Here is a 54,781-nt window from a genome sequence, read left to right on the forward strand (position 1 = left end):
CGATATCCTGCGGTTCGGCTTCACCCCGTTGTATATCGGTGAGGCCGACGTGCGGCAGGCCGCGGCGATCCTGGCGGATGTTATGCACACCGCCTCCTGGGATCGCCCCGAATTTCACCGACGCCAAGCCGTGACGTGACGCGCCGCATTTGAGATGCTAGGCCTGAACCAAATCCGTGACGATACCTTGAGGATGACCCCATGAGCGCCGTTTTCGTACAGATCCGCTGCAAACCCGGTACGACCTATTCCGTCGCTGACGAATTGTATGAGCGTGAGATCGTGTCGGAACTGTACTCGACCTCGGGCGAATGGGATCTGCTGCTGAAGCTCTACCCACCCGAGGGTGCCGATATCGGGCACTGGATCAACGAGAACATCGCCAATATCGCGAATGTCGAACGGTCGATGACGACGCTGACCTTCAAGGCGTTCTGATCGCATCCTGCCTGCCCCGGGTCCGAGCCTGCGGCGCTGTGTCCAGAATCGCGCCCGTGATATGATCCAGCGCGAAGGCGGCAGCGCCTTTGGCCCACAGCTGATCGTTCCATTTATGCACGCGCAATTCCACCGGCCTGTCGCTTAGGTCGATCGAATTGGCCTCCATCATCTCGCTGACTTCGATGTCGTACAGATAGTCGTATTGTAGCTGCTCGCCCGACAGAATGATGAGGGCAGGATCGAAGATGTTGACGATATTCGCCAGCCCGATCCCGAACAATCGGCCCGCGCGGTGAAAGATCGACCTTGCGACAAGGTTGCCCGCCTTTGCCTCGGCGAAAAGGTTCTCAAGCCTGTCGTGATGCTGGGATGTATCGGCGGGGAGGGCCATCTCCGCCTCACGCAGCAGGGCGTAGTCGGCGAGGTAGGCCTCCAGACATCCGCGTTGCCCGCACCGGCACAGTGCCCCGTCGGGCTGAATTTTCATGTGCCCAAACTCCACCCCGCGACCGCGCGTCCCGCGATACAGGCGGTTTGCGATGACGATGCCCATGCCCAGACCCTGTTCGATCGTCACCACGATAAAGTCGCGCTGCTCGCGCCCGACACCGAACCACAATTCCGCCAAGGCCAGAAGGTTCGCGTCGTTGTCGATCACCACGGGGCAATTCAGCGCGTCCTGTAGGCGTGCGCCCAGCGGAATCATCCGGCTGTCGAGGACGGGGGACCAATGCACCATCCCCTCCGCCGCGTTCACGAAACCCGGCAGGCCGACGCCGATGGCGGAGATGTCGCTTCGGCTCAGATCGGCCTTGGTAAGGGCGCTGTCCAGAACCCGCTCGATCAGCGCGAGGATTTCATCGGCACCGGCGTTTTGCAGCGGCTGCGATATCGCGGCTTTGGCTAGTTGCCTGCCCTGAAAGTCGAGCAATACGAGTGTCGTGACGTTCGCGCCCAGTTTCAGCCCGGCGACGACATGCGCGTTCGCGCGTAGTTGCAATTTGACACGGGGGCGCCCCCTTAGGGTTTCGGTCGAAATGGCCGCAGCTTCTTCGATCAGACCGCGCGCGATCAGGTCAGATGTGATTGCGGTCACGGTGGCTGGGCTGATCATTAGATCGCGGGCGATATCGATGCGCGCGATCTGCCCCTCGGCGCGGATCTGCTGGAAAATACGTGAGATCGCAGTTCCCTCACTGACGTTCCCCAGCGGGGCGCGGGGGCCGTATCCGTCACATGGATCGTTCATTTAATTTAGTACTTTCATCGAATGCCGTGGGGTATCGGAAGAATTTTCTCGAAATTTGGTGGTAAGCTCGAAAACCCAGCCAGTTTATGGATGTATCATACTTTATAAATTTGACAGACAAATTAAATCGGCAAATGTTCGACCGCAGGATCATTTGTCGAATCGGCGAAGCAAAACTGTGGGAGCGGTATCATGTATCTGGGTCTGGACCTGGGCACCTCCGGTCTGAAAGGCGTCCTGATCGGGGATGCGCAGGCTGTCATCGGGCACGCGACTGCCGCGCTCAGCGTTTCCCGGTCTCAATCGGGATGGTCCGAGCAAGAGCCGTTGCAATGGCTGCGCGCGGCGGAGGAGGTTCTCGACGCACTTGCCGCGAAACACGACCTGTCGGCGGTAAAGGGGATCGGTCTGTCAGGTCAGATGCATGGCGCAACCTTGCTGAACGACGCAGACGAGGTGTTGCGGCCCTGCATCCTGTGGAACGATACGCGGTCCCATGCCGAAGCTGCTGCCATGGACGCCGATCCCCGGTTTCGTGATCTGACGGGCAATATCATGTTTCCGGGCTTTACCGCCCCGAAACTCGCCTGGATTCGGAAGCATGAGCCTGAGATTTTTGATCGCGTTGCCAAGGTGTTGCTGCCAAAGGATTATCTGCGGCTCTGGCTGACGGGGGAGCATGTCGCGGAAATGTCGGATGCGGCGGGAACCGGCTGGCTGAACACTGCAAAACGCGATTGGTCGGACGAACTGCTGCGCGCGACCGGGCTGGACCGCACCCACATGCCACGCCTGATCGAGGGGTCGGAAGTGTCAGGAACCCTGCGCCGCGAACTGCGCGCGCGGTGGGGGCTCAGCGCGGATACCGTTGTGGCCGGGGGTGGGGGTGACAATGCCGCCTCAGCCGTCGGAATGGGGGCCGTTCAGAACGGACAAGCGTTTCTGTCCCTCGGCACCTCGGGCGTGTTGTTTGCGGCGAATGACAGCTACTCACCCGATGCGGCCTCGGCCGTACACACGTTCTGTCATGCCTTGCCGGGTCGCTGGCACCAGATGGGCGTCATCCTGGCAGCGGGGGATGCGTTGAACTGGTTCGCGAAGGTCAGCGCAGCGAAGGCAGCGGATCTGACGTCGGCGCTTGGCAACGTGCAGGCCCCCGGACGCGCGATTTTTATGCCCTATCTGGGTGGGGAGCGGACACCCCATAACGATGCGCGCGTTCGCGGATCCTTCATCGGATTGGAACATGCTGCCGATCGAGCCGCTATGACCCGCGCAGTGCTGGAGGGGGTGGCATTCGCCTTTGCCGATTGTCGTGATGCCCTGATCGCAACGGGCACCACGCTGGAACGGGCGACTGCGGTGGGCGGCGGATCGTTGTCACCGCATTGGCTGCAAATCATGGCAAATGCGACGGGGCTGGCGCTCGACGTGCCGGTATCGGGGGATTTCGGGGGTGCCTTTGGTGCCGCGCGCCTCGGCATGATGGCGGCCGAACATGCGGGGGTGGAGATCGCGACGCCTCCGAACATTCATCATACGATCGAGCCGGATCCGGCACTCGCCTCGGCCTTCGCAGATGCGCATGCCCGTTATCGCGCCGCATCTGCCGCTATCAGGAGTCTGAGCATATGAGCTATTTCGATGGCATCGCCCCCATCGCGTTCGAGGGTCCGGACAGCGACAATCCTCTCGCCTTTCACCACTACGATCCAGATGAGGTCCTGCTGGGCAAACGGATGGAGGAGCATCTGCGCTTTGCCGTGGCCTATTGGCACAGCTTCGCGTGGGAGGGCGGGGATCCCTTCGGAGGACGCACTTTCGACCGGCCCTGGTTCGATGGCGGGATGGACGCCGCGCGAACCAAGGCGGATGCCGCCTTCGACATGTTTCGCATTCTGGGTGTGCCCTATTTCTGTTTTCACGATGCGGATATCCGGCCAGATGGGGCGACCTTCGCGGAAAACTCCGACAATCTGAAGGCTATCGTCGATGTGTTTGAACAGAAGATGGCGCAAGGCGGCCCGAAACTTCTGTGGGGCACCGCCAACCTGTTTTCGCACCGCCGTTATATGAGCGGGGCCGCCACAAATCCCGACCCGGATGTCTTTGCCTTCGGGGCGGCCACGGTCAAGACCTGCCTGGATGCGACCCACCGTCTGGGCGGTGAGAACTACGTTCTGTGGGGAGGGCGCGAAGGGTATGAGACGCTGCTCAACACCGATCTGAAATCGGAGTTGGACCACCTCGCACGGCTTTTGCATCTGGTCGTGGATTACAAGCACAGGATCGGATTCAAGGGCACGATCCTGATCGAACCCAAGCCGCAGGAGCCGACCAAGCACCAGTACGATTACGACGTCGCAACGGTGTACGGCTTCCTCAAGACCTATGGATTGGAAGGAGAGGTCAAACTCAACCTTGAGCAGGGCCATGCGATTCTGGCGGGGCATTCGTTCGAGCATGAGATCGCGCTGGCGCAGGCACTGGGCGTCTTCGGCTCCATCGACATGAACCGCAATGATTATCAGTCCGGGTGGGACACGGACCAGTTTCCGAACAACGTGCCTGAGGTCGCACTGGCATACTATGAGATCCTCAAAGGGGGCGGTTTTGCCACCGGCGGCACGAATTTCGATGCGAAGCTGCGACGGCAAAGTCTCGATCCGCAGGATCTGATCGCCGCGCATGTCGGCGGCATGGATATCTGCGCCCGAGGGTTCAAGGCGGCCGCGGCAATGTTGGAAGACGGCGGGTTGGAAGCAGCCCGCGTCGACCGCTACGCAGGTTGGAACGGCGCGGACGCGCAGCACATGCTGTATGATGCAACCCTTGAGGACATCGAAAGTCGGGTCCTGAACGATGGTATCAATCCCGAACCGGTATCGGGTCGTCAGGAACAGTTGGAAAACTGGGTGAACCGCTTCGTGTGAAGCGGGTGGACAGCGCCCGCCACGGACGCGTAAGCAATCCCCCTATTCGTCCGTTCGGGGGGGACATGAGTTCCAGAAGCAGAAGAAGGAAGGTTCTGACCCAGCGTGAGATCCGACGCCTCGTCCGCTTTCTGACCGTGGGCGCTGCGGTGGCGTTGACCTATTCGCTCTTGTTCACGGGATTGCGAACGACGGGAGCGAACTTGTGGGAGTCCAATGGAGTCGCGCATGTCGGTTCCGTCACTGTGCAATATGTCGCACACACTCTCTGGACGTTCCGCAGCAGGCTGCTCGACCATCGCCAGCAGGCGCGTTTTGTCGGCGTCATCCTGTTCGGTTTCGGGTTCAGCTTCGCAGTTACCACAACGATCTCTCCCACAATGGGGTGGCCGGATTGGGTCTCGGTTCTGCTGGTCGTCTTTCTGTTGCCTGTCTTCAATTATGCATTGTACAGATTTTGGGTGTTTCCGCAGTGAACCCGTTAGTTTCGAATCGATGCGACGGCATCGGCATCTATGCTGCGACCGTCCTCCAATTTCAGGACCGGACCCGACGCAGTCATCCGAGCCTCTTCAACCCGTGAGTGGACGAAGGGTTGTGCCAGCAATCTGTCACCGTTGGCCACCGCGCTTCGCAATTCAAAATCATACAAGCCATGCGGCAAGTCCCGACCCGTTGCCAGAGTGCCGCTCCATGCTCCGCCGGAATATGCTTGATCCGCCACGATGTCGCCCATCGTGTCGCGCACAACCAGACGCGCCCCGGCCGGCGGTGGCGCGTCAAAGTTCAGTTCCACCGGAGTGCCCGAATAATGCGCCTGTCCCAGAACCGACACTGATTTGCCCAGCCACGCCGCAAGTCCGTTCGTGTCGTTCGCCGTCAACGCCGCCGTCAGGTTGTCGAGCTTGGTGTTTGTCTCGATTTGCTGCTCGACGGAGGTGAATGTGGCGAGTTGTTCCACGAACTGTGTCGATTCCATAGGGTTGAGGGGGTCCTGATTTCGCATCTGCGTGGTCAGCAGAGTTAGAAACGTTTCGAAATCCGTTGTCGGTGAGGATTGCGCGGGCGTGGCCGCGCCAGCGGGTGCAGATTGTGTCGTTCCGGAAATTTCCATATCGGTTCCTTGTCAAAGCCTCATGTCCAGCCGATCGCTGATCGGGGTCAGGCCGATCTCGACCGTATCGAAGGCGTTTTCTTCCAGAGTGCTATCGAAGGCGGGATTTTGATCGGCATCGCCGCCCTGTCCGAAGGTCATTTGCGCACTGTCGAAACCCTGAGCCAACAGATCGCTGGTCAGCGAATCGGCGTAGCGACGCAGCAGATCCAGCACCTCCGGCCTGTCGGGGGAAAGGTGTGCGGTCACATGTCCGTCGATGATTTCAAGCGAGATCCGAACGCGCCCCAGTTCGGCAGGGTCCAGTCGCAATTCCGTTTGCGTCCCATCCCGTGCAAGCGTCACGATCGCCATCTGCCCTCTGATCTGGGCGAGGGTGGCATCGGTTCCTGCCGCCACGGCCTGTAGAGCCGCAGCAGGCATGGGCCGCTCCACCGAACTGCGTGAGAGTGAGCTGGTGCCGATCGCGCTCGACATCTGCGCTTCGAGTTCGAGGTCGGATATATCGGGACCGGACTTTTCCGGCGATGCCTGTAGGGGGGGGGGCGGAACCGGTATCGAGGCAACAGATGTGAGGCCGTATGCCGTTACGTGAGCAGCGCGGCCAATCGTGAGCCTGTCTGCGCCCCTACCTGTCTGTGGAATATCTGGCGCACGTCGCGACGATTCGCTGGAAAATTCGTCAGCCTCAAGTCCGGCATGGGGCGCCGTACTTTCAGAAGTTTGCGGCGCAAGCGTGCGATTCGCCGGTGGGTTTATGGCAACGCGCGATTTTTCAAACTGCTGATTTACAAGTGTGCGATTCTGCGGATGCGGGATCGAAGCATCAATTTGTCTCGGCACCTGCGGCGCCACGAATTCAGCCACTAGAGGTCCTGATTCTTCAACGGGCAAGGCGCGGTCACCAGGCGAATCGTCCGCAATCCCCTGCGGATTGGCATCTTCTGTCATGATCGGAGTGTTTGGAGTATCAGGAAATATGGCGAAAGCGACTTCATCGTCGAGCACGATACGTGTGTCTTCGGCCAATGCGATCTGATCGAACGAATCAGCGCGAACCACAGTCGCGAACTTGTTTGGCGGCGAAGCCTCACCCTCTTTCGCGATCTGCCCCAGAAGGGTGCGCGCTGCATTTTCGATACTCGCAAGATGCACTGCCGTCTCCTCAATACCGGATCATAGGGCCTGCGAATTCTTACGATTTCTTTACTTCCACCCCACAAAAAGGCGGCATCCAGAATGGAGAGAAAGAAATGCTGTCAGAAATTACACTGCACGATTCTGCCGTACCCAGGGTTCAGGAGGCGGCCTTGCGCCGCACCGCCGTCGAATTCGAGGCTTCGTTCCTAGCTGAAATGTTGAGCCATAGCGGTTTCGGCGCGGCGCGGACTGAACAGGGCGGTGGAGCGGGGGAGGACGCCTTTGCCTCCCTGCTTGCCAGAGAGCACGCCAAGGTTTTCGCCCAGAAGGGGGGAATCGGGTTGGCCGACCGAATATTCGAAAGCCTGGTGCAAAGTTCGGAGGCGGTCCGATGAGGGCGCGCGTTGTGAGGCGTATAAACGAAGCCATCATCCGTCAGCGCGAGGCGATCATAGCGGGGGACTATCCCGATCCCGAGGTGATAGAACGTATCGGCCCCATGCTCAAAAAGCTGTCGGAACGCGAACTGGGCCCGATCAGTGAAGCGTTGAGGCGCAACCTTGAATTGCTGGGAATTGCGCGGGACGCCGTTGCCGAAATGCGCGCGCCCCCCTCCGCCACCGGGTTGCGCACATATACGGCGCAAGGAAACCTGCGGCCCCCGACTGAGGTGGCGGGGGTCCTCATCAAGCGGTAACCCGTTGTTAACGATACTAAGTCCGCCGCATTTACCCCTTGTTAGGATGCGGCGGGCCAGATGGTCATGCGATCCAAGAGATCGGCGCGGTTCCAACCGGAATGGAGGGACCGCTTTCGTCAGAATGACGTTCAGGGTCGGTTCTCCGGCCATTTTCTCAAAGCCGGTGCTGAATGCACCGCACATGGAGTTAAATGATATGTCCAGCATTCTGACGAACAATGGCGCAATGGTCGCGCTCAGCACACTTCGCAACATCAGCTCCGGTCTGGCGGAAACACAAAAGGAAATTTCGACAGGCCTCAAGATCAGCTCCGCCGCTGACAATGCCGCAGTCTGGTCGATCTCGCAGGTCATGCGCTCCGATGCCGATGGTTTCGGCGCGATTTCCGAAAGCCTGTCGCTCGGCAATTCCACGGTCGCCGTCGCCCGAAAGGCATCGGAATCAATCACGGAACTGCTGGGCAACATCAAGACGCAGGTCATCGCAGCACAGGAATCCGGCAACGACAAAACGAAGATCCAAAGCGAGATTTCCGCCCTGCGCGATCAGGTCAGTTCGATCGTAGGCGCCGCGCAGTTCAAGGGGGTAAATCTTCTTCAGGGAAGTCAGGCGATTACGGTCCTGTCCTCCCTCGACCGTACAGCTGACGGCAGTGTCAGCGCATCGCGTATCACGGTGAATCGCAACGACCTTTCCGCGACTGAGGAAACCGCAGGCACCACGGCGGTCGCTGCGGGCGCGTTGATGACCGGAACACGTACGGGGTCGGCAGTCGCCGGAAACGCCGCCGATCCAGACGCGGTTGTCAGCTTCACCTCCGGTGGCGTGGAACTGGGTGCGACCTATACCATTACACTGACTGGCACGGGCGCGGCCGGATCCGATACTTCCGGCGAACAGACGTTCACCTATGTTGCGGGGGAAAGCGATACGGAACTCAGCGTTTCGACTGCACTCAAGGATCAGATGGATACTTATATATCCGACAATAGCCTGACCAACATCTCCACCTCCCAGGATGGGGCGACGGGTGCCCTGACGGTTGCATTGGCGGGTGGCGCAGGAACTGACAGCATTGATGTCGGCTTTACGGAGTTTACAGGCGGTACGGTCGATGGCGGTCTGTCGGCACTGGCCGGGATGGATGTGACAACGGAGGAAGGCGCTGCTCAGGCGTTGACCGATGTGGAATCCCTGATCAACACCGCAATTGATGCGGCCGCTTCGTTCGGCTCCGCTCAGGGGCGGATTTCCACCCAGTCCGACTTCGTGTCCAGCCTGACTGACTCGCTGATGTCCGGAGTGGGTTCGCTCGTCGATGCGAACATGGAAGCGGCGTCCGCGCGTCTGCAATCGTTGCAGGTTCAACAGCAGCTGGGCATTCAGTCGCTGTCGATCGCGAACCAGTCGCCGCAGTCGATCCTTTCGCTCTTCCGCTAAGGAGATCTCATCCGGGCCCGTGATGCGCGGCCCGGATGAACCACGGCTGTCATGAGGGATCGAACTACACCGATCGAGCGGTAAGGAATTCAGGAAATGAATATTCGGGTGGCCCAGAACGGGTATGGGACTGCGCAACGAAATGTCGGCACACCGCGCGCGGTGGAGATAGACGTTCTGGCGCAAATCACGAGAACGCTGCGTGCGGCGGAGGCGGCGAGAGAAACGGAATACGCCGCCTTTGTCGATGCGCTGCAAGCGAATGCAGAACTGTGGCGAATTTTCGCTCAGGATTTAAGTGATATCGGCAATGGTCTGCCCTTGGAATTGCGTCGGGGTCTTTTTGCCTTGGCGGGCTTTGTGCACGATGAAACCAATCGGATATTATTGAACGGCACCACCTCCGAGGAGTTGTGCGCGATCAATCATGATATTCTGACAGGCCTCAGACAATCCAACCCGGTTGAGGCGGGTTTATGAGCGGCCTGGTTCTGAAGTTACGACCTGCGGAGCGCGTGCTGATCAACGGGGTCGTGATAGAAAATGGGGATCGACGTTCCCGATTGAATATCCTGACGCCCAACGCGAATATCCTGAGGCTTCGCGACGCCATTCACCCCTCCGAAGCATCCACCCCGGTCACACGCGTCTGCTATCTCGCGCAGCTGATCCTAGCCGGTGAGGCTGATGAGGAGAAAGGGCGTGCTCAACTTCTGGATGGGCTGGGACAACTGGCTTTCGTTTTCAACGATGGCTCCGCCCACGATATTCTGATGGAGGCCACGGCCCACGCCAAGGCCAGTATGATCTATCAATGTCTGCGTGCGCTGAAGTCATTGCGCACCATCGAAGTCACGTTGTTCGCGAAAAGCGATGTGGGTCGGGTTCCCCAACCCACTGACACTTAACCTGATCGCGCGACCAGCGCGGTCAAGCGCGCGAAGGACAGGGTCGCATCGGGCAAGTCCCGGGCGGCCCATATTTCGTCGATCTTGGCGGCTGCTCTCAGAATGCGATCCGCTTCCGGATCCGCACCCGCTGACGACAGTCCGGCATCTCTCAGCGGAGCGATCCGGGCGGCTGCGGTCAAGGTTTCGCGTACGGTGGCGATGGTCTCATTCTCCGTCTTCGTCGCGGCTTGCGGCAGAGAGCGGGAGACTGACTTCAGAACATCTATCGCGGGGAAGCGACCGCGCTCTGCAATGTCACGGTCCAGAACGATATGCCCGTCGAGCATCCCCCGGACCATGTCTGCAAGTGGTTCGTCCATGTCGGAGCCGGCAACCAGAATGGACAGCACTGCCGTGATGTCCCCTTCCGAGGTGGCACCGGGGCCGAGGCGTTCCATCATCCTGGCGAGATCTTGCGCCGTATTGGCTGGGAACCCGACACTGACCATACGCCCGCTTTGCGCAGCTTCGATCTGACGATGCGCCTCCGCCCAGCGGGTGAGGGAGTCCATCAACACTAACACGTGTCGCCCCTCACGTTTGAAGTGTTCAGCGATATCTATGGCGGTCAGGGCGGCGCGTCTGCGTTCGAGGGCGGAACAGTCAGCCGTAGCGGCAACGCAAATCGACCTAGCGCGCGTCTCGGGGTCCATCACATCGCGCAGGAAGCTGGCGAGTTCGTGCCCCCTTTCCCCAATCATGGCAAAGACGATGACATCAGCCTGTATACCCCGCGCCAGGGAGTTCAGCAGACTGGTTTTTCCGACTCCCGATCCGGCAAAGAGCCCCACTCTTTGCCCGCGGACGATCGGAAGCATGGTGTCGATCGCGGGTTCGCCCGTATCCAGCCGGTCGCCCAGACCGCGTCGTGCCAAGACGTTGCGATGTGGCGCCGACGGATTTCGGGTTATCCGAACGTTCAATGGCTGTCCGTCGAGGGGGTCGCCAAACGCGTTGACGATTCTGCCCAGCCAGCGCGAATCGGGGCACAGTGACCCGGACGCTTCCTTCCAAATCAGCAACCCGGGCGACAACTCCGCCACGCTGCCGAAGGGAATCAGTCTGATTTCACCCGGGGAAACTGCGGTAATCTCGGCCCGGGTTCCTCCCTCGATCATGCACAGATCGCCAACTCCGACGTGCTGATCCAGTCCCGAAGCGATCAAAAGTCCTTCTTCTATGCGCTTCAGCGTCCCCATACGCACCTTTTTGGGGATTTCGCGGATCATTCGCGACATTTCTGCAAACTGGGCCATGGGCGATCCTCTTCGGTCCTTTGATTACCCTTTGTTCACTTCCGAAGGTTAAGCCGAGGTTGAAGAGTATAGGGAGAAGCCCTGAATGATCGAAAACAACTCACTTTTATCCATAGCGGCATCTGCCTCGCGGCATGCAGCGGTGCGTCAAACTGTGATCGCGCAGAATATCGCAAACGCCGATACACCCGGATTTGTCGCGCAGGACGTCGTCTCATTCTCTCAAGTCGTGTCAGGTGGCACGGATGGATTCGATATTCGCCACACCAGGGCAGGCCACATGGCTGGTTCCGCCGGTATCGAAGGCAGGCTGCTGATCGACAGTTCGGCACAGGGCGCGACCACTCCCGACGGGAACTCGGTTTCGATCGAGGATCAGATGGTACGGGCCGCCGATGCCCGGCGACAGCACGATCTGGCGCTGACGCTCTATCGCAAATCACTGGATTTGATCCGCATCGGCCTGGGCCGTGGATGATAAGGGAGAAACCCGATGAGCGATCTGCTGTCTTCAATGCAAAGTTCCGTCAGCGGGATGACCGCGCAATCCATGCGTTTGCGCGTCAGTTCCGAGAATATCGCGAACTCCGATACGCCCGGCTATCACGGCAAGATCGTGCGGTTCGCACAGGTTGCCGCTGGCGACGGCACCTCGCGTGTGGTCAGCGGACCACCCGAGCTCAGCAATGCGTCCTTGGAGCGCATTTATGCGCCCGGTCATCCCCTGGCCGATGCCGAGGGATATTATGACGGGTCCAACGTCAATTTGATGGTTGAAATAGCCGACGCGCGTGAGGCGCAGCGAAGCTATGAGGCCAATCTGAAAATGTTCGATCAGGCGCGTGCGATGTCATCCTCGCTGCTCGATCTGCTGCGCCGTTAAGGAGGATCGATATGGATATTCAATCTGCACTCGCCGGAAAGGCATACGGACTTTCGCGTCAGATCGCGGTGGAACCTCAGTCCCAGACGGGCGCGGCATTCGCCGAGGTCGCGGCAGACATGGTCTCGGATCTGCAAGCGACGGAAAAGGCGGCAAGCGGCGCATTGACGGGAACCGTCGATCCCCACGCGATGGTGCAGGCACTGGCCGAAACGGAACTTGCGATCGAAACCGCTGTCACTTTGCGGGACAAGGTGGTGGAGGCCTATCAGGAAATTCTGAGGATGCCGGTATGACGGAGGGTGAGCTGCTCGATCTGTTGCGAGAGGCCTTGTGGGCCGCGCTGATCGTGGCCTTGCCCGTACTGGCCGTGGCGCTGACGATCGGCCTCGTGATCGGATTGCTTCAGGCGCTGACATCCATTCAGGAAATGACCCTGACATTCGTGCCGAAACTGGCGGGGATTCTGGCAGTGTTCTGGATCACGATGGATTTTTCCGGGCGTGTTCTCCTCGTTTTCTGGGACAAGAGCGTCCTGCCTGCCATAGCGGGGTCCTGAGTCATGGATGTAGCAGGAACCGTCGCACTCTCACGCCAATCCGGGCTCGACCGGGAGATGCGAGTGATCGCCAACAATCTCGCGAATATGTCTACCACCGGCTACCGCCGCGAGGGGGTCGTTTTTTCCGAAAGTGTGAAGACCGCGCAAGGTGAGGCGGACAGCATTTCGATGTCTTCGCTGAATACGCGCTATTCCGACGTGGCACCCGGGGCGATGCGCTCGACCGGGGGGGCGCTGGATCTGGCGATTGATGGAGAGGGCTTCTTTCAGGTCGAGGGCCCAACCGGCGCGCGCCTCACCCGTGCCGGCGCGTTCATGAAGGATGCGAACGGACAGATGATAAATGCCGCAGGTGAATTCCTGCTCGACGGGGGCGGTGCGCCGATCCTGCTGCCGCCGGGCAGTATAGATGTCGAAATCTCCGCCGATGGAACCGTGACGGCCGGCGGCGATCCGGTCGCGCAGCTTGGCCTGTTCGTTGCCGCCGAGGGTGCCAGCTTCGAGCGGGAGGACGGCGTCCGTTTTCGGTCCGACCAACCGTTCGAACCGGCCCCGGATGCCCGGATCATGCAAGGGCAACTCGAGGACGCGAATGTCAGCGCGGTTGGCGAGATGACCCGGATGATCGAGGTTCAGCGCGCCTATGAATTCAGTCAGGCCCTACAGGAACGTGAAGATGAACGTCAACGCGCGGTCGTACGCACACTCGGGCAAGCCCCTCAATAATATAGGAGAACGCAGATGAGAGCATTATCCATTGCGGCGACGGGTATGGACGCCCAGCAAATGCGGGTCGAGGTCATATCCAACAATCTCGCGAACATGAGCACGACGGCCTACAACGCACGTCGGGCTGAATTTTCCGATCTCCACTATCAACAGGTCAGCCGCGCGGGCACCATCAACGCCGCAGACGGAACGGTGCTGCCGACGGGTGTTCAACTTGGCCTCGGGGTTCGCGCCTCCGCCGTGACGATGCATGTCGAGCAGGGCTCGCTTCGCGCCACCGGGGGCGAGCTGGATATCGCGATCGAGGGCGGCGGATATCTGGAGGTGGAACTGCCGACCGGGCAACAGGCCTATACTCGTGACGGTGCTCTGAAACGCAGCGGCGAGGGGCAGATCGTTACGTCCGACGGCTTCGCTGTCATCCCGGAAATCACGATTCCAGACGATGCACGAAGCATTTCGATCAACGCTCAGGGTGAGGTCTACGCCTATTTCAGCGATCAGGTTCAGCCTCAGTTGATGGGGCAGCTTACGCTCGCTGATTTCACCAACGTCAAGGGATTGGAGGCATTGGGCGGAAACCTGTTCGCCGAAACCGAGGCTTCGGGCGGGGCCGTGGTCGGCAGTCCTGGCGACACGGGCTTCGGCACGATGCGGCAGGGCTATCTGGAGGACAGCTCCGTCGATGCGGTGCGGGAAATGACCGAGCTGATCGAGGCGCAGCGTGGCTACGAATTGAATGCGAAGGTCATCACGGCTGCGGATCAGATGCTCGCTGCGACGACACAAATCCGATGAACAAGGCAGGTATCTTGATGCTCGCCATGGCGTTCGGCGTGCCGAGCTTCGCACAATCGGTTGTTCCGATCCGTGCGATCCGCGCCGAACAGGTCGTGCGCCCCTCGGACATATCGGCCGCGCGCGACAGTTGGCCCGGAGCGATTTCGCAGTTGGAGGATGCGATCGGACGTGAGGCGCGGGTAACGTTGTATCCCGGCCGCCCGATCCTGCAGGGCGATCTTGCTGAACGGGCTGTCGTGGATCGCAATCAGATCGTCCTGCTGAATTACTCGACAGGAGGCCTGGCGATCATAGCGGAGGGGCGCGCTCTTTCTCGGGGCCGTCCCGGCGAACGTATTCGCGCCATGAATGTCGCGTCTCGAATGACGATCTGGGGCACGGTACAAGCTGACGGCACCCTGGAGGTTTCACAATGAAGCGATCACTCGCGATACTGGCTCTGCTAACGGGGTGTGCTTCATCCGATATCGGACGGCCGCCGGCGGTTACGCCGATTGATGCGCCGGAAAACCAGATCATTGCCGCGGTAAGCCCGGAAAGGCTGGCGCTCAGCCAGGCAGCCCTTGCCCGAGCCGAGCCCCTGACATCCGATGGGTCGCTTTGGCGGTCTGGCCCGACCAGCCTGTTCGGTGATCGCCGTGCCCGAGTGCTGGGTGACATTCTGACCGTCGTTATCGAGATTGACGAGCAGGCCGAGATGACGAATGCGACGGATCGATCCCGTTCAGGGCAGGAGGGGATGAGCGTCAGCTCCTTGTTCGGTTTGCCTGAAAGCCTTGCAAATCGTGGTGTTTCCCTAGAGCCGGGGGTCGCCGCGAACTCCAGCTCCGGCTCCTCCGGCTCCGGAACCACGCGCCGGCAGGAGGAAATTGCCCTGAGGGTTGCGGCGACCGTGGTGGACATCCTGCCGAACGGTCATTTGGTGGTACTGGGCAGTCAGGAAGTTCGCGTGAATTTCGAACTGCGCGATCTACAGGTCGCCGGAATCGTACGACCCGAGGATATCTCGCGTCGCAACGAGATTACATATGACAAGATCGCCGGCGCGCGCATCATTTATGGCGGGCGGGGTCAGATCACGGACGTTCAGCAGCCGCGCTATGGTCAACAGATGCTGGAACGCGTCCTGCCATTTTAGGGGAAGAGCCGTATGCGCTTGCTTTTTATATTGCTTCTCGTCCTTGCCTCCGCCGGCGGTGGAGCAGGCAGTGCCTGGTTTCTCAGACCCGGTTCCGAGGTGATGGAGGTTGGAAATGCCGCAGAGGATCCACAGGATCTGGAGCATTACAGCTACGTCGAGCTTCAGAACCAGTTCGTGGTTCCGCTGACCGAAGGGGACACTGTCACCGGTCTTGTCGCCGTATCACTCGCGATCGAGGGCAAGAAGGGTGAGGAGCAGACGATCCTGCATGCTGAACCCCGTTTGAGGGATGCGTTCCTGCGTGTCCTGTTCGAGCATGCACGGGCAGATGGATTTCAGGGCGATTTCACCAACGATACGAGCATGGCGGAGCTTCGATCACGGCTATCGGCCGCTGCTCTCGACAATCTGGGACAGATCGTCAGTGGTGTCCTGATTACCAGCGTTACGCGCCAGGACTTTTGATCACTCATCAATGAGCTTGCGTGCCCGCTGCTGATCCATACGCTTGCGGGTTTTTCTATCGGCATCTGCTATCAGCTGGTCCTTCCGCCTCAAACCCACCAATTCAAGGCTGAGGTGGTGACGTTCTTCCTCAAGCGCCCGTAGGGTGGTCTTCATGTGCCTCAGACGTGCTGCGCGGGACCGGTCCGCTTCCGCTCTCATCATCACGTCTGACGGGGGGGCTTCTCGCTCCAGATCGTCGATGTCCCGTTGCAGGCCGCTTATTTTCTGACCCAGACGCGCCGCCCCGATCTCACGGCTGGATATGATTGCCGCCAAACAGGCGCGTACCCGGGCGGCGTCAATCGGCTTCATCTGGCCTGGCCTCGCGCACGGGCCCGCATCCGATCTGCAAACCGGATTGCCGCTGCGACGGCAACATATGTTTGTTGAGGTATCTCGGATCCCACTGGCAGGTCCGCGAAAAGGGTTCGCGCGGTGGGTACATCCCTGAAGACCGGAATGCCGTTTTCCGCGGCCAGTTCCCGTATCCGCGCTGCGATTTCGCCCTGACCCTTCGCGACGCAAACGGGCGCGCAGCCTTGGTCCCGCGCCCATTTCAAGGCCACAGCTATTTCCGTTGGATTGACCAGAATCACGTCGGCTTCGGGCACGTCAGCCAGCATGCGGTTGCTGGCAAGCTCTTGCGCGCGGCGCCTGCGTTGCGCTTTCTGATGCGGGTCGCCCTCGGCATCCTTGGATTCGTCGCGGAGGTCCTGATGGCTCATCCGCAGTTTGCGAAGATGCTCGAAACGCTGCCAGAGCATGTCGACAACCGAAATTGCACCCGCCACAACGGTCGCCACGCCCAACAGGGACAGGACCGTACGCCCCATATAAATCGCCAGCGCCCCGCCGCTCGACCCGGAGAGGCCGATGAAGCGATCCTTTTCGAGGCGGAACCAGATCGCCAGGGCGAGCGACAGGATGATCAGTTTGGAGAAGCTTTTGCCGAACTCGAACAAGCCCTTTGCGCCGAACTTACGACCAAAGCCTTTCAGAACGCTGATCCGCTCAAGTTTAGGCATCAGGTTCGAGCCGGTGAAAAGAACACCGCGTTGCGCGATCAGAACCGCGAGGATCATCGTAATCGGCAGGACGATCAGCGTACTCGCTGACACGAAAGCGGTCATGACCGCGCCCTTGGCAACGGCGATCCCCTGAGGGCCAGCCGCTTGGGCAAAGATCTGGGATAAGCTGCCGCCCAGGCTGTCGATTTGCGCGGCGCCGATAATGAGCAGGCCGATCCACAGACCCAGATATGATGTGGCCGAGAGCAGGTCGGGACTTCGCGCGATGTTGCCCTTGCGCCTCGCATCCTCCAGTTTCTTGGGTGTCGGGTCGTGGATTTTCTCACCGCTGTCGTTCGCCTCACCGCTCATGGCAGAACCGAAAATGGGGCGGACAACACGCGCGCGAGCAGGTCGTTCCAGTGATACAGGAGCATTGGAGCAGCCATCAGCATCATCAGAATGGATGCGCCCGTGATTGCGGGCGCGCCGATAAATGCAACCATGAGCTGCGGCATCGCACGATTTATCGCACCCAGCGCCACGTTATACGCAAGCGCAACCACGACGAAGGGTGCCGCGAGAGTGAAGCCCAGTGCTATGGCGTGCCCGGTTCGCGCGATGCTCCACTCTGCAAGCTCACCCGCAACCGGCAATCTACCCAGCGGGATGAGGTCATAGCTGAGCACCAACGCCTCCGCGGTCCGAATGTGCAGGCCGAGAACGAGCGCCAGAGTTACGCCGGCAAGGGAAAGCAATGCCCCGATCGCCGGCATTGGATCGGGCATCGCACCGGGGCCAAGAAGTTGCGCGAGGGAAGTGCTCTGCGCGGCGATCGATCCGGCGAACTGCAAGGCCATGACGAGGAACCGAACGGACAGGCCGAGCGCAACCCCCACAGCAATCTCGATGAGCAAACCGGGAAGCAGCGGCACGCCCTGCGTATCGGGCACCATCGGCCAGACGATCATGGTGAATGCCACGGCCCCCGCCAGTCGAACACGCATCGGCAGAAGTGATGAACCGAACCCGGGCATCAGCCCCACTGCCGCCGCTATCCGCGCGAAGACGAGGATCAAGGCCGTGAGCACCTCTTCGGACAACATAGCGATATCGCCCATCGGATCCATCAGGCCGCTACGGTCCCTAGCAAAGCCGGTTTGTCGCCCGGCCCGATTTCGTCGTAAGACAGAACGGTGCTGCGAATTCCACGCGCCGCGAGAATGGCCCGGACGAACCGGCGTCTGCGAGCAGCCGTGATGATGGCGGGCGTGCGTCCTGCCTCGGCCAAGCGGGCGATTTCGGCGGCGATCCGTTCTGTCAGCCGGTTGATGTCCGTCGCTGGCAGCGCGATATCGTGCGCCCCACCGGTCGTGCCGATTTCATTCTGCGCGAAAAGCGTTTCCCACGCCGGGTCGAGCTGGATCAGCGGCAAGGCTCCATCCTGCTCCTTCAATTCGGCGGTGATCTGGAACGAGAGGCGCTGTCGCACATGCTCGGCCAGAATATCCGGAGCGGTGGTTTGCGGGCCGGCCTCGCTCAACGCTTCGAGGATCAGGGGAAGATTGCGGATGGACATCTGTTCATCGAGCAGCAGCCTGAGGACGGTTTGAAGAGTGTCCAGACTGATGCGGTCGGGAACGTATTCATCCAGCATCTTGCGGTTTGCCGCCGCGCGGGCCGGATCGCTGGGGCTGACGAAAGCATCGAGAATCTTGCGCAATGCGCGACGGGTGAACAGCCGTCCAAAATGACTTTTTATAACCTCCAGAAGATGCGTTGCGATCACTTCTGCCGGAGTAATGACAGTGTGCCCGGCCAGATCCGCGGCATCGCGCTGGTCCGGGTCGATCCAGCGGGCAGGGGCGCCATATACGGGCTCCGACACATCCTGACCCGCGGGAAGGCCCGTGCGCTCATCCGGCAAGAGCATGAGCAGGCTATGCGCCTGAAGTCTGCTGTCGGCGACGCTGACCCCCTGGATGCGAATGGAATAACTGCCCAGAGGGCTGCCGGGGTCGTCCGTCAGGCGAATTTCCGGCAGGATCAAACCGTAAAGTTCGGCAATGTGGTTGCGCATGTTGACGATCCGCGCGTCCAGACCGCTTGCTGCATTCATCGCAACCGGAATCAGGTCGGGGGCGACGGTCACATGGATTTCGTCCAGATCAAGCACGTCGCCCAGCGGGCGCTCCTTTGCGACCGGGACGGGTACGGCGGCCTGTTTCGTGGCCTCCAGTGCCATTTTGCGCTGTTTGGCGACCCCCAGATAGGCGGCGGCTGCCAGACCGATCGCCCCGATCATGAAGGGAATGAAAGGTAGACCCGGGATGACGGCGAAGACCGCCATCAAACCTGCCACGGTGCCCAGAGCCGCCGGATACCCGCCCAATTGCGACAGGATCGCCTGATCCGCGCTGTCACTGGCGCCGCCCTTTGCCAGCAGCAGCGCGGTTGCGATGGAAATGATCACGGCGGGGATCTGACTGACCAGTCCGTCACCGACCGTCAGTATCGCGTAGGTCTCGAACGCCTGACTGGCGGGCATCGAATGCGCAAAGATCCCGATGGCGAGGCCTACGACGAGGTTCAGCAGTGTAATCAGCAAACCCGCGATTGCGTCGCCCTTGACGAATTTCGACGCGCCGTCCAGTGATCCGAAAAATGTTGTCTCCTCCTGCTCAACCTTGCGGCGGGTGCTTGCCTCCTCATGCGTCATTGCGCCTGCGGCCATGTCGCTGTCGATCGCGAGTTGTTTCCCAGGCATCGCGTCCAATGCGAAACGGGCTCCGACCTCCGCCATGCGCCCGGCGCCCTTGGTGATCACCATGAAGTTGACGATCAGCAATACGCAGAAGACGACGAGGCCGAGATAGACGCTGCCGCCCATCACGAACATCGCGAAGCCCTCGATCACGCCCCCCGCGGCGTGGGTTCCGCTATGACCCTGACCGATGATCAGCTTGGTCGATGAGATGTTCAGCGACAGACGCAGCATCAGGCTGGCCAGCAGGATCGTCGGAAAGGCGGAGAAATCCAGCGGGCGCTGGATGAACAACGTGTTCGCAAAGATCAGGATTGCCAGCCCGAACGATGCGGCCAGCCCCAGGTCGAGCACGATTGCCGGTACCGGCAGGATCATCATGATGATGACCGCCATCAGGGCCAGTGTCATCAGCACTGTCGGTTGGTAAAGAACCCGCAGGTCGAATGTGCTGCCCATCCTAATAGCCGTGCAGCGGGCCGGCGGCCCGTGTCAGCAGGGGGCCCGTCGCGCGGGTCAGAAAGAACACCGATCCGGCATTTCGGGAGGGCTCAACCTCGGCCAGAACCGTGGGCAGATCCGCCAGAATGGCATCGAACCGCGCAGCATAGCGGGTGGCGAATTCGGGCGTGCCCGAATGGTAGCGGCCAGCGGCGAGGCTCCACGTGCCGAGCGCCTCAAAATGCCCCTTAAGATATGTCGCGGCATAGTCGGCATTGGCGGCGGGGTCGAACATGGCCGTCACGCTGTCGAAGGCCTGACCGTGCCAGCGCCAGTTCAGTTGAAAGCAGCCGACATCGAAACTGGGTCTGTCTTGCGCAAGAGCCTGCTGCGCAAAGGCCTCCGCCTCCGCCCGGTTGTCGAACCAGTGGCCTGCCCCCTCCAGATTGATGGTCCATGGCCAGGGTTGTAGGGCACCGTCGCGGCGTCTGCCGGTTTCGGTCAAGGTTATGGCGCGCATGACCTCGACCGGGATCTGATGGTCCCGCGCCGCGCGGGCGGCGGCCTGCTCACAAATTGCCGGACTGGCCTGTGCCGGTCCCGACAGGAAAATCAACATCATCAGATGTCGGAACTTCATCAGCGGATTCTCCTGCTTCTGCATATTCGCGAAGACAGGATTAGCGACAGATGGTTACCGGAAGGTTTCGATTTGTGAATGGCGCAGCGCCACGCATTCAATAGGCCACGTGGCGGCGATCCCGGCCGCCACGTGACACGGCATCAGTTCAGATCAGCGGAAAGATCCTCGTCGATGCTGGTTTCCGCCTCGGAGACCGCTTCACGCAATGCGCCCAGGATTGACGGACCACGCTCTACATTCTCCTCGAACCAGACATAGACAGGCTCCGCCGCTTGCGCGAATGCGGCCTTTTGCTCAGGCGTGGGAACATAGAGGTCGCCGCCCCCCTCGACGAAGGCCTCGTAGGCTTCGATGGATTTGCGTTTCGGAGAGGCGAACGTCGCTTGCTGCAGGGCATAGAATCCGTCCACGACGACGCGGCGCAGATCCTCGGGCATCGACATGAACGTCTCGTTCGACATCCACCACAACGCGCCCATATAGGCGTGACCGTCCAATGTCATGTATTGCAGCCCGGCATCCGGAAACTTCATCCCCATGATATCGGTAATGCCGTTCTTTGACCCCTCGACCACGCCTGTCTGGAACGAGGTGAACAATTCCGCCCACGGGATCGGGGTGGGGGACGCGCCCAGCGCACGCACCAGTTCCTGCGGCAGATCGGCCACGACGGTGCGAATCTTCAGCCCCTCGATGTCTTCGGGCGTTTCGATACGGTGCTGGGTGTTTGCGAAGTTGCGCCAACCGCCCGTGTTTCCGATTGTCATCAGCCGGATTGTGTCGCCGCTGTCCTCCAACGCCATCTGGCGCATCGTTCGCACGAAGTCCCCTTGCATCACCGTTTCCGCAACGCGGTCGTCGCGCATCAGGTAGGGCAGGTCCAGAACCTGAACGTAGGGAAAGATTCCCGCCGCACCGCCCGAGGTGGACATGTAGATGTCGATGGCACCCTCGGCCACGCCTTGCAGGCATTCCGCGCCGTTGGAACACAGCTGAGTCCCCATGAATATCTCCACTTCGATCGCACCGTTCGAAGCGGACTCGACGTAGTTTTCAAACACGACCAGTCCGTCGTAATCCTCGTCGTTTTCGTTGGAATTTGCAGTCGCGCGGATGGTGTAGTCCTGTGCGTGCGCGCCCGTCGCGGCGCTGACGCCGATCGCGGCGGCCAGCAGCAGCGATTTGAAGCCTTGGTTCTGGTTCATGCTTGGTCCTCCTGTTGAGTGATCTTCGTTCGTCAGGGTTCAGCCCGCATACCCGAGCAGCCGGGGCACGGTAAGAGATAGGGCGGGGACGTAGGTAATCAGAAAAATCACGACGATTTCCACCGCGAGAAACGGAAGTATGGCTTTCGAGATCGTCTCCACCCGCTCTCCCGATACGGATGATGCCACGAACAATACCAGACCCATCGGCGGGGTCGCGAGACCTACGGTCAGGTTGACGCTCATGATCATGGCGAAATGAACGGGGTCGATCCCCATGTTCACGAAGATAGGGCCGAGTATCGGCCCCAGGATGATGATCGCCGGTCCAGCATCCAGAAACATGCCCACCACAAACAGCAGCAGGTTGATCAGAAACAGCAGCATCAGCGGGTTCGAGCTGAGCGTCAGGACGAAATCTGCCATGTTTTCCGGCACCCGGCTCAGGCTGACCACCGTCTTGAACGCCATGGCGGCCCCGACCAGCAGCAAGACCACAGCGGAGGCGAGCGCCGCGCGCTTCAGCACCTCGGGCACATCGCGCAAGGTCATCGTGCGCAGGACGAACAGGCTGATGAACAGCGCATAGGCCGCCGCGAGGGCCGAGGCCTCCGTCGGCGTGGTGATACCCCACAGAATGCAACCGAGGATGATGACCGGGGTGAGCAGTGGGAAAAACGCCTTCAGGCTGGCCTGGCCCCGGTCGGTCCAGCTTGCGCGTTCTGACGCGACCGGAAAGTCGTATCTGTCGGCCATGACCTTCGTGATGACCATCAGGCCCACCCCGACCATGATGCCGGGTATCAGGCCCGCCGCGAACAGATCCTTGACGCTGACCTCCATCACATAGGCGTAAATGATCATGATGCCGGAGGGCGGAATGATCGGCCCGATGACGGAGGACGCCGCAGTGATCGCTGCCGCAAAACGCCGGGGATAACCTTGCTTTTCCATCGCGGGGATCAGCATCGAACCCAATGCCGACGTATCCGCCACAGCGGAGCCGGACATCCCCGCGAACAGCATCGAACTGAAGACATTCACATGCGCCAGACCGCCCCGAAAGTGACCCATCAAGGCTTGCGCGAATTCAACGAGCCGCAGGGTAATTCCCCCCCGGTTCATCATCTCCCCCGCCAGCATGAAGAAGGGAATGGCCATAAGTGGCGTCGAATCCATCCCATTGTAGACATTGCGATACAGCAGCGCGATATCGCGCATATAGGTGGTATCGCCCCGTATCAGCGCATCCCACCAGATCAACAAACCCGGAGCCGCCAGAAGGCCGAAGAAAACCGGCAGCCCGATCAGCAGCAGCGTCAGAAACACCGGCAGGAACCAGATCAGCATGTCATTCGGCCCCGGCGGAGATCATCGCGGGATCACGAGGGAAGGTCGCATGAGGTTCGAACAGCTGGATGAGGGTCTTGAGCGTAAGTTCCACGTTCACAAGGATCAGAAGCCACAACCCCACCAGAAGCGATGCCATCATGTGCGAGCGGGGCATCTTGTCCCACCCGAACTGCCAGCCATCCTCGATGCTGGGAAAAAAGAATGTTTTGAGCGTGGCGGTCCTGAACGTGCCGGCGAACCCCGTCACCTCGTTCCAGCCGATATGCGCCCCCACGACCAGGACGGTCTGTGCCAGCATCAACAGGAACAGCGACAGCACCAGCGCCGGCAACCGGGGCAGTGAGCGCACCGCCGTCTCGATCGAGACGAAGCCGCCCCAGCGATAGCCCGACGCCGCAATCAGGCCCGTCATCCACAGCATCATGAAGCGTGCGAACTCCTCGGTCCAGTTCGGGGCAGCGTTAAAGGCGTATCGCATGACGACCTGATACAGGATCGTGACTGTCATGAGGCCTATCAATACCCAGGCGATGGACCGGCCCAATGCGAGCAGGATGGAATTCACGGAGACCAGGACACCGAACAGCATCTTGAGAACGCTCAACCTGGACCCTCCCTGTCTGTGCGGATCATCTTCGATGGGATCGGTGGCGCGTTGCCGAGTCAACAGCATCGATACGTGCCGCCCACCTGCGCTAGGATCTCGCGATGGCATTGTTACAATGTCATAATGCGCCTTGGCGCTCGATGGTTTCACTATAGAGTCAAAACGAAGCACAGAATTGTGTCAAGTTGACCATTTCCCCGTGACGTTCGGCGCAGGGCGCTACATACCTGATTAGTGCGTGTACGACAGGGTCGGGCTTTCACGCTTGTCCCCTTGCCGTGCGTGACCGTACGAACGAAGCGAGGACGCAACGCGGATTGGAGCGGAGCATGGACGATATCTTCGACCTTTGGGTGATCGGGGGCGGTATCAACGGCGTGGGTATCGCGCGCGATGCGGTGGGGCGTGATTTGAAGGTGGGGCTGTGCGAGCAGGGCGATCTGGCCGGGGCCACCTCGTCCGCATCGACCAAGCTGTTCCATGGCGGTTTGCGTTATCTCGAATATCTGGAGGTCAATCTGGTTCGCAAGGCGCTGATCGAGCGTGAAACGCTGTTGCGCGCCATGCCCCATATCTCCTGGCCGATGCGATTCGTCCTGCCATTTCATCCAGATATGCGGTTCGAGGGGGAAACACCGGTCAGTCGCATCGTCGGTCGACTGATGCCATGGACGAAGGGGAGCAGACCCGCCTGGCTGGTGCGGCTGGGTCTGTTTTTCTACGATCATCTGGGCGGTCGCAAGATCTTGCCACCGACCCGAACGCTCGATCTGCGAACCGATCCGGCGGGTATACCGCTCGAAAACAGGTTTGAGCGCGGCTATGAATATTCCGATTGCTGGGTCGAGGACAGCCGACTGGTCGCCCTGAACGCGCGGGACGCCGCCGAGCGCGGGGCGCAGATCCTCGTCAGAACCAAATGTGTCGGTGCAAGACGGCATGACGATCATTGGGTGATCGATCTGGAGGACGTGAACACGGGGGAACTGTTCCAACGCCACGCGCGCATTCTCGTGAACGCAGGCGGACCGTGGGTTGAGGATATCGTGCGCAACACCGTGCGGGTCCACACGGACGAGGGTGTCCGACTGGTGCGCGGCAGCCATATCGTCGTCAGGAAACTGTTCGATCACGACCGCGCTTACTTCCTTCAGGGTGAGGATGGCCGGATCATGTTCGCGATCCCCTATCAGGAGGATTTCACCCTGATAGGCACGACGGATGAGGATCATCAGGGCGGCCCCGGAACGGCCGAATGCACCCCTGCCGAAGCGGATTACATGCGCGATTTCGTCAACAAATATTTCGAAGCCGACATTCAGGCGGAGGATATCGTCTGGACCTACTCCGGGGTGCGTCCGCTCTACGATGACGGGGCAAAATCAGCGACGGCCGCCACGCGCGATTACGTCCTGTCCGTAGATACGGCAGACGACAAGGCACCGCTTCTCAGCGTGTTCGGCGGCAAGATCACAACATATCGGAAGCTGGCTGAAACGGCGCTGACGAAACTGGCTCCGCATCTCAGGCTGGTGAAGCCGGACTGGACCGCAGGTGTGCCCTTGCCCGGAGGGGATTTTCCCGTGAACGGTGTTCCAGAACAGATCGCCACCCTGACCGCCGCGGCACCGTTCCTGGACCAAAAGACGATACGCCGGCTCATCAGGGCCTACGGTACTGATGCGCTCGTGATGCTGGGCGGGGCAGACAATGTCGAGGCATTGGGCCGCGATTTCGGCGCGGGTCTGACGGAGCGCGAAGTGCGTTGGCTGATGGACAAGGAATGGGCGCAGACGGCGGAGGATGTCGTCTGGCGTCGCTCCAAGCTCGGACTGCGCATGACGCCGGATCAGATTTTGGCTCTCGACACATGGATGCAGTCTGCGCGCGTTTGAGCGCGGGTGTATTTCAAACCGCCGCGATGATCTGATTCAGATGTTCGGTGACTTCGGCATAGGGGTCGTCCGTCAATCTGACACCCTTCACATCATCCCGCGCACCCAGCTTGGCCGGGGCGAAGCTGACGTTGTGATCGGCTGATCCTATCACCAGCTCCATCTGGTCCACGGCCGTTCGGGGAACGGGGATCATGTCCCCTACCTTCCAGCGTTCGATCTCACCCATCGTCATGCGGGCCCTGTGCATCACTGCTGTCATGACCACAGGGCAGTTCAGCGCGGCCTGATGCATGTGGTGTTGCCAGATGCCGCCAGCGCTCTCCGGGACCTGTGCTTCGGTCTTTTTCGGGATCGATTGCAGGCTGTCGAGAACGGAGAGCGGTATGATAAGCTCGAAATCCGCGTTCCTGGCGGCCTCTCCGATATCCAGGTTTATGCCGATCGTCATCACATCCGCTCCGGGCGGCGCGATACTGACCTGAGTGACGTTCTGCTCCAGAAACGCGAGGGAGAATGTGCGCGCGACGGGCGTGCCCATGGTTTCCTCCATCGCGCGTGTGAAGCAGGTGATGGCGCCCGCCAGAAAATCCTCACACAACTCCATGTCTATGGCCGTCAGGGTTCGTGTGGTTGGCACCGGCGATACTGCCGGGTCCCCTCCCATGCGAAGATCGACGAGGTGAAACACCAGTTCCGAACTCATGTTGATCATCGCGGCTGTGTCCAGCCCCGCGATCCTCGCCACGCCAAGCATGGACGGAATGGGAATGCGTTCCACCGTGTCGGTCAACTTGGAAACATCCGTTACGGTGATGATGGCCCCGGTCGTGGTCTTGAACAAATCACGGGCCGTCCGCTCAATCGCGGCGGCAAATCGCGCGGCGATGGCGGAGAATTCCGGCATCGGCACGCGGCCCTCCGGTCTTTGCGCGACCTTTCGCGCAATTATGGTGCCCGCATTCTCGCCCAATCGCTCAACTCCGATTCCAACGTCGTGCGATCTCAATACCGGGTTCTGTATTAACGACAGGTTACGACCCGCATTAAGCTAAAATGGACGCTATATCGGGCGGAGCCGTTAAGGCCTGTGCGGCGTTTCTCCTCCATGCAGGGCGTGAGGAGCGAACCAATGACCAGCCAGAGCGGAACCGACAGACCCATCATCATCAAACGAAAGAAAATCGTTGCCGGCGGCGGGCATCACGGCGGCGCATGGAAGGTTGCGTATGCCGACTTCGTAACCGCGATGATGGCCTTCTTCCTGCTCATGTGGCTGCTGAACGCGACAACGGAGGATCAGCGGATCGCTCTCGCCACCTATTTCACGCCGACAATCTCGATTTCCAACAATTCGGGGGGCGGGGACGGCTCCCTGGGCGGGGACACGATCTTTGCCGAGGATACGCTCACGCAGATGGGCACCGGCGCGACCGAGGTTCGCCCGGCCGAAGCTCAGGCCGCGCGCGGTGACACAGGCTCCGCTCCGGAGGTCAACGACGCCGCCGCGCGGCAGGATGTGGACATCGCCGCCGCGATAGAATCGGCTCTATTGGCGAGCGGCGGCGAAACCAATCTGGCGAACGAGTTGCTACAGCACATCCGTACCGAGGTCAGCGACGAGGGGGTTCTCATCGAAATTTCCGGTCTGCCGGATGCTGCCCTGTTCGAGCGTGGAGGCGATCAACCCACGGACCGGCTGGCAATCCTGCTCGACATGATCGGATCGGTGCTGCCGCTGGTGCAGAATGACATCGCGGTCATCGCATATCGGCAGGACGGAATCACGCCGGTCTCAGGCTCGGACAGGGCCGAGGCGGTGGCAGGGCTATTGACACGGCACGGTCTGTCGCCTGAGCGAATCGAGCGCGTTACCGGTCATGCGACACGCGAAACCGGAAACCTCGTAACCGGAACACGGCCCGATGATCGTGTAAAACTGACGATCCTGCGGAATTAGGAGATTCTTAAAGGAGTTGCGTGAATAGTCCATTCAGACAGGTCGAAAGGACACATCGTGAGCATCTCCTCCTCCATGAATGCAGGCGTTACCGGTTTGAATGTGAATGCCAGCAGGCTGGCAACGATTTCGGACAATATCGCGAACTCGTCTACCTTCGGGTACAAGACGGCGGAAAGCGACTTCTCTTCCATCGCTCTGGATTCCGGCGGCGGAACCTACACAGCCGGGGGTGTGACAGTCTCCACATTCCGCAACGTCGAGGGGCAGGGAACGCTGGTCACGACGGGAAATGCGACGGACATATCGATCGCGGGGCGTGGAATGCTGCCCGTGACATCGGTCGTCGATGTGGGCTCGGGCGACGATCAACCGCTGATGCTGGTCAGCACAGGATCGTTCGAGCCTGACAAGAATGGTATCCTACGTACCCAGAGCGGGCTCGCCCTGCTCGGATGGCCCGCCAATGTCGATGGGACCGTCTCTCCGCGTGCACGTGACAGTGCGAGCGGACTGGAACCCGTGCGTGTCACCTCCAACCAACTCGCGGCTGAGGCGACGGAGAACATCAGCTTCGGCGCCAACCTGCCTGCCTCGGCCACGGCTGCGGGTGAGCCTGCGTCGCCGCTACCCATCAGCATCGAATATTTCGGCAATCTGGGAACGTCGGAAACCCTGACCGCGACCTTCACACCGCAAATACCGGAATCGGGTCAATCAAATTCGTGGCAATTGCAACTTACGGATTCCGCGAGCGCCGCGAATCCCGTCGCCACATTCGAAATCGCCTTCGATGCCTCGCGCACTGGCGGTGGCGCGATCAGCAGCGTTTCCCTTGCCTCGACCGGTGCCGTTAATGGTGAGAGTTATGATGCCGATACCGGTGAGCTGACGATAAATCTCGACGGCGGCCCGATGTCGATCCTGATCGGCAGACCCGGTCATGACGGGCAACTGTCGCAGCTGTCATCGGAATTCGCGCCCCACGCGATTACGAAGGATGGTGCCCCGGTGGGGAATCTGTCCACAATCGAGATTGACGAGGGTGGTATCCTGCGCGCTGTCTATGACACAGGTTTTTCACGCAGCCTCTACCAGGTGCCGCTTGCGGATGTGCCCAACCTGAACGGTTTGCGCGCGCTCGACAATCAGGCCTTTGCGCTGACGGATAAGAGCGGATCGATGTACCTTTGGGACGCGGGGTCCGGTCCGACCGGCTCCACAATCGGCTTTGCCCGTGAAAGCTCGACAACCGATATCGCGGGGGAGTTGACCGCCTTGATCGAAACTCAACGTGCCTATTCCTCGAACGCAAAAATCATCCAGACCGTGGACGAAATGCTTCAGGAAACCACCAATATCAAACGATAGGAGCGCACTATGAGTATCTCCGGTGCCTTTGCGAACGCACGAAGCGGTCTGACCCTGAACGCACGAGCGGCGGAGCTGGTCAGCTCGAATATCGCGAATGCCCTGACGCCAAATCACGCGCGTCAGGAAATCGTCGCCAAGACGATGCGCACCGGGGGCGTCGATTCCGGACAGGTCGTCCGGGCAAGCGATGCGGTGGCGATGGCTGCGAAGCTGTCTACATCCGCGCAAGCAGCGGCGGCGCGTACGACATCGCAGGGCAGGGTGCAGATCGCGAACCTGCTCGGCAGCGCCGACGGCTCTTCCGGACTTGCACCGTCACTGAACGCGTTCGGGGTTGCCCTGTCGCAGGCTTCTGTCTCGCCCGAGAACCACGCGGGGCTGGAGGCTGTGCTGTCCGCAGCACACGATGTCACTGAGGATTTAAATGTGGCCGCGACCGGGTTGAGGGATTTGCGCAATGATGCCGATGCGTCGATTGCACAGCGCACCAGTCAAATCAACGAAGGTCTGCTGTCCATCGACGATCTGAACGCGCAGATTGTGACCGCAATGTCCAGACGACAGGACACGGCTGCACTGCAGCAGCAGCGTGAGGGACATATCCTCGAGTTGTCGCAACATATCCCCGTTTCGGTGGTTAACCGCCAGGATGGTCGGGTCGCCCTCTTCTCCGAGCGCGGCGCGACACTGCTGGACGGCGCTCCGGCAACCTTTGCATTTGAGGCATCAGGTGTCGTCGGCGATGACGCGACGATAGTGGATGGGACTGTTGGCGGGATAACCATGAACGGATTGCCGATGGATGGCGGTTCGGCCGGGCTGCTTTCGGGCGGTGGTCTCAGCGCCGATTTCGATATGCGAGATGTGATCGTACCGGAGGCGCAAACGTCGCTGGACGACATCGCGGGCGCTCTACTCGCCAGATTGGATGCCGCAGATACATCGCTTGGCCCCGGAGAGGGGGGCATACTGACCGACGGAATCTCCGCGTACGATCCCTCCCGAACCACCGGTCTTGCGTCACGTGTCAGGGTCAATCCCGGTTTCGAGGACCCATCGGGGTTACGGGAAAAACTGAATTCCGGTCTCGGCTCTCTACCGGGGCCTGATACCGGAGTGTTGGGCGCACTTACCGCGGCACTCACGCGCCAGGATCCCGATCTCAGCGCATCCGGAGATCTTTCGAGGCGTGATATCGCAGGCCATGCGAGCGCTATATCCAGTGGTTTGCACGTCGCAGCGTATAGGGCAGAGGAATCCAGCACACAGGCAGCGGCAAAATCCTTGTCCGCCGAGACCAACCACGCACAGAGCGTGGGTGTGGACAGTGATTTGCAGCTACAGAAACTCTTGCAGATCGAGAATGCCTATGCCGCGAACGCCCGCGTTATCGCGACCGCCGACGCCATGATGCAACGCTTGCTGGAGCTTTGAACATGATTTCATCGTATACCTCCGATATCGCGGCACTGCTCACGCGTGGCGCTCAACTCAATCAGGCGAAAGCGGATGCGAGTATTGCGGAAAGCGAACTGCTGTCAGGCAGGCGTGAAAATGTCGCGGTATCAGGGTTTGCCACAACTCAAAGAGTCCAAAGGATAAATCTTGATCTGACGCGGCTGCAATCTGACCAGCAATCATTGACGATTCTTCGGTCCAAGCTGCAAACGACCGAAGTTGCGTTCAAGAACCTGGAATCGCAGACCTCTGCCCTGACCGATGAGATGCTGGGCGATGCCACGGATTTCGGTACATCCCCCGTTCAGATAGCGAAGGCACGGAATGCTCTGGATGATTTGCTTGGCCAAATGGGAAAGCAGGAGGGTATTTCGGGGACGCGGCATGTCGATACGGACGCTCTGCTCGCTGGTGTTCAATCCGCGATCAGCACCTCCGCCGATCCCGTCGCGGCGATGCAGGTTTATTTTGAGCGCGGTGGTGCCTTCGATACCCAGTTTCCTGCCAATCCAATGCCGGAGCGGCCAAGGCTTTCAGACGGCAGCGTCTCCGTATCGCCTACCGACTTCGACACCGACGGAATTCGTGCTGCTATCGAGGGGTTGGTTTCTGTTGTGGTCGGCGATGCGGTTCAGACCGAGCAATTCGAAACCTACGCCCTGGAAAGAATGCTCGAAGGGCAAGACGGATTGATATCGATCAGAACTGTGACGGGCAGCAAGATATCGCAAGTCGAGAATCGAGAAACCGACATGGCCAGTCGGGCCACGGCTCTCAGTTTAGAACGCAAGGCCCTGGACGGAGTGGATCCATACGAAGCCGCCAGTCGGTTGCAGGCATATCAGGACACTCTGGATATGACGCTGGTGCTGACGAAACGCATGTCTGATCTTTCTCTGGCGAGGTATCTGTAGTGCGCGTATTCCGGCTCCTTCCACTATTCCTGCTTATGTTCTGTGCGGCTGCGGCTGAGACTGTGCGCATAAAGGATCTCGTCGAATTCGAGGGCGTTCGTGGGAATGACTTGGTCGGCTATGGGCTTGTCGTCGGGCTGGACGGATCTGGAGACACGCTTCGCAATTCGCCGTTTACAGAAGAAGCCATGGCGAACCTGCTCGAACGATTGGGCATCAATGTCAGTGGGGAGCAATTTCGCCCGCGCAACGTGGCAGCAGTCCTCGTGACTGGCGCCTTGCCGCCATTCGCACGGGCGGGGGGGCAGATGGACGTGACTGTTTCCACGATCGGCGATGCGCGCAGTTTGCTGGGTGGAACATTGATCATGACACCTTTGAACGCTGCGGATGGTGAGATCTATGCCGTGGCCCAAGGACCCGTAATATCGGGTGGTGCCACGGCGGAAGGTGACGCCGGGTCGGTGACGTTCGGCGTTCCGACATCGGGTGTTATCCCCGCGGGGGCCCGCGTCGAGCGCGAAGTTCCCTTTGTGTTCAATGATCTGACCAGTCTCAACCTTGCGCTTCGAACACCAGATTTTACCACGGCGGCGCGGATTGCGACGACTGTTAACGCCCGATATGGTGGGGCGATCGCCAGAATGATCGACTCGGGTACAGTGCGCCTCGACCTGCTGGCCGCACCGGATCTTTCGCCATCGCAAATCGTCAGCAGTTTGGAGAATATAGAGGTTACGCCGGATCAGAGGGCGCGTGTCGTGGTGGATCAGCGCTCAGGGACGATTGTTCTGGGTGCGGATGTTCGCATCTCGGCGGTGGCGGTCAGTCAGGGAAATCTGACATTGCGTGTCGAGGAAGCGCCGCTGGTCGTGCAGCCCAACCCATTCAGCTCGCAAGGCGATACAGTAGTTGTTCCCCGCACCTCCGTCGATTTGCAGGAGGAGCCGGGAACTCAACTCGCCCTCGTGAACGAGGCCACGACCTTGCCGGAAGTCATCGCCGGGCTTAACGCGCTGGGCGTGTCACCACGTGATATGATTGACATACTCAAGGCTATAAAGGCTGCGGGTGCGTTGCACGCGGAATTTATCGTACAGTAAATGCGATACCGAAGGGGCTGTGGTCGTTGGACCAATAAGCATCTAACGCTAAGGATTTACGGGCTATGTGTAGCAGGCGATGGATACCCAGAGGAAAGTCCTAGGGCAAGGGTTTCGGGACTGTTATCCTAGTGTTCACGTTTGCAAATAGGCCCATCTACACTCTGCAACTCATCACTAATAGATCGCGTGTTGATCGAGGTGATAGCTCAGACGGGCAGGACTTGCGACGCCTTGATCCTGTCCATTACGACGGTTGTCTTGAAGCTCTGTATATCCGGGCTGTTGTAAAAAAACGCACGGGTGAAAGACTCGTAATCCGGGATGTCTCTGGCACTGACGATCAGCACGAAATCAGTGTCGCCGGTGACGTAATATGCGCTCATGATTTCGGGGCAATCGCGAACATCGCGCTTGAACCGGTCAATGATATCGGCTCGATCGCGCGACAGGGTCACCTCCACCAGCATTGTCAGAGGTCGCTCCACGGCGGTGGGGGAAACGACAGAAACATCAGCCTCGATCACCTTGTCCCGCCGCATGCGGTGCAATCTGCGCTGTACCGAAGTCGGTGACAGACGCACGAGATCGGACAACTCCGCGCTGGTAAGCAGGGCGTTGCGCTGCACATGATGCAGGATTTTTCGGTCTATCGCGTCAAGCATGTATATTTCCTGCGGTGTTGATCTCAATAACGCAGATAATAAGCACGCAACGAAAAAATTTGCAGGAAAAAAACGCCGAAAATGGCTAGCCTAGGGCGTTCTCTGATGGAGCTTACCGAATGGCCAATCTGCCCTTTACCCATGCGGAATACACGACCCGACTGGCCAAGACGCGTGCCGCGATGGCGATACGGGGTCTGGATGCCGTTTTCATCACGGATCCGTCGAATATGGGTTGGTTGACCGGCTATGACGGATGGTCCTTCTACGTCCATCAGGGCGTATTGCTGACACATGAGGGGGAACCCGTGTGGTGGGGCAGGGACATGGATGTGAACGGGGCGATCCGCACGACATATCTGAACAGCGACAATATCGTCGGCTACGAGGATTCCTATGTTCAGAACCCGGTCAAACATCCGATGGAGGACCTGTCGGCCCTGATCCGTGCGCGCGGGCTGGAGTGTGCGACAATCGGGCTGGAGATGGACAATTACTATTTTACCGCTTCGGCCTTCGTCACCCTGCAAAGGGAGTTGCCGAACGTTCGATTTGACGATGCGACGGGGCTGGTCAACTGGCAGCGGGCGGTGAAATCCCCGACGGAAATCGACTATATCCGCCGCGCCGCCCGTATCGTGGAGCGGATGCACGGGATCATACGTGAGCGGGCGGCACCCGGCATTTGCAAGCATGACCTGATCGCGGACATCTATCATGCCTCGATCTGCGGGGCCGACGGGCACTGGGGGGACTACCCCGCGATGGTTCCGATGGCCCCGTCGGGTGTGGATGCGACTGCGCCGCATCTGACTTGGGACGACCGTCCGATGCGCGTGGATGAGAATACCTTCTTCGAGATCGCGGGCGCCTATCGCCGCTATCACTGCCCGCAATCGCGCACGGTGTATCTGGGCAAGCCACCGCAGAAATTCTATGACGCGGAAAAGGCCGTGGTGGAGGCGATCGAGGCCGGGTTGGAGCAGGCCCGCCCCGGCAATCACGCCGAGGATATCGCAATTGCGTTCAACACACGTTTGAACCAGTTGGGCTTCGTCAAGGACAGCCGCTGCGGCTATGCGATCGGCATGTCCTATCCCCCGGATTGGGGCGAGCGGACGATCTCCTTCCGGCGTGGGGACAAGACCGTGCTGGAGCCGGGCATGACCTTCCATTTCATGCCCGCCCTCTGGCTGGACGAGGGCGGTCTGGAAATCACAGAACCGATTCTGATCACCGAAACCGGGGTGGAGTGCTTCTGCCAGACGCCGCGTGAACTGTTCGTGAAGGAGTGAGAATGCGCGACAATCCCATATCCCCCACGGTGGATTTCACCAAGGATGGCGCGCAGCACGGTCATCTGCGTCTGCCGTATAGCCGGAATGACAGCGCGTGGGGCTCGATCCCGATTCCGCTCAGCGTCATCCGCAATGGCAACGGGCCGGTGGCCTTGTTCACGGGTGCGATCCACGGTGACGAATACGAGGGGCCGCTCGCCCTGACCCATCTGGCGCAGAGCCTGCGCCCGGAACAGATCGCCGGAACGGTCATCATCATTCCGTTTCTCAACTATCCGGCCTTTCTGGCGGGCACGCGCGTGTCGCCCTTGGACCAGGTGAACATGAACCGTGCCTTTCCCGGCGCGCCCGACGGCTCACCCACGCAAAAGATCGCGGATTACGTCCAGCGCAGCCTGCTGCCCATGGCCGATCTGGTGCTGGATTTCCATTCCGGCGGCAAGACGCTGGATTTCCTGCCTTTCGCCGCCTCGCATGTGCTGGATACGGCCGAGCATCAGGCCCGGTGCCGCGCGGCCCGCGATGCGTTCAACGCGCCGTTCAGCATGGAAATGCGAGAGATCGACGCGCTGGGCATGTATGATGAGGCGGCGGAGGCGCTGGGCAAGACTTTCGTCACGACGGAACTGGGCGGGCAGGGGTCGGCTACGCCCGGCACCGTTGCCATCGCACGAAAGGGCGCGCGCAACCTGCTGATCCATTCCGGCATCATGGATGGACAAATGGACATGGCCCCCAGCCGTACCCTGACCCAGCCGGATGATGCCTGCTTTCACTTCTCGCCCGAATCCGGCCTGATCGAATTTACCCGGACGCTCGGCGATGTCGTGCGGCAGGGGGACACGCTGGCCCAGATCTGGCCGACAGGTCATACGGGCCGCGCGCCGCTGGCGATCGCGGCACAAAGGGACGGTCTGCTGACCGCCCGCCACCACCCCGGACTGGTTCAGGCAGGCGATTGCATCGCCGTGCTGGCCGTTGAAACCCTCACCTGACTTTCAAACGTATCAAAGGACGTATCATGCTTCGCAACGATCAGCTCGACCAATGGGACCGTGAGAATTTTCTTCACCCTTCCACACATCTCGGCCAACACGCTCGCGGTGAAAGTGCGACGCGGATCATCAGCAAGGCCTCGGGCGTGTATATTGAGGACCGTGACGGCACGCGCCTGCTCGACGCCTTTGCGGGACTGTACTGCGTAAATGCGGGTTATGGCCGGACGGAGGTGGCGGATGCCATCGCGGATCAGGCCCGTGAACTGGCCTACTACCATTCCTATGTCGGCCACGGGACGGAGGCGTCGATCACCCTAGCCAAGATGATCATGGACCGCGCGCCTGCGCATATGTCCAAGGTCTATTTCGGGCTGTCCGGCTCGGACGCGAACGAGACCAACATCAAGTTGATCTGGTATTACAACAACATCCTGGGACGGCCTGAGAAAAAGAAGATCATCTCACGCTGGCGGGGCTATCATGGCTCCGGCCTGATGACGGGATCGCTGACCGGGCTGGAACTGTTTCACAAGAAATTCGATCTGCCGCTGAGCCAGGTGATCCATACCGAGGCACCGTATTATTACCGCCGTCAGGACGACAGCATGAGCGAGGAGCAATTCTCGGCCCATTGCGCGGCGGAGTTGGAGGCGCTGATCGAACGTGAGGGGGCCGACACGATCGCAGCCTTCATCGGTGAGCCTGTGCTGGGCACCGGCGGCATCGTCCCACCGCCCGCCGGTTACTGGCAGGCGATCCAGGCGGTTCTGGAGAAGCACGACATCCTGCTGGTCGCGGATGAGGTCATCACCGGATTCGGCCGTCTGGGCACGATGTTCGGGTCGGAACATTACGGATTGAAGCCCGATTTCATCACAATCGCCAAGGGGCTGACCTCCGCCTACGCGCCGCTGTCCGGCTCCATCGTGTCGGATAAAGTCTGGAAGGTTTTGGAGCAGGGCACGGATGAGAATGGCCCCATCGGGCACGGCTGGACCTATTCCGCCCATCCGATCTGCGCGGCGGCGGGTGTTGCCAACCTCAAGCTGATCGACGATCTGGGGCTGGTCGCGAATGCCGGCTCGGTCGGGGGCTATCTCAACGCGGCGATGAAGGACGCGCTTGGCGATCATCCCAATGTCGGTGACGTGCGGGGGGAGGGGCTGCTTTGCGCGGTCGAACTGGTCGAGGAGAAGGCGACGCGCAAGGCGCTTGACCCCACGCGCAAGGTCACGGCCTCCATCGTCAGCGCGATGGTGGAGCAGGGCGTGATTGCCCGCGTCATGCCGCAGGGGGAGATCATCGGCTTCGCGCCGCCCTTCTGCCTGTCGCAGGGCGAGGCGGACAAAATCGTCGATGCGACCACGCAGGCAATCAAGGCCACTTTGGGCTGAGAGGGAAGGGGGGGCGCAGCATCGCGCCCCCGCCCTTGTTTCGCAGCGCGCCGGGTTCTATACCGCCCGTTCCTCTCGCAGGAACGGAGTGCACGATGCAAACGCCCTACTACCTGATCGACAAATCGCGGCTTGCACACAACATGGAGCTGATCGCACGGCTGCGCGAAGCCTCGGGCGCGAAGGCGCTGCTGGCGCTGAAATGCTTCGCCACATGGTCCGTCTTTGACTTCATGTCCGACTACATGGACGGCACCACGTCCTCCTCCCTGTTCGAGGTGAAGCTGGGGCGTGAGAAGTTTCCCGGTGAAACCCACGCCTATTCCGTCGCCTGGGCGGAGCATGAAATCGCGGAGGTTCTGGCGAACTCCGATAAGGTGATTTTCAATACCACGGGGCAGTTGAGCCGGTTCGAGGAGCAGTCACGCGACCACGTTCGCGGCCTGCGGGTTAATCCCGGCGTCTCGACCTCCAGCTTCGATCTGGCCGACCCGGCCCGGCCGTTCAGCCGGTTGGGGGAGCATGACCCCGCCGTGATCGAGCCGTTCGTGGATCAGATCAGCGGCTTCATGTTCCACAACAATTGCGAGAACGCGGATTTTGATCGCTTCGATGCCATGTTGAACGATATCGAGGCGCGCTTCGGCCACCTGATCCGGCGCATGGACTGGATCAGTCTTGGCGGTGGTATCCATTTCACCGGCGCGGATTACCCGCTGGACCGACTGACGGAGCGTCTGAAACGCTTCGCCGGGCAGAACGAGGTGCAGGTCTATCTGGAACCGGGCGAGGCGGCGATCACCAACTCGACCACGCTGGAACTGACCGTGCTCGACACGCTGCACAACGGCAAGAACCTGGCCATCGTGGACAGCTCGATCGAGGCGCACATGCTCGACCTGCTGATCTACCGCGAAAGCGCGAAGGTCGCGCCGAACACCGGCCCCGAGGAATGGATGGTCTGCGGCAAATCCTGTCTCGCCGGCGATATCTTCGGTGAGTTCCGCTTTCCCGCGCCGCTGAAGCCGGGCGACAGGCTCAGCATTCAGGACGCCGCCGGTTACACGATGGTCAAGAAAAACTGGTTCAACGGGGTGCAGATGCCGTCCATCGCGATCCGCGAACTGGACGGGTCCGAGCGGTTGGTCCGCGACTTCACGTTTGAAGATTTCACGTCTGCCCTATCGTAAAGGCCGACGCAGAATGGAGATGATGCAGTGAAAAAGAACGTTTTGATTATCGGGGCCGGCGGCGTCGCCCAGGTGGTTGCGCACAAATGCGCGCAGAACAACGACGTGCTGGGAGATATTCATATCGCCAGTCGCACATTCTCCAAATGCGAGGCTATCATCGAGAGCGTTCATGCGAAGGACGCGATGAAGGTACCCGGCACGCTGGCCGCGCACGAGGTCGATGCGATGGACACCCCCGCCGTGGCCGCCCTGATCCGCGAGACGAATGTCCAGATCGTCATCAATGTCGGCTCCGCCTTCGTCAACATGACCGTTCTGGATGCCTGCATCGAAACCGGCGTCGCCTATATCGACACCGCGATTCACGAGGAACAGGACAAGATCTGCGAAACTCCGCCGTGGTACGCGAACTATGAGTGGAAAAAGCGTGATCTGTGCGCACAAAAGGGCGTGACGGCGATCCTGGGCGCTGGCTTCGATCCGGGCGTTGTGAACGCTTTCGCCCGCTTTGCCATCGACGAGTTCATGGACGAGGTCACGAGCATCGACATCGTGGACATCAACGCAGGCTCGCATGGCAAGTACTTCGCCACCAATTTCGACCCCGAGATCAATTTCCGCGAATTCACCGGCACGGTCTATTCATGGCAGAACGGGGCGTGGCAGGAAAACGCGATGTTCGAGGTGGGCCGTGACTGGGATCTGCCCGTCGTCGGCACACAGCGGGCCTACATGTCCGGCCATGATGAGGTGCATTCGCTGTCGGCAAACTATCCGCAGGCCGACGTTCGGTTCTGGATGGGCTTCGGTGAGCATTACATCAATGTCTTTACTGTGCTGCAAAATCTCGGCCTGCTGTCCGAGCAGCCGGTAAAGCTGGCTGATGGGGGGGAGGTCGTGCCGCTGAAGGTGGTTAAGGCCTGCCTGCCCGATCCCTCCTCCCTCGCGCCGGATTATACCGGCAAGACCTGCATCGGAGATCTGGTGAAGGGCACCCGCAACGGTGAGGAGGTCGAGGTCTTCGTCTACAATGTCGCCGATCACGAGGTCGCCTATGCGGAGGTCGGATCGCAGGGCATTTCCTACACCGCCGGCGTGCCGCCGGTCGCGGCCGCGATGCTGGTGGCCAGCGGGGAATGGGACGCGAAGACCATGCGCAACGTCGAGGAGCTGGACCCCAAACCGTTCTTTACCATTCTGGACCGGATCGGCCTGCCAACCCGCGTCAGGGATGCCGACGGCGACCGCGCCTGGAACGCCTGAGCCACCGTCTGGCCCCTGCCGCTGCGGGGGTCAGTTCCGCAGGATGATCCTGTCGCTGCGGATGGAGGCTTCGGTCAACCGTTCGATGAAGGACATGCCCAGCAGGCTGGAATGAAGCTGATCCGGGCGGGCCACGGCCCCCTCAACCTCACGCACGACCACGCCGCCGATCCTGATCTCCTCAAACGTGACGGGTGCCACGAAGGAACGCCCGTTCGCGGTGGTCACAGCCATCGTGTAATCCAGTTCGTAATCCCGCATTCCGATCCGCCGCGCATCGTCATGGCGCAGCAGGACGAGGGAGGCCCCGGTGTCGATCAGCAATCCGACCGGCACGTCGTTTACATCCGCGACGGCACGAAAATGCCCGTCCCATGCCCGCATCAGCATGACCTCCGGGTTCAGGCGCGGCGGATCGGCCGGTTCGGCGACGGGCTGTTCCAGCATGGACAGCGCCAGTAGATGCCCCTGATCCTTGAAGCTGTACGCCCCGACAATCACAATGGCGCTGATCGCCCAGACAACGGGCAGGATCTGAAACTTGCCGCTGCGCATGTAACTGCGTGTGATTGCCATGCACGCGACCGAGGTGCAGACGCTCAGCGCGAGTACGAATTGCGCCACGGGCGAAAATTCGTCGAGCGTACCGGTCAATACCAGCGCACTGAAAAGCAGGGCAAAGATCAGGGTCATTGGCCAGAACATAGGTACGCCACACTCAGGATTGCGAATCGCAGGGCCTATTGTCGGGTGCTCGCCCGCGAATTCAAAGTTTTATTGTCGAAAAATGCGCGCATCAACGGGTTCTGCCGGCGCGCCCACCTCTTCGCTTCGGTTTTGCCGCTTCTGCCCGGTCAGGCAATTGCGCCATGATTTCGGTGCGTTCGGATGGTTTCATGCGCGACCAGCCGCCGATCTCATCAATGGTTCTGTGGCATCCAGTGCATTGGCGCGTGGCCGGGTCGATGATGCACAGTTTGATGCAGGGGCTTTCGATTTCGTCCCGTTTCCAGATTTCATCCATGCGATCGCTCCAGATGACGCAGGCGATCGAGGAAGCCCTGTAAGATGTAGGATGCCGCGATGTTGTCGATCCGCTCCGCCCGTTTGGCGCGTGAGGTGTCCGCCTCGATCAGCGCGCGTTCGGCGGCCACCGTGGACAGGCGCTCGTCCCAGAACGCGATGGGCAGCGGCGTCAGTGCTGCGAGGTTGCGGGCGAAGGCGCGGGTGGATTGCGCCCGTGGCCCCTCGGAGCCATCCATGTTGCGCGGCAGGCCCAGAACGATGGCGACGGCTTCGCGTGCCGCGATGAACTCGATCAAGGTCTGCGCGTCCTTGCCGAATTTCGTGCGCCGTATCGTCAGCTGCGGCGAGGCAACCGTACGTAACTGATCCGACAATGCGACGCCGATCGTCTTGGTTCCCAGGTCCAGCCCCAGCAACGCACCGAAGCGGGGCAGCATGGGGGCGAGCGCCTCGGCAGGTTCGACGACGCTCATTCGCGATCACCCAGAACTGTCAGGGCGGCGGGGTCCTGCGCGAAGATGGCTCGGGCCTTCGCATGGGCGGCGTCGGCATCGGCATCCTGTCCCAGCACGTCATAGGAGCGGATCAGCCGCGCCCATTCCGCGGGGGTGCCACCCTCCGTATTCAGCCGTTGGGCCAGACCGCCGACCATGCCTTCGACCATTTCACGCTGAGCCTCGGCATCCAGTTGCGCCGCCGCGTCGATGTCCTGCGCATCAGGTCCGGTGAACATCGTCAGGTCATTGCGCGCGGCGTCCCGCAGATACGCAGGCGTGGCGTCGTCCCCGGCCAGTTCCGCCAGAATCGAGCGTGCCGCATCAATATCGCCGGTCTGCGCCCGCGCGCGGCCCAGATAATAGCGCGCCCAAGGATCATCCGGTGCGACGCTCAGGGCGCGCTCCAGCACGGCCTCTGCCTCGGGTGAGACATAGCCCCCGGCCGCGACGATCATGAATTCCGCAAGGGCGGCCAGATCGTCGGCGGATGCGGTTTCACCTGCCAGTGCGACGACCTCCGCCTGAATTGTCTTTCCCTCCAGATATTTGCCCAGTTGCATATAGCTTCGGGCGAGCAGGCGGCGCCCCTCCAGATCGGTCGGGCGCGCGGCGACCACCGCAGCCAGCTGCGCAATCAGATCGGCGTCCCGTTCCGACAGCTCCGGTGCAGGGGATTGCGCGGCGTGCAAGGCTTCGACGAAGGACTGAGGCGGGCGTTGCGTCGCCTCACGCATGGCCTCGGCTGCAACAATACGTTGGGCGAGCGGCGCGTCAGGCTGCCCGGGGGAACCAAGCAAAACATAAGCGCCCGTTCCCAGCAGCAGAACGGTCAGCATCGTCGCGCCGATCGCCCAGCGGTTGAGGGTGACCGGAACCATCGCCCCCCGTCGTTCGATCTGCGCACCTGCGACGATCAGGCGCCGGGACAGCTCGATCCGGGTCGCATCGGCTTCCTCCTGCGCAACGGCCCCGCGCGCAACCTCCGCGTCGAGCGTGGCCAGCTGATCGCGATACACGGACAGGTCCGCCTCACGTCCCGTGGTCGCACCGTCGCGCCGCAGCAGCGGCAACACCAGCACGCCCGTCACGATCAGCGCGGTCGCGCCGCAGATCAGCCAGAACATCATTCCAGAACCTCGAATTGCATTGGCACACAGGTAAAGTGCGCCGCCCCGCATCGCAATGCGCGAATGCGACACGGTGCTGCGTCGTGAACGGACCGTGATAAGACGTATTTTAGATGTTGTCGCGCAGGTCGATTTGGCATCACGCTGGTAAGGGTCCACACCGTGCCCCCTGGAGGAGAGGTCGATGAAACGCTATTCCGCATTCGCCATCGCGCGTGAGGCGTTGCGCCATCACACCGGGTGGGAGCGTGCCTGGCGCTCACCCCCACCAAGGGCGGAATACGACGTCGTGATCGTTGGCGCGGGTGGTCATGGTCTGGCCACAGCTTACTATTTGGCGAAAAATCACGGCATCACCAATGTCGCAGTTGTCGAAAAGGGCTGGCTGGGCGGGGGAAATACCGGACGTAACACGACGATCATCCGCTCGAACTATCTGCAACCGTCCTCGATGGCGATCTTCGAAAAGTCGCGCAGCCTGTACGAGGATCTCAGCCAGCGGATTAACTACAACGTGATGTTCTCACCCCGTGGCACGCTGATGCTGGCCCAGACGGAACATGAATTGCGTGCTTGGAAACGCACGGCCCACGCCAACCGCATCGCCGGCATCGACAGTGAGATGGTCACACCCGAGCAGATCAAGCAGATCGTCCCGATCATCGAGACGGGTGGCCCGCGCTATCCGATCCTGGGCGGCCTGTATCAGGCGCGCGGCGGAACCGCGCGGCACGATGCGGTGGCCTGGGGCTATGCCCGCGCGGCCAGTGCGCTAGGTGTGGACATCATCCAGCAATGCGAAGTGACGGGCGTTGATCGCGATGCAAACGGCGTCACCGGCATCCAGACGAGCGAGGGCGCGATCCGCACGAGAAAGCTGTGCATCGTCGTCGCCGGCAATTCCGGTGTGCTGGCCGACATGGCCGGGTTCCGCCTGCCGGTAGAGAGTGTGGCCCTGCAGGCGCTCGTCTCCGAACCGATCAAGCCGGTGATGGATTGCGTGGTCATGGCCAATACCGTGCACGGTTATATGAGCCAGTCGGACAAGGGCGAAATGGTGATCGGCGGCGGCGCGGACGGGTTCAACAACTACACCCAGCGCGGCTCCTTTCATCATCTGGAGGAAACGGTTCGCGCCCTGATCGAAACCTTCCCGATGATTTCCCGGCTCAAGATGTTGCGCCACTGGGGCGGTATCGTCGATATGACCGGCGATCGATCCCCCATCATCGGCACGACGCCGGTGCCCGGCATCTTCATCAACTGCGGTTGGGGAACCGGCGGGTTCAAGGCGATCCCCGGCTCGGGCTGGGCCACGGCAGAAATGTTGGCCGACGGTGCTCCGCGCGCCTTGGCCGCGCCATTTTCGCTGGATCGTTTCACCCAAGGGCGCATGATCGACGAGAGTGTCGCAGCCGCGGTGGCGCACTGATGCCCCGGTCCGTCGGTATGGTTTCGGAACGCAGCGGGCGCAGCGGCGTTTCATCAGGAGTGTTATCCTGATGGAGGCTGCAAAATGGCTCACGATCCGAATACACCCCCACCCGCACCGCAACAGAAGCGCGGCAGCGGGGCGCAATGGTTCATCCTCGGCGGTCTGGTCGTGGCGGTCGCGGTTATCGCGCTGTTCATGTTCAGCGGCGACGCGCCCGATACTGCCGTTGATCCCGCCGTTGAAACCGGGCAGATCGGCACCGACAGTCAGGACGCGCGACCGGAGGCTGAGGCCGCTCCCGGACTTGAGGAAAATACCGGCGTTCCGACAGATGGAGAGGCAACGGTCGAGGGGCAGTAATCCACGTCCGCCTCTGCCGTCCGCAATAGGCATCTTCACGGCGTTTTGCGATATTGCGTCGATCTGCGTGAACCGTATCACGACCTCATGCGTTCGTTTTGTAATATTCGCAAAACGAGCAGAGGATACAGCATGTCCGATCACAAAGACGATCATCCGAGCGAAAAGATGGCCCAGACCGGCCGCGATCCTGCGGGACGCTGGCTCGCGATATTTGCAGGTGGCGCGGCGTGCCTGCTGGCCATCCTCATCATCTACATGGTTCTGTTCGACGACGAACGGGCCATCGACGTCGAACCACCGACCGTCGAAGAAACCCAGTAAGCTATCGAGGCCTCTCCGCCTCACCGGCGGGAGGCCCACATGCTGAGACTGACCTGTCCATATTGCGGCGTCACGGGGGAGGAGACGGAGTTTCACCCCGGTGGCGAGGCGCACCTGACCCGCTCCGGACCCGGCGCGACAGACGAGGCCTTCCGCGATTATCTGTTCCAGCGCCGCAATCCGCGCGGGGTGCATTTCGAGCGTTGGCACCACCAGTACGGCTGCGGCAAGTGGTTCCACGCTGCCCGGTGCACCCTTACGCTTGAGGTGTTCGGCACCTATACGGCCCAAACCGCAGTCATTCCCGAACATATCATAGACGCGATACAGTCGCGCAGGACCGATTGGCGGCCCGAAACATGAGCACGCGCATCAAGTCCGGCGGGCGTCTGATCGACCGCACCCGCAAGGTATCCTTCACCTTCAACGGCAGCAGGCTGTCGGGGTTTTCCGACGATACGCTGGCCTCCGCGCTGCTTGGGAGCGGTCAGACCCTGATGGGCCGATCGTTCAAGTATCACCGCCCCCGCGGCGTTGTCGGTGCAGGAAGCGAGGAGCCGAACGCCCTGATGGGGCTGGGGCAGGGTCCGACATTCGAGCCGAACCAGCGGGCCACCACGGCGGAATTGCATGACGGGTTGCAGGCCGAGAGCCAGAACCACTGGCCCAGCCTGAGCATTGACGTGGGTGTGGTGAATGCCGCCCTCTCGCGGTTCTTTCCCGCCGGGTTCTACTACAAGACCTTCATGGCACCTCGCGCCGCATGGAAACACGTCTTTGAGCCGGTAATCCGAAAGGCTGCGGGTCTGGGCAAGGCCCCGACCGAGGCTGACGCAGACCGTTACGAGCATTTCTACGCCTATGCCGATGTGCTGGTCATTGGAGCCGGCATGGCTGGTCTGCAAGCCGCGCTGGAGGCCGGACGCGCTGGCGCACGTGTCCTGCTGGTGGAGCAGACCCCGCATCTGGGCGGACGATTGCTGAGCGACGAGGTCGAGATCGACGAAGAGACATCGGATGCATGGCTCAGCCGGACTATCGTTGAATTGCAGGCCCTGCCCAATGTCGAAATCCGCACCCGCCTGATGGGGGCGGGCGTCTACGATCACGGCTACGTCACCGGGTATGAGCGGCTGACTGACCACATGTCCGACCACATGCCCAGTGACGAGAGACCACGCCATCGCCTCTGGCGCATCCGTGCGGATCGGATCGTTACCGCCACCGGGGCGATCGAGCGTCCGCTGGCCTTTGCTGGCAACGACGTGCCCGGTGTGATGCTGGCGGCTGCGCTGCGCGATTACGTCGCGCTTTACGGTGTGACGGCGGGTGATCGCACGGTGATCGTCACGAACAACGACGATGCCTATCGAACAGCTATCGCTTTGAAACGGGCGGGCCTTGAGGTGCCGGTCATACTGGACACCCGCGATGCCGCGATCGGACCCCTGCCGAGGCAGGCCCGCGACCTGGGCATTCGGGTGGAGTTGGGAAAGGGCATCGCCACCGTAAAGGGCGGCAAGAAGGTCGAGGCGGTGGAGATCTGTTCGCAGGCAGGCGAGGGCACGGTTTTGGAAACCATACCCTGCGATGCGGTCGCCATGTCGGGCGGCTGGTCGCCAGTGGTGCATCTGTGGTCCCATTGCGGTGGAAAGCTGGTCTGGGACACGGATCAATCGCATTTCCGCCCCGATCCCGACCGTCCGCCCACGGGGCATGACGGTGCGGGATTTGTCCTGACGGCAGGCGCGGCGTCAGGTGCTCTGCACGCCGCCGATACCATGCCCGATGCGGTCGCCGCAGGACGGCGCGCAGCGCGGGAGCTTGGCTTTACCCCTTCGGACACCGCCGTGCCGACGGCAAATGCAGAAGCAGAGGAGCCGTTGCAACCCGTGTGGATGATGCCCGCCGGCGCATCCTACAAGCTGCGATCCAAGGCGTTTCTCGACTTTCAGAACGATGTGAAGGTCTCCGACGTGCAGCTCGCAGCGCGGGAGGGGTTCGAAAGCGTCGAGCACGCGAAACGCTACACGACGCTGGGTATGGCGACCGATCAAGGAAAGTTGAGCAACATCAACGGCCTCGCCGTGCTGGCCGACAGTCTGGGCACGACCATCCCGCAGGTCGGCACGACGACGTTCCGTCCGCCCTATACGCCGATCTCGATGGGGTCGATCGCCGGTGCCGCGCGCGGCCCGCTGTTCAAGCCCCTGCGCAAGTCCCCGATGGATGACTGGCACGATGCGAACGGCGCGGTGTGGGAACCTGTGGCAGACTGGCGCCGCCCCTATACCTATCTGCGCGACGGTGAGGCGCAGCATGAGGCGGTCCACCGCGAAATCCGCAACACGCGCGGAAATGTCGGCGTGCTGGATGCCTCGACCCTGGGCAAGATCGTCGTGCAGGGACCGGACGCGGGCAAGTTCCTCGACCTGATCTACACCAATATGATGTCCAGCCTGAAGCCGGGGCGCTGTCGCTATGGCCTGATGTGCACCGAGAACGGATTCCTGTTCGACGACGGCGTCGTGGTCCGGTTGGCCGAGGACAAATTCCTGTGCCACACGACCTCCGGCGGGTCCGACCGTGTTCACGCCTGGATGGAGGAATGGTTGCAGACCGAGTGGTGGGCTCTGGACGTCTATACCGCGAATGTCACCGAACAATACGCGCAGATCGCAGTAGTCGGCCCCAAGGCGCGGCAGCTTCTGGAAAGTCTTGGCGGGATGGATCTGAGCCGGGAGGGGTTGAGCTTCATGGGCATGGCCGAGGGCGATCTGGCCGGTATTCCCGCCCGCGTGTTCCGCATCTCGTTCTCGGGCGAGTTGAGTTACGAGGTCGCGGTTCCGGCCTGCTATGGTCGTGCGCTCTGGGACTTGCTGATGCAGCACGGCGCGCCGCTGGGCGTGATGCCCTACGGCACCGAGGCGTTGCACGTCATGCGGGCCGAGAAGGGCTTCATCATGATCGGGGATGAGACGGACGGAACCGTCACCCCGCATGATTTGGCGCTTGGCTGGGCCGTCTCGAAGAAAAAGCAGGATTTCATCGGCAAGCGGGCCCTAGAACGCCCCGATCTGACCCGCCCGGATCGCAAGCAACTGGTCGGCCTCGCTACCGAGAATCCGGCAACCGTGCTGCCCGACGGGGCCCATGCGGTGGCCGGGACCAACGAATATGGCGGTCCGAAAACCATCGGACATGTTACCTCGAGCTATTACAGCCCAACGCTGGACCGCTCCATCGCCATGGCGTTGATCGAAGGGGGGGCGAACCGGATGGGGGAGGTGCTGGAGTTCCCTGTGGACAGCCAGACCGTGATCCGTGCGACAATCGTCGATCCGGTTTTCTACGACAAGGCGGGGGAGCGTCAGGATGTCTGATCCCAGAACCGCGCTGCAAGGCGCGCATTTCGCTGGCGACGTGACCGTGACGGATGCGGGACTGATCGGCATGATCTCGATCCGTGGTGACCAGTCCGATTCCGGTTTTCGCAGCGCCATTCGCGATGTGACCGGGTACGACGTGCCTGACCAGCGCGAAATGCGCGGGGATGCGACGGGTGGCCTAGCCTGGATGAGCCCTGATGACCTGATGCTGTTTTGCGGCCATGCTCAGGCCAACGTAATGGCCGACCGTTTGACTGCGGCACTGGGCGACGCCCGCAACATGGTGACGGTGTTGTCCGACGCCCGCGCCGTGATCCGCCTGCATGGGGCCAGCGTGCGTGATGTGCTGGCCAAGGGTGCCCCTGTGGATCTGGCCCCCGGAAAGTTCGAGCCGGGCAGCATTCGCCGCACCCGTCTGGGACAGGTCGCGGTTGCGTTCTGGCTGACCGGGCAGGATAGCGCCGAACTGGTCTGCTTCCGCTCCGTCGCCGAATTTGTGTTCGACTGGTTGAGTGTTGCCGCCGCATATGGCGCAAGTGTCGCGTATCATGCGAAACCCCTGACCTGAGTTTTTGGCCGGGATGCTTTACGTCAGGGCACGTGGCTTCGCCTTGACGGGTCGGGGTGGTTGGATGATGTTTGACGGCAGTAAATTCACGAACAGGGACCTGAAAAAATGAAAAAGATCATTGCCGTGGCGCTGGCCACGATGACCGCAGGCGCCGCAACGGCGCAGGACCTCGATATCTGCGTCGAAGGTGCGTATCCTCCGTTCTCGCAGACCGAGGCCGACGGCTCCGTCACCGGGTTCGACATCGACATCGCCAATGCCTTGTGCGCGGAAATGGGCGCATCCTGCACGATGGTCAAGACCGACTGGGACGGCATCATTCCCGCGCTTCAGGAGGATAAGTGCGACGCCATCATCGCCTCGATGTCCATCACCGAGGAACGCAAGCAGGTCATCGACTTTTCCGAGAAGTACTACAGCACGCCTGCAATCTTCCTCGCCGAGGAAGGCGCCTTTGCCGATGACAGCCCCGAGACGCTGGCAGATGCCGTGGTCGGCGTTCAGCGCGGCACGATCCACCAGAACTTCATGGTGGGTGAATACCCCGAGGTCGAACTGCGCCTCTATGCTTCGCAAGATGATACCTATCTCGATCTGGCCTCGGGTCGGATCGATGCGATCATGGCGGACAGCGTCACCATGGATGAGGGTTTTCTTCAGACAGAGGACGGCGAAGGATATGCCTTCTTCGGTGAGGGGTACTCCATCCCCGAATATCACGGTGAAGGCGTCGGCGTCGGTGTGCGTCAGTCCGATACCGAACTGCGTGACGATTTCAGCGCGGCCATCGCGGCCATTCGTGAGAGCGGTGAGTACGAGCAGATCGCGTCACAGTATTTCGACTTCGACGTTTACGGCGGCGGAAACTGATCCCGCTCCTATCTGAAACGAGAGGCTGGCGACATTCGTCGCCGGCCTTTTTTTGAACGGGGCTGATGGATCAACTCGTCGCATATTTCCCGCTGCTGTTGCGGGGCTTCGGTATCACCGTGTCCATGGCGCTGCTTGCCTTTGTGCTCGCCTGTGTGATGGGCAGCCTTGGCGCGTGGGGGCAACTGTCGAAATGGCGGGCGGTTCGCTGGCTGGTTCTGGCCTATACCACCGTCGTGCGCGGGGTGCCGGATCTGGTCATGATCCTGATTTTCTATTTCAAGATGCAGGCGCTGATGAACCTCGTGACCAACGCCGCGGGGTGGGAGAGGGTCGATGTCAGTCCCTTCGTTTCGGGCACGGTCACCATCGGGCTGTTATACGGCGCCTACCTGACCGAAACTTTTCGCGGGGCCGCGCTGGCCGTGGATGTCGGACAGGGGGAGGCCGCGACCGCGCTTGGCCTGAAACCGATGCAGCGCCTGCGGCTGGTCACGTTACCGCAGATCGTGCGGCAGGCGCTGCCCGGAACCATGAATGTCTGGATGGTGCTGACGAAATCCACCGCCGTCGTGTCGATCATCGGGTTGAGCGATCTGGTCGGCGTCGCGGTCGATGCGGGCCGGTCCACGCGGGAGTTTTTCTGGTTCCTGATGGCGGCGTTTCTGGGCTACCTGCTGATTACCTGGGTCAGCCAACTGATCTTCAACCGGATGGAGCAGCGGTTCGACCGCGGCTTCACCGCCACGCGGTAGGGGGGCATCATGCGCTACGACCTGCTGATCGAGCGTTGGCCCCTGTTCGCGGAGGGGGTGTGGACCACCGTGCAACTGACCGCGCTGTCGGTCGCGATCGGGTTCTGTATCGCGCTGCCCTTCGCGATCCTGCGGTCGCGCAGAACGCCCGTGGCCAGCCCGCTGATCGCCGGTTATGTCTACGCGATCCGTGGCACGCCGTTGCTCGTGCAACTCTACGTCTTCTATTACGGCCTGTCGCAGTTCGACTTCATTCGCGACAGTTTTGCGTGGAGTTATCTGCGAGAACCATGGTGGTGCGCCCTGATCGCCTTCTCCCTCAATTCCGGCGCCTACGCGACGGAGATCATTCGCGGCGCGATCGAGCGAACGCCGAAGGGACAGATCGAGGCTGCCAAGGCGCTGGGTCTGCGGACCTGGCAGGTCTATGCCCTGATCGTCGTCCCCTCGGCCCTGCGCCGTGCAATCCCGCAATATGGCAACGAGGTCGTCTTCATGATGCACGGTTCGGCCATCGTCAGTGTGATCACCATCACGGATATTCTGGGCGCAGCGCGGGAGTTCAACGGCCGCTACTATGTCTCTGATGAGGGGTTTCTGACTGCTGCTGTCCTCTACGGTCTGCTGACGCTTCTGATCGTGCTGATTTTCCGCGCATTGGAGGGCAAGTTCCTCAAGCATCTGCGAATGCGTTAGCCATGCATCCTGCGCATGGCGCATGGGCCGTGTTGGCTGCTGAAAGAGCAGCGATGCTGACCTAACTACATCCTCGACGGCGGGCAAGACAGCACGCCATAGCACGAAGGATGAAGTCATGAGCGATCAGAACCTTACCCAAGCCGAGATCAACGCCTATCTCGAACGCGCGAACAAGATGCGCGCAGAGGCGATGCGCAGCGCGTTCAGCAGCGCTGTGAACTGGGTCCGCCACGCCTATGCTGGTGTTGTGCACCACGTCTGATCCGGCAACTTGCCGATGCGACAGGGTCATCCCGCCGGGGATGGCCCTTTCTTTTGCGCCCTTCCCTTGGCGCATCGAACCGGATAGCGAATGCGCATGACAGATCAGAACATTTCCCGCCCCGTGGTGCGCCTGCGTCCGAACCGTGCGCGTACCGTCCGTTTCGGCTTTCCTTGGGTTTATGCCGACGAACTGGTGCTCGATCGCCGGTCAAAATCGCTGGAGCCGGGCACGATTGCCACGTTGGAGGACGCGGAGCGTTCACCCATCGGAACCGTGACCGTCAATTCCGACAGCCGCATCCCCGCGCGTCTGATGGACCGCGATCCAGAGGCCGTGATCGACGCCGCCTGGCTGGAGCGCAAGATACGCTTCGCCCATGCGCATCGCGAACGTCTGTATGACGCGCCGTTCTACCGTCTGATCCACGCGGAGGCCGACGGCCTGCCCGGTGTCATTATCGATCGGTTCGGTGATGCTGCCGTGATCCAGCCGAACGCCGCCTGGGCGGAGGCGATGTATGCCGAGCTCGAAACCGCGCTGATCACAGTGACAGGTGTGTCCACCGTGGTCAAAAACGCGACGGGCCGCGCGCGCAAGCTCGACGGTCTGGATGAGGAAAGCGCTGTCACCACCGGCACCCTCGACGCTGCGATCCCCGTGCAGATGAACGGCGCGACCTATATGGCCGATTTGCTGGGCGGACAGAAAACCGGGCTGTTCTACGATCAACGTGCGAACCATGCCTTCGCGGCTGGCTTGGCGAAGGGCGGGGCGGTGCTTGACGTTTTCAGCCATGTCGGCGGCTTCGCGCTGGCGGCGCTGGCGAATGGTGCGGCATCCGCACTGGCGGTCGATGGCTCCGCGCCTGCGCTGGCCCTGGCGGAGGATGGGGCGAAGGCGATGGGGGCTTCTGACCGCTTCACCACACGTCGCGGCGATGCGTTCGACACGATGGCCGCGCTGGCGTCGGAGGGGGCGAAATTCGACCTCGTCATCTGCGACCCGCCGGCCTTTGCGCCCAACAAGCAGACGGTGGACAAGGGGCTGCGGGCCTATGAACGGGTCGCGCGCATGGGGGCCGCGCTGGTCGCGCCCGGGGGTTATCTGGTGCTGTGCTCCTGCTCGCACGCCGCCGATCTGGCCAAGTTCCGCGACAGCTCGCTGCGCGGCGTCTCACGCGGGGGGCGGGTGGCGCAACTGATCGCCACGGGCTTCGCGGGACCGGATCATCCGACCCATGCGATGCTGGCGGAAACCGCGTATCTCAAGGCGCTGTTCCTGCGGCTGGAATAATGCGCGCCCTGCTGGACGCCTGTGTGCTGTACCCTACGATACAACGGGAAATCCTGTTGGGTGTGGCGGCGCGGGGCGACTATCGCGCGCTGTGGTCCGCGCGGATTCTGGAGGAATGGGCGCGGGCCGCGGAACGTGCCGGCGCGGATGTCGGAGGGCAGGCCCGGGTCGAGATCGCGCTGTTGAACGACCGCTGCGGGGATGCCGCCGTCCCGGCACCACCGCGCGACGATCTGCGCCTGCCGGACCCGGACGATATCCACGTCCTGTCCGCCGCGATCGAGGGGCAGGCGGAACTGATCGTCACCCGCAACCTCAAGGACTTTCCCAGGCGGGCGCTGATGCCGCACGGCCTCTATGCCATTGATCCCGATGCGTTTCTGATGGCCTGCCATGCAGAACGTTCTTTGGCAGACCCCGTCGAGGTGGTCCGGGCACGCACCGCGCAAATCTCAGGACGTGAGCAACCTTTGCGGCCGCTGCTCAAACGTGCCGGTCTGCCGCGATTGGGCAAGGCGCTCAGCGCATGACGGGGCGCGTGTTCCAACCGCGCGACAGAGCCTCGATCGCGGCGACCCGTTCCTCGGCCTTGGGGTGGCTCATCAGCCATGCGGGGGTGCCGTTCGTGCCACCGGCGAGGTGGTCGAGTTTTCGGAACAGGCTGCGTTGCGGCCCGATCCCGACGCCGATTTTCGTAAGCAGGGCAGCGGCATAGGCGTCCGCCTCGTATTCGTCGCGACGGCTGAGGCGGGCCGCGAGAAGTTGCGTCAACATGCCGATCAGCCAGGGGCCGACAATCGGCACGACACGCCCCACCATCAGCATGAGCGCCATCCTGATCGCGTTCTGCCCGGTATAGTCGATCATGCGCCGTTGCGAATGGCCCAACGCCACATGCCCCAGTTCGTGCGCGATGACGGAGGCGATTTCCTCGGCCTGGACCTGTCCCGCACGGTACTTTTCCATGAAACCTCGGGTGATGAACACCCGTCCGTCCGGAGCCGCCAGCCCGTTGATCGTGGCAATATTCTGGACGAAGACCTGCAATTCCCCCACGCCCAACTCTCGCGCCATTCGATCCGTCAGGTGCAGCAGCTTCGGATCGGTCAGGGGCCGCGATTGCGCGTCCAGCTGCCGTGCGCTTACCCGGGTCGAGACGAGCATCATGACGAGACCGCCGAGCACGGCTATGAGGATGGGAATGATCAGGGCCATATCCCAATGTGGGGCGTTTCAGTGCCCCGTGCAACGACCGGTTGACGGTAAAACGGCAGTCTGTGCGTAGCGCGGTAAAAACGGAGTTGGGCCAAACCTACTGGGGCAAAGGAGGCGATATCGACCCTGCGGCATCAGCGGACGGTCAGCGCACCAGTTCCCGCATACCGCGTTCCAGCCCGTCCAGCGTCATCGGAACCATACGGTCGGGGAACAGCTCCTGAATCATGCGGATGGACTGGGTGTAGCCCCACATGCGTTCAGGCACCGGATTGATCCACAGCGACGCGGGCCATTGCTCACGTGCGCGGGTCAGCCAGACATGGCCTGCTTCCGCGTTCCAGTGTTCGCTGGCACCGCCGGGATGCGCGATCTCGTAAGGCGACATGCTGGCATCGCCGACAAAGATGCAGCGGTAATCCGAGCCATAGGTTCGCAGGATTTCGTATGTCGGGATCTGCTCGGACCAGCGGCGGGAATTGTCCTTCCACACGCCTTCGTACAGGCAGTTGTGGAAGTAGAAATGTTCCAGATGCTTGAACTCCGTCCGGGCGGCGGAGAACAGTTCCTCCACCACGCGGATATGCGGATCCATCGAGCCGCCGACATCGAGGAACAACAGGACCTTGACCGCATTGCGACGCTCCGGCCGGGTTTGCACGTCGATATAGCCATGTTCCGCGGTGGCGCGAATGGTGCCGGGCAGGTCCAGCTCCTCGGCCGCGCCGTCGCGTGCCCAGCGGCGCAGACGTTTCAACGCGACCTTGATGTTGCGCGTGCCAAGCTCTCGCGTGTCGTCGAAGTCACGGAATTCACGCTTGTCCCAGACCTTCGTCGCCTTTTGATGGCGCGATTCCTTCTGGCCGATGCGCACCCCCTCGGGGTTGTAGCCATAGGCGCCGAAGGGCGAGGTGCCAGCGGTGCCGATCCATTTCGACCCGCCCTGATGCCGCTTCTCCTGCTCGTCCAGACGCTTGCGAAGCTTTTCCATCAGGGCCTCGAACCCGCCGGCGGCCTCGACCTCGGCCATTTCCTCGGGGGTGAGGTGCTTTTCGGCCATCTTGCGCAGCCATTCCTCGGGCAGGGCCTGCGGGTCGATCATATCTTTCAGATCAACCGCTTCCATCCCCTTGAACGAGTGGGCGAAGACCTGATCGAAGCGGTCGATCAGGCGTTCATCCTTCACCAGCGCGGCGCGGGCGAGGTAGTAGAACGCATCGACGTCGTACATGACGACGCCCTGTTCCATCGCCTCCAACAGGGTGAGGTATTCGCGCAGGGACACGGGAAGCTTGGCGGAGCGGAGATTGTCGAAAAATTTCAAAAACATTTAGAGCACATAAAAAGCGATAAAGTCGTAGGTCATCAGGACCACGATCGTTGCGATGGTAAAGGCTACGGCATGTCCGATTCCCCACGTCATCATGTCACCGAAGCCGCCATTGCGCCGCTTCGCACGGATGATGCCAACCAGAAGTCCGACGATGCCGATGATGAGTGCCTTCATGAAAGTGCCTTTCGTTGCAGCGGGCAGGGTGGGCCGTGCGGCGATGAGGTGCAAGGCTTCCCTCGC

Annotated in this window: 63 protein-coding genes (1 of these 63 only partly in view); 42 read left to right on the top strand and 21 right to left on the bottom strand. The window is 61.1% G+C overall.

Going from position 1 to position 54,781, the window contains the following annotated elements:
• Together kynU and G8E03_RS07380 are read left to right on the top strand one after the other, a co-directional pair.
• Positions 1-139, top strand: the end of a protein-coding gene (gene kynU, locus G8E03_RS07375) for a kynureninase (protein ID WP_166190254.1). It extends 1,049 nt beyond the left edge of the window; the window shows 139 of its 1,188 coding nt (coding positions 1,050-1,188); its start codon lies beyond the left edge, outside the window; its stop codon occupies positions 137-139.
• A gap of 62 nt (positions 140-201) precedes the next feature.
• Entirely contained in the window at positions 202-438 is a 237-nt protein-coding gene (locus tag G8E03_RS07380; protein ID WP_166190256.1) for an Lrp/AsnC ligand binding domain-containing protein, read from the top strand.
• Here the strand turns inward: G8E03_RS07380 and G8E03_RS07385 are convergent.
• Positions 425-1,690: an ROK family transcriptional regulator gene (locus G8E03_RS07385; RefSeq protein WP_166190258.1), complete on the bottom strand. Its 1,266-nt coding sequence runs from the start codon at positions 1,688-1,690 to the stop codon at positions 425-427. The two genes, G8E03_RS07380 and G8E03_RS07385, sit on opposite strands and share 14 nt — an antisense overlap.
• Positions 1,691-1,882: 192 nt before the next feature.
• On the opposite strand from G8E03_RS07385, the gene xylB reads away from it, so the two are divergent.
• The 3 genes from xylB (at position 1,883) to G8E03_RS07400 (ending at position 5,099) form a co-directional block, all read left to right on the top strand.
• Positions 1,883-3,325 carry a xylulokinase gene (gene xylB, locus G8E03_RS07390; protein WP_166190260.1) on the top strand — a complete coding sequence of 481 codons (1,443 nt, stop codon included), beginning with the start codon at positions 1,883-1,885 and terminating at the stop codon, positions 3,323-3,325.
• Entirely contained in the window at positions 3,322-4,623 is a 1,302-nt protein-coding gene (xylA, locus tag G8E03_RS07395) for a xylose isomerase (RefSeq protein ID WP_166190262.1), read from the top strand. The genes xylB and xylA overlap by 4 nt, the downstream gene beginning before the upstream one ends.
• Positions 4,624-4,688: 65 nt before the next feature.
• A complete protein-coding gene (locus G8E03_RS07400; RefSeq protein WP_166190264.1) occupies positions 4,689-5,099 on the top strand; it encodes a GtrA family protein in 411 nt (136 codons plus the stop codon).
• A gap of 5 nt (positions 5,100-5,104) precedes the next feature.
• On the opposite strand, the gene G8E03_RS07405 is transcribed toward G8E03_RS07400, so the two are convergent.
• Both G8E03_RS07405 and G8E03_RS07410 read right to left on the bottom strand, forming a co-directional pair.
• Positions 5,105-5,737 carry a flagellar hook capping FlgD N-terminal domain-containing protein gene (locus G8E03_RS07405; protein ID WP_166190266.1) on the bottom strand — a complete coding sequence of 211 codons (633 nt, stop codon included), beginning with the start codon at positions 5,735-5,737 and terminating at the stop codon, positions 5,105-5,107.
• A gap of 12 nt (positions 5,738-5,749) precedes the next feature.
• A complete protein-coding gene (locus G8E03_RS07410) occupies positions 5,750-6,892 on the bottom strand; it encodes a flagellar hook-length control protein FliK (protein ID WP_166190268.1) in 1,143 nt (380 codons plus the stop codon).
• A 98-nt stretch (positions 6,893-6,990) separates the two neighbouring features.
• On the opposite strand from G8E03_RS07410, the gene G8E03_RS07415 reads away from it, so the two are divergent.
• The 5 genes from G8E03_RS07415 (at position 6,991) to G8E03_RS07435 (ending at position 9,926) form a co-directional block, all read left to right on the top strand.
• Positions 6,991-7,272, top strand: a complete 282-nt coding sequence (locus G8E03_RS07415) for a rod-binding protein (RefSeq protein ID WP_166190270.1) — start codon at positions 6,991-6,993, stop codon at positions 7,270-7,272.
• A gap of 11 nt (positions 7,273-7,283) precedes the next feature.
• Positions 7,284-7,574, top strand: coding sequence for a hypothetical protein (locus tag G8E03_RS07420; protein WP_166190272.1), 291 nt, complete (start codon positions 7,284-7,286; stop codon positions 7,572-7,574).
• A 199-nt stretch (positions 7,575-7,773) separates the two neighbouring features.
• Positions 7,774-9,018: a flagellin N-terminal helical domain-containing protein gene (locus G8E03_RS07425; protein WP_166190274.1), complete on the top strand. Its 1,245-nt coding sequence runs from the start codon at positions 7,774-7,776 to the stop codon at positions 9,016-9,018.
• A gap of 96 nt (positions 9,019-9,114) precedes the next feature.
• Positions 9,115-9,498, top strand: a complete 384-nt coding sequence (locus G8E03_RS07430; RefSeq protein WP_166190276.1) for a flagellar biosynthesis regulator FlaF — start codon at positions 9,115-9,117, stop codon at positions 9,496-9,498.
• Positions 9,495-9,926 (top strand): flagellar biosynthesis repressor FlbT, encoded by a 432-nt coding sequence (locus G8E03_RS07435; protein WP_166190278.1) that lies wholly within the window; start codon positions 9,495-9,497, stop codon positions 9,924-9,926. Before G8E03_RS07430 ends, G8E03_RS07435 begins: the two co-directional genes overlap by 4 nt.
• Here G8E03_RS07435 and fliI read toward each other — a convergent pair.
• A complete protein-coding gene (gene fliI / locus G8E03_RS07440; protein WP_166190280.1) occupies positions 9,923-11,224 on the bottom strand; it encodes a flagellum-specific ATP synthase FliI in 1,302 nt (433 codons plus the stop codon). The two genes, G8E03_RS07435 and fliI, sit on opposite strands and share 4 nt — an antisense overlap.
• An 85-nt stretch (positions 11,225-11,309) precedes the next feature.
• Here fliI and G8E03_RS07445 point away from each other — a divergent pair, with 85 nt between their 5' ends.
• The 9 genes from G8E03_RS07445 to G8E03_RS07485 are packed head-to-tail and all read left to right on the top strand — an operon-like array spanning position 11,310 to position 15,805.
• A complete protein-coding gene (locus G8E03_RS07445) occupies positions 11,310-11,702 on the top strand; it encodes a FlgB family protein (protein ID WP_166190282.1) in 393 nt (130 codons plus the stop codon).
• A 15-nt stretch (positions 11,703-11,717) separates the two neighbouring features.
• Positions 11,718-12,107 carry a flagellar basal body rod protein FlgC gene (flgC, locus tag G8E03_RS07450; RefSeq protein ID WP_166190284.1) on the top strand — a complete coding sequence of 130 codons (390 nt, stop codon included), beginning with the start codon at positions 11,718-11,720 and terminating at the stop codon, positions 12,105-12,107.
• Between the two features lie 11 nt (positions 12,108-12,118).
• Positions 12,119-12,403 carry a flagellar hook-basal body complex protein FliE gene (fliE, locus tag G8E03_RS07455; protein WP_166190286.1) on the top strand — a complete coding sequence of 95 codons (285 nt, stop codon included), beginning with the start codon at positions 12,119-12,121 and terminating at the stop codon, positions 12,401-12,403.
• Positions 12,400-12,666, top strand: coding sequence for a flagellar biosynthetic protein FliQ (locus tag G8E03_RS07460; protein ID WP_166190289.1), 267 nt, complete (start codon positions 12,400-12,402; stop codon positions 12,664-12,666). The genes fliE and G8E03_RS07460 overlap by 4 nt, the downstream gene beginning before the upstream one ends.
• A gap of 3 nt (positions 12,667-12,669) precedes the next feature.
• The gene (locus G8E03_RS07465) at positions 12,670-13,395 is read left to right on the top strand and encodes a flagellar hook-basal body complex protein (protein ID WP_166190291.1); all 726 of its coding nucleotides are present in this window, start codon (positions 12,670-12,672) and stop codon (positions 13,393-13,395) included.
• Between the two features lie 15 nt (positions 13,396-13,410).
• Positions 13,411-14,196 (top strand): flagellar basal-body rod protein FlgG, encoded by a 786-nt coding sequence (flgG, locus tag G8E03_RS07470; protein ID WP_166190293.1) that lies wholly within the window; start codon positions 13,411-13,413, stop codon positions 14,194-14,196.
• Entirely contained in the window at positions 14,193-14,615 is a 423-nt protein-coding gene (gene flgA, locus G8E03_RS07475; protein WP_166190295.1) for a flagellar basal body P-ring formation chaperone FlgA, read from the top strand. Before flgG ends, flgA begins: the two co-directional genes overlap by 4 nt.
• Complete coding sequence (flgH, locus tag G8E03_RS07480) at positions 14,612-15,337, top strand: flagellar basal body L-ring protein FlgH (RefSeq protein WP_166190298.1); 726 nt, start codon at positions 14,612-14,614, stop codon at positions 15,335-15,337. Before flgA ends, flgH begins: the two co-directional genes overlap by 4 nt.
• A gap of 12 nt (positions 15,338-15,349) precedes the next feature.
• Entirely contained in the window at positions 15,350-15,805 is a 456-nt protein-coding gene (locus G8E03_RS07485) for a flagellar basal body-associated FliL family protein (protein ID WP_166190300.1), read from the top strand.
• On the opposite strand, the gene G8E03_RS07490 is transcribed toward G8E03_RS07485, so the two are convergent.
• The 8 genes from G8E03_RS07490 to G8E03_RS07525 form a co-directional block, all read right to left on the bottom strand.
• Complete coding sequence (locus tag G8E03_RS07490) at positions 15,806-16,159, bottom strand: hypothetical protein (protein WP_166190303.1); 354 nt, start codon at positions 16,157-16,159, stop codon at positions 15,806-15,808.
• On the bottom strand, positions 16,156-17,226 hold the full coding sequence (locus G8E03_RS07495; protein WP_166190305.1) for an EscU/YscU/HrcU family type III secretion system export apparatus switch protein: 1,071 nt from the start codon (positions 17,224-17,226) through the stop codon (positions 16,156-16,158). The genes G8E03_RS07490 and G8E03_RS07495 overlap by 4 nt, the downstream gene beginning before the upstream one ends.
• Positions 17,223-17,975: a flagellar biosynthetic protein FliR gene (locus G8E03_RS07500; RefSeq protein WP_240910301.1), complete on the bottom strand. Its 753-nt coding sequence runs from the start codon at positions 17,973-17,975 to the stop codon at positions 17,223-17,225. The genes G8E03_RS07495 and G8E03_RS07500 overlap by 4 nt, the downstream gene beginning before the upstream one ends.
• Positions 17,976-17,983: 8 nt before the next feature.
• On the bottom strand, positions 17,984-20,077 hold the full coding sequence (flhA, locus tag G8E03_RS07505) for a flagellar biosynthesis protein FlhA (protein WP_166190309.1): 2,094 nt from the start codon (positions 20,075-20,077) through the stop codon (positions 17,984-17,986).
• Between the two features lies 1 nt (position 20,078).
• Positions 20,079-20,699 (bottom strand): transglycosylase SLT domain-containing protein, encoded by a 621-nt coding sequence (locus tag G8E03_RS07510; RefSeq protein ID WP_166190311.1) that lies wholly within the window; start codon positions 20,697-20,699, stop codon positions 20,079-20,081.
• Positions 20,700-20,842: 143 nt separating this feature from the next.
• Entirely contained in the window at positions 20,843-21,907 is a 1,065-nt protein-coding gene (locus G8E03_RS07515; RefSeq protein ID WP_166190314.1) for a TRAP transporter substrate-binding protein, read from the bottom strand.
• Between the two features lie 39 nt (positions 21,908-21,946).
• Positions 21,947-23,257, bottom strand: coding sequence for a TRAP transporter large permease (locus tag G8E03_RS07520; RefSeq protein WP_166190316.1), 1,311 nt, complete (start codon positions 23,255-23,257; stop codon positions 21,947-21,949).
• Between the two features lies 1 nt (position 23,258).
• Entirely contained in the window at positions 23,259-23,864 is a 606-nt protein-coding gene (locus tag G8E03_RS07525; protein ID WP_240910302.1) for a TRAP transporter small permease, read from the bottom strand.
• A 332-nt stretch (positions 23,865-24,196) separates the two neighbouring features.
• Between G8E03_RS07525 and glpD the strand changes: the two genes are divergently transcribed.
• Entirely contained in the window at positions 24,197-25,762 is a 1,566-nt protein-coding gene (glpD, locus tag G8E03_RS07530; protein WP_166190318.1) for a glycerol-3-phosphate dehydrogenase, read from the top strand.
• A 13-nt stretch (positions 25,763-25,775) separates the two neighbouring features.
• Here glpD and G8E03_RS07535 read toward each other — a convergent pair whose 3' ends face one another.
• Positions 25,776-26,735, bottom strand: coding sequence for a FliM/FliN family flagellar motor switch protein (locus G8E03_RS07535; protein WP_166190320.1), 960 nt, complete (start codon positions 26,733-26,735; stop codon positions 25,776-25,778).
• A 159-nt stretch (positions 26,736-26,894) separates the two neighbouring features.
• Between G8E03_RS07535 and G8E03_RS07540 the strand changes: the two genes are divergently transcribed.
• The 5 genes from G8E03_RS07540 to G8E03_RS07560 are packed head-to-tail and all read left to right on the top strand — an operon-like array spanning position 26,895 to position 32,571.
• The gene (locus G8E03_RS07540; protein ID WP_205793024.1) at positions 26,895-27,722 is read left to right on the top strand and encodes a flagellar motor protein MotB; all 828 of its coding nucleotides are present in this window, start codon (positions 26,895-26,897) and stop codon (positions 27,720-27,722) included.
• A gap of 57 nt (positions 27,723-27,779) precedes the next feature.
• The gene (locus tag G8E03_RS07545; RefSeq protein ID WP_240910303.1) at positions 27,780-29,093 is read left to right on the top strand and encodes a flagellar hook protein FlgE; all 1,314 of its coding nucleotides are present in this window, start codon (positions 27,780-27,782) and stop codon (positions 29,091-29,093) included.
• Between the two features lie 9 nt (positions 29,094-29,102).
• Entirely contained in the window at positions 29,103-30,530 is a 1,428-nt protein-coding gene (gene flgK / locus G8E03_RS07550) for a flagellar hook-associated protein FlgK (protein ID WP_166190323.1), read from the top strand.
• A gap of 2 nt (positions 30,531-30,532) precedes the next feature.
• On the top strand, positions 30,533-31,468 hold the full coding sequence (locus G8E03_RS07555; RefSeq protein ID WP_166190325.1) for a flagellin family protein: 936 nt from the start codon (positions 30,533-30,535) through the stop codon (positions 31,466-31,468).
• Between the two features lie 35 nt (positions 31,469-31,503).
• Positions 31,504-32,571, top strand: a complete 1,068-nt coding sequence (locus G8E03_RS07560; protein ID WP_166190327.1) for a flagellar basal body P-ring protein FlgI — start codon at positions 31,504-31,506, stop codon at positions 32,569-32,571.
• 209 nt (positions 32,572-32,780) lie between these two features.
• Here the strand turns inward: G8E03_RS07560 and G8E03_RS07565 are convergent, their stop codons facing one another.
• On the bottom strand, positions 32,781-33,236 hold the full coding sequence (locus G8E03_RS07565; protein ID WP_166190329.1) for an Lrp/AsnC family transcriptional regulator: 456 nt from the start codon (positions 33,234-33,236) through the stop codon (positions 32,781-32,783).
• 119 nt (positions 33,237-33,355) lie between these two features.
• On the opposite strand from G8E03_RS07565, the gene doeA reads away from it, so the two are divergent.
• The 5 genes from doeA to G8E03_RS07590 all read left to right on the top strand — a co-directional run bounded on the left by doeA (position 33,356) and on the right by G8E03_RS07590 (position 39,382).
• Positions 33,356-34,531 carry an ectoine hydrolase DoeA gene (doeA, locus tag G8E03_RS07570; RefSeq protein ID WP_166190331.1) on the top strand — a complete coding sequence of 392 codons (1,176 nt, stop codon included), beginning with the start codon at positions 33,356-33,358 and terminating at the stop codon, positions 34,529-34,531.
• 2 nt (positions 34,532-34,533) lie between these two features.
• Positions 34,534-35,529 (top strand): N(2)-acetyl-L-2,4-diaminobutanoate deacetylase DoeB, encoded by a 996-nt coding sequence (doeB, locus tag G8E03_RS07575; RefSeq protein WP_166190333.1) that lies wholly within the window; start codon positions 34,534-34,536, stop codon positions 35,527-35,529.
• A gap of 26 nt (positions 35,530-35,555) precedes the next feature.
• Complete coding sequence (locus G8E03_RS07580; RefSeq protein ID WP_166190335.1) at positions 35,556-36,926, top strand: aspartate aminotransferase family protein; 1,371 nt, start codon at positions 35,556-35,558, stop codon at positions 36,924-36,926.
• 95 nt (positions 36,927-37,021) lie between these two features.
• On the top strand, positions 37,022-38,116 hold the full coding sequence (locus tag G8E03_RS07585) for a carboxynorspermidine decarboxylase (protein ID WP_166190337.1): 1,095 nt from the start codon (positions 37,022-37,024) through the stop codon (positions 38,114-38,116).
• 27 nt (positions 38,117-38,143) lie between these two features.
• Positions 38,144-39,382: a saccharopine dehydrogenase family protein gene (locus G8E03_RS07590; protein ID WP_166190339.1), complete on the top strand. Its 1,239-nt coding sequence runs from the start codon at positions 38,144-38,146 to the stop codon at positions 39,380-39,382.
• A gap of 30 nt (positions 39,383-39,412) precedes the next feature.
• Here G8E03_RS07590 and G8E03_RS07595 read toward each other — a convergent pair whose 3' ends face one another.
• From G8E03_RS07595 to ccmI, 4 genes are all read right to left on the bottom strand, one after another.
• On the bottom strand, positions 39,413-40,075 hold the full coding sequence (locus G8E03_RS07595; RefSeq protein WP_205793026.1) for a retropepsin-like aspartic protease family protein: 663 nt from the start codon (positions 40,073-40,075) through the stop codon (positions 39,413-39,415).
• A gap of 103 nt (positions 40,076-40,178) precedes the next feature.
• A complete protein-coding gene (locus G8E03_RS07600) occupies positions 40,179-40,406 on the bottom strand; it encodes a DUF1289 domain-containing protein (RefSeq protein ID WP_166190343.1) in 228 nt (75 codons plus the stop codon).
• Positions 40,399-40,881, bottom strand: coding sequence for a Holliday junction resolvase RuvX (gene ruvX / locus G8E03_RS07605; RefSeq protein ID WP_166190345.1), 483 nt, complete (start codon positions 40,879-40,881; stop codon positions 40,399-40,401). The genes G8E03_RS07600 and ruvX overlap by 8 nt, the downstream gene beginning before the upstream one ends.
• Complete coding sequence (gene ccmI / locus G8E03_RS07610; protein ID WP_205793033.1) at positions 40,878-42,029, bottom strand: c-type cytochrome biogenesis protein CcmI; 1,152 nt, start codon at positions 42,027-42,029, stop codon at positions 40,878-40,880. The genes ruvX and ccmI overlap by 4 nt, the downstream gene beginning before the upstream one ends.
• 187 nt (positions 42,030-42,216) lie before the next feature.
• Here ccmI and G8E03_RS07615 point away from each other — a divergent pair, with 187 nt between their 5' ends.
• The 12 genes from G8E03_RS07615 (at position 42,217) to G8E03_RS07670 (ending at position 52,523) form a co-directional block, all read left to right on the top strand.
• Positions 42,217-43,464, top strand: a complete 1,248-nt coding sequence (locus tag G8E03_RS07615) for a sarcosine oxidase subunit beta family protein (RefSeq protein WP_166190350.1) — start codon at positions 42,217-42,219, stop codon at positions 43,462-43,464.
• 84 nt (positions 43,465-43,548) lie between these two features.
• A complete protein-coding gene (locus G8E03_RS07620) occupies positions 43,549-43,827 on the top strand; it encodes a hypothetical protein (RefSeq protein WP_166190352.1) in 279 nt (92 codons plus the stop codon).
• Between the two features lie 132 nt (positions 43,828-43,959).
• Positions 43,960-44,151, top strand: a complete 192-nt coding sequence (locus G8E03_RS07625) for a hypothetical protein (RefSeq protein ID WP_166190355.1) — start codon at positions 43,960-43,962, stop codon at positions 44,149-44,151.
• Positions 44,152-44,190: 39 nt separating this feature from the next.
• A complete protein-coding gene (locus tag G8E03_RS07630) occupies positions 44,191-44,514 on the top strand; it encodes a sarcosine oxidase subunit delta (RefSeq protein ID WP_166190356.1) in 324 nt (107 codons plus the stop codon).
• Entirely contained in the window at positions 44,511-47,534 is a 3,024-nt protein-coding gene (locus G8E03_RS07635) for a sarcosine oxidase subunit alpha family protein (RefSeq protein WP_166190357.1), read from the top strand. The genes G8E03_RS07630 and G8E03_RS07635 overlap by 4 nt, the downstream gene beginning before the upstream one ends.
• On the top strand, positions 47,527-48,108 hold the full coding sequence (locus G8E03_RS07640; RefSeq protein WP_166190358.1) for a sarcosine oxidase subunit gamma: 582 nt from the start codon (positions 47,527-47,529) through the stop codon (positions 48,106-48,108). Before G8E03_RS07635 ends, G8E03_RS07640 begins: the two co-directional genes overlap by 8 nt.
• Before the next feature lie 108 nt (positions 48,109-48,216).
• Positions 48,217-48,981: a transporter substrate-binding domain-containing protein gene (locus tag G8E03_RS07645; RefSeq protein WP_166190359.1), complete on the top strand. Its 765-nt coding sequence runs from the start codon at positions 48,217-48,219 to the stop codon at positions 48,979-48,981.
• 65 nt (positions 48,982-49,046) lie between these two features.
• Positions 49,047-49,736: an ABC transporter permease gene (locus G8E03_RS07650; RefSeq protein WP_166190360.1), complete on the top strand. Its 690-nt coding sequence runs from the start codon at positions 49,047-49,049 to the stop codon at positions 49,734-49,736.
• Between the two features lie 9 nt (positions 49,737-49,745).
• Entirely contained in the window at positions 49,746-50,432 is a 687-nt protein-coding gene (locus tag G8E03_RS07655; protein WP_166190361.1) for an ABC transporter permease, read from the top strand.
• A 118-nt stretch (positions 50,433-50,550) separates the two neighbouring features.
• Positions 50,551-50,697, top strand: coding sequence for an RSP_7527 family protein (locus G8E03_RS07660; RefSeq protein ID WP_166190362.1), 147 nt, complete (start codon positions 50,551-50,553; stop codon positions 50,695-50,697).
• Between the two features lie 96 nt (positions 50,698-50,793).
• Positions 50,794-51,993 (top strand): RSP_2647 family RNA methyltransferase, encoded by a 1,200-nt coding sequence (locus G8E03_RS07665; protein WP_166193979.1) that lies wholly within the window; start codon positions 50,794-50,796, stop codon positions 51,991-51,993.
• Positions 51,993-52,523: an RSP_2648 family PIN domain-containing protein gene (locus G8E03_RS07670; RefSeq protein WP_166190363.1), complete on the top strand. Its 531-nt coding sequence runs from the start codon at positions 51,993-51,995 to the stop codon at positions 52,521-52,523. The genes G8E03_RS07665 and G8E03_RS07670 overlap by 1 nt, the downstream gene beginning before the upstream one ends.
• Here the strand turns inward: G8E03_RS07670 and G8E03_RS07675 are convergent.
• From G8E03_RS07675 to G8E03_RS07685, 3 genes are all read right to left on the bottom strand, one after another.
• Positions 52,513-53,208, bottom strand: coding sequence for a M48 family metalloprotease (locus tag G8E03_RS07675; protein WP_166190364.1), 696 nt, complete (start codon positions 53,206-53,208; stop codon positions 52,513-52,515). The two genes, G8E03_RS07670 and G8E03_RS07675, sit on opposite strands and share 11 nt — an antisense overlap.
• Positions 53,209-53,353: 145 nt before the next feature.
• Positions 53,354-54,538: a vWA domain-containing protein gene (locus G8E03_RS07680; RefSeq protein WP_166190365.1), complete on the bottom strand. Its 1,185-nt coding sequence runs from the start codon at positions 54,536-54,538 to the stop codon at positions 53,354-53,356.
• On the bottom strand, positions 54,539-54,715 hold the full coding sequence (locus G8E03_RS07685) for a hypothetical protein (RefSeq protein WP_166190366.1): 177 nt from the start codon (positions 54,713-54,715) through the stop codon (positions 54,539-54,541).
• Positions 54,716-54,781: the final 66 nt, after the last annotated feature.

This window comes from Pontivivens nitratireducens, from assembly GCF_011290545.1.
GTDB lineage: Bacteria > Pseudomonadota > Alphaproteobacteria > Rhodobacterales > Rhodobacteraceae > Pontivivens > Pontivivens nitratireducens.

What these genes read in the sequence shown, in the direction of transcription:
- G8E03_RS07380 (WP_166190256.1), top strand. Translation starts at nt 202, where the DNA reads ATGAGCGCCGTTTTCGTACAGATCCGCTGCAAACCCGGTACGACCTAT.
- G8E03_RS07385 (WP_166190258.1), bottom strand. Translation starts at nt 1,690, where the DNA reads ATGAACGATCCATGTGACGGATACGGCCCCCGCGCCCCGCTGGGGAAC.
- xylB (WP_166190260.1), top strand. Translation starts at nt 1,883, where the DNA reads ATGTATCTGGGTCTGGACCTGGGCACCTCCGGTCTGAAAGGCGTCCTG.
- xylA (WP_166190262.1), top strand. Translation starts at nt 3,322, where the DNA reads ATGAGCTATTTCGATGGCATCGCCCCCATCGCGTTCGAGGGTCCGGAC.
- G8E03_RS07400 (WP_166190264.1), top strand. Translation starts at nt 4,689, where the DNA reads ATGAGTTCCAGAAGCAGAAGAAGGAAGGTTCTGACCCAGCGTGAGATC.
- G8E03_RS07405 (WP_166190266.1), bottom strand. Translation starts at nt 5,737, where the DNA reads ATGGAAATTTCCGGAACGACACAATCTGCACCCGCTGGCGCGGCCACG.
- G8E03_RS07415 (WP_166190270.1), top strand. Translation starts at nt 6,991, where the DNA reads ATGCTGTCAGAAATTACACTGCACGATTCTGCCGTACCCAGGGTTCAG.
- G8E03_RS07425 (WP_166190274.1), top strand. Translation starts at nt 7,774, where the DNA reads ATGTCCAGCATTCTGACGAACAATGGCGCAATGGTCGCGCTCAGCACA.
- G8E03_RS07430 (WP_166190276.1), top strand. Translation starts at nt 9,115, where the DNA reads ATGAATATTCGGGTGGCCCAGAACGGGTATGGGACTGCGCAACGAAAT.
- G8E03_RS07435 (WP_166190278.1), top strand. Translation starts at nt 9,495, where the DNA reads ATGAGCGGCCTGGTTCTGAAGTTACGACCTGCGGAGCGCGTGCTGATC.
- fliI (WP_166190280.1), bottom strand. Translation starts at nt 11,224, where the DNA reads ATGGCCCAGTTTGCAGAAATGTCGCGAATGATCCGCGAAATCCCCAAA.
- G8E03_RS07445 (WP_166190282.1), top strand. Translation starts at nt 11,310, where the DNA reads ATGATCGAAAACAACTCACTTTTATCCATAGCGGCATCTGCCTCGCGG.
- flgC (WP_166190284.1), top strand. Translation starts at nt 11,718, where the DNA reads ATGAGCGATCTGCTGTCTTCAATGCAAAGTTCCGTCAGCGGGATGACC.
- fliE (WP_166190286.1), top strand. Translation starts at nt 12,119, where the DNA reads ATGGATATTCAATCTGCACTCGCCGGAAAGGCATACGGACTTTCGCGT.
- G8E03_RS07460 (WP_166190289.1), top strand. Translation starts at nt 12,400, where the DNA reads ATGACGGAGGGTGAGCTGCTCGATCTGTTGCGAGAGGCCTTGTGGGCC.
- G8E03_RS07465 (WP_166190291.1), top strand. Translation starts at nt 12,670, where the DNA reads ATGGATGTAGCAGGAACCGTCGCACTCTCACGCCAATCCGGGCTCGAC.
- flgG (WP_166190293.1), top strand. Translation starts at nt 13,411, where the DNA reads ATGAGAGCATTATCCATTGCGGCGACGGGTATGGACGCCCAGCAAATG.
- flgA (WP_166190295.1), top strand. Translation starts at nt 14,193, where the DNA reads ATGAACAAGGCAGGTATCTTGATGCTCGCCATGGCGTTCGGCGTGCCG.
- flgH (WP_166190298.1), top strand. Translation starts at nt 14,612, where the DNA reads ATGAAGCGATCACTCGCGATACTGGCTCTGCTAACGGGGTGTGCTTCA.
- G8E03_RS07485 (WP_166190300.1), top strand. Translation starts at nt 15,350, where the DNA reads ATGCGCTTGCTTTTTATATTGCTTCTCGTCCTTGCCTCCGCCGGCGGT.
- G8E03_RS07490 (WP_166190303.1), bottom strand. Translation starts at nt 16,159, where the DNA reads ATGAAGCCGATTGACGCCGCCCGGGTACGCGCCTGTTTGGCGGCAATC.
- G8E03_RS07495 (WP_166190305.1), bottom strand. Translation starts at nt 17,226, where the DNA reads ATGAGCGGTGAGGCGAACGACAGCGGTGAGAAAATCCACGACCCGACA.
- G8E03_RS07500 (WP_240910301.1), bottom strand. Translation starts at nt 17,975, where the DNA reads ATGGGCGATATCGCTATGTTGTCCGAAGAGGTGCTCACGGCCTTGATC.
- flhA (WP_166190309.1), bottom strand. Translation starts at nt 20,077, where the DNA reads ATGGGCAGCACATTCGACCTGCGGGTTCTTTACCAACCGACAGTGCTG.
- G8E03_RS07510 (WP_166190311.1), bottom strand. Translation starts at nt 20,699, where the DNA reads ATGAAGTTCCGACATCTGATGATGTTGATTTTCCTGTCGGGACCGGCA.
- G8E03_RS07515 (WP_166190314.1), bottom strand. Translation starts at nt 21,907, where the DNA reads ATGAACCAGAACCAAGGCTTCAAATCGCTGCTGCTGGCCGCCGCGATC.
- G8E03_RS07520 (WP_166190316.1), bottom strand. Translation starts at nt 23,257, where the DNA reads ATGCTGATCTGGTTCCTGCCGGTGTTTCTGACGCTGCTGCTGATCGGG.
- glpD (WP_166190318.1), top strand. Translation starts at nt 24,197, where the DNA reads ATGGACGATATCTTCGACCTTTGGGTGATCGGGGGCGGTATCAACGGC.
- G8E03_RS07540 (WP_205793024.1), top strand. Translation starts at nt 26,895, where the DNA reads ATGACCAGCCAGAGCGGAACCGACAGACCCATCATCATCAAACGAAAG.
- flgK (WP_166190323.1), top strand. Translation starts at nt 29,103, where the DNA reads ATGAGTATCTCCGGTGCCTTTGCGAACGCACGAAGCGGTCTGACCCTG.
- G8E03_RS07555 (WP_166190325.1), top strand. Translation starts at nt 30,533, where the DNA reads ATGATTTCATCGTATACCTCCGATATCGCGGCACTGCTCACGCGTGGC.
- G8E03_RS07560 (WP_166190327.1), top strand. Translation starts at nt 31,504, where the DNA reads ATGTTCTGTGCGGCTGCGGCTGAGACTGTGCGCATAAAGGATCTCGTC.
- G8E03_RS07565 (WP_166190329.1), bottom strand. Translation starts at nt 33,236, where the DNA reads ATGCTTGACGCGATAGACCGAAAAATCCTGCATCATGTGCAGCGCAAC.
- doeA (WP_166190331.1), top strand. Translation starts at nt 33,356, where the DNA reads ATGGCCAATCTGCCCTTTACCCATGCGGAATACACGACCCGACTGGCC.
- doeB (WP_166190333.1), top strand. Translation starts at nt 34,534, where the DNA reads ATGCGCGACAATCCCATATCCCCCACGGTGGATTTCACCAAGGATGGC.
- G8E03_RS07580 (WP_166190335.1), top strand. Translation starts at nt 35,556, where the DNA reads ATGCTTCGCAACGATCAGCTCGACCAATGGGACCGTGAGAATTTTCTT.
- G8E03_RS07585 (WP_166190337.1), top strand. Translation starts at nt 37,022, where the DNA reads ATGCAAACGCCCTACTACCTGATCGACAAATCGCGGCTTGCACACAAC.
- G8E03_RS07595 (WP_205793026.1), bottom strand. Translation starts at nt 40,075, where the DNA reads ATGACCCTGATCTTTGCCCTGCTTTTCAGTGCGCTGGTATTGACCGGT.
- G8E03_RS07600 (WP_166190343.1), bottom strand. Translation starts at nt 40,406, where the DNA reads ATGGATGAAATCTGGAAACGGGACGAAATCGAAAGCCCCTGCATCAAA.
- ruvX (WP_166190345.1), bottom strand. Translation starts at nt 40,881, where the DNA reads ATGAGCGTCGTCGAACCTGCCGAGGCGCTCGCCCCCATGCTGCCCCGC.
- ccmI (WP_205793033.1), bottom strand. Translation starts at nt 42,029, where the DNA reads ATGTTCTGGCTGATCTGCGGCGCGACCGCGCTGATCGTGACGGGCGTG.
- G8E03_RS07615 (WP_166190350.1), top strand. Translation starts at nt 42,217, where the DNA reads ATGAAACGCTATTCCGCATTCGCCATCGCGCGTGAGGCGTTGCGCCAT.
- G8E03_RS07620 (WP_166190352.1), top strand. Translation starts at nt 43,549, where the DNA reads ATGGCTCACGATCCGAATACACCCCCACCCGCACCGCAACAGAAGCGC.
- G8E03_RS07625 (WP_166190355.1), top strand. Translation starts at nt 43,960, where the DNA reads ATGTCCGATCACAAAGACGATCATCCGAGCGAAAAGATGGCCCAGACC.
- G8E03_RS07630 (WP_166190356.1), top strand. Translation starts at nt 44,191, where the DNA reads ATGCTGAGACTGACCTGTCCATATTGCGGCGTCACGGGGGAGGAGACG.
- G8E03_RS07635 (WP_166190357.1), top strand. Translation starts at nt 44,511, where the DNA reads ATGAGCACGCGCATCAAGTCCGGCGGGCGTCTGATCGACCGCACCCGC.
- G8E03_RS07640 (WP_166190358.1), top strand. Translation starts at nt 47,527, where the DNA reads ATGTCTGATCCCAGAACCGCGCTGCAAGGCGCGCATTTCGCTGGCGAC.
- G8E03_RS07645 (WP_166190359.1), top strand. Translation starts at nt 48,217, where the DNA reads ATGAAAAAGATCATTGCCGTGGCGCTGGCCACGATGACCGCAGGCGCC.
- G8E03_RS07650 (WP_166190360.1), top strand. Translation starts at nt 49,047, where the DNA reads ATGGATCAACTCGTCGCATATTTCCCGCTGCTGTTGCGGGGCTTCGGT.
- G8E03_RS07655 (WP_166190361.1), top strand. Translation starts at nt 49,746, where the DNA reads ATGCGCTACGACCTGCTGATCGAGCGTTGGCCCCTGTTCGCGGAGGGG.
- G8E03_RS07660 (WP_166190362.1), top strand. Translation starts at nt 50,551, where the DNA reads ATGAGCGATCAGAACCTTACCCAAGCCGAGATCAACGCCTATCTCGAA.
- G8E03_RS07665 (WP_166193979.1), top strand. Translation starts at nt 50,794, where the DNA reads ATGACAGATCAGAACATTTCCCGCCCCGTGGTGCGCCTGCGTCCGAAC.
- G8E03_RS07670 (WP_166190363.1), top strand. Translation starts at nt 51,993, where the DNA reads ATGCGCGCCCTGCTGGACGCCTGTGTGCTGTACCCTACGATACAACGG.
- G8E03_RS07675 (WP_166190364.1), bottom strand. Translation starts at nt 53,208, where the DNA reads ATGGCCCTGATCATTCCCATCCTCATAGCCGTGCTCGGCGGTCTCGTC.
- G8E03_RS07680 (WP_166190365.1), bottom strand. Translation starts at nt 54,538, where the DNA reads ATGTTTTTGAAATTTTTCGACAATCTCCGCTCCGCCAAGCTTCCCGTG.
- G8E03_RS07685 (WP_166190366.1), bottom strand. Translation starts at nt 54,715, where the DNA reads ATGAAGGCACTCATCATCGGCATCGTCGGACTTCTGGTTGGCATCATC.